Here is a 57,671-nt window from a genome sequence, read left to right as displayed (position 1 = left end):
TTGCCTTTTCACTGTAGCCGGTTTGGGCAAGTGCGGCTTGTAATGCCGTATTTTGGGCAATCCAACTGCGGAGGGTGCGGCGTGCCGAAGCAGACTGTATGTGAGGCAGATAAAGTGTGGCCAGCTGACTTTTGCTGTAAGTCTGTATGCGGGGAGAGTTTGCCGTCTCCGACATTTCTTTTGGGCTGACGGAGGTTACTGTTGTTTCTGTTTTCATTGTCGGTACTTTCTATTATTAGTAGGTGTTCATAATTTGTTTATATCATAATTCGTTTATATCATAATTTAGGCACGGATTACTCCTAAAAAAATAGCCATTAATCAGTGACAGGAACTTATCTGTTTCTTTTAAGTTTATCCTGTGTGAATGCGAAGATACGCTTTTTTATGCCAAGTGGTTCTGCTTTGTACAGAAGCCTCTGTTGGCATAGCTTGTGTAGAAATTGTGCCTGTTTGTTGTCTCTTGTGATGAGTTGTCACATCGTGTTCCTCTGCTTTTTTCTTTTCATATACTTTTGCCTTCGTAATCGGTTACAGATAGAATTTATTCATTAATCATTAAAAAGAAGAAAGGAAAAAAAGTATGCCATTAATTTACAAACCGTATCAGGCAACGCTTGCCAACAAGGAAGGACAGAAACTTTATTATCCCCGTCTGGTGAAATTCGGGAAAATGGTCAATACGCAGAAAATGGCGGAATTGATTGCAGAAAAAGCCTCGCTGACGGCGGGTGATGTTCACAACGTCATTCGTAACCTGATGTCGGTGATGCGTGAACAGTTGCTCAATAGCCGCACGGTGCGCCTCGAAGGCTTGGGGACGTTTACTATGATTGCCAAGGCAAACGGAAAAGGGGTAGAGTTGGAAAATAAGGTCAGCAGTTCGCAGATCACTTCATTGCGTTGCCAGTTTACTCCCGAATACACCCGCGCCGCCAACGGAAGTGCTACCCGTGCGTTGACCACCGGGGTGGAGTTTGTGCACATCAAGGATGTAGCGGGTTCGTTTGTGGCCGACGATGTCATTGACAAAGAACCGGATGATGATAATAAACCTGGTGGTGGAAGCGGAGAAGCGCCGGACCCGGCAGCTTAACCGGGAGTTCAGCCGGCAGCTGAATCCGCAGGGACTAACTGATAAGTTTGTCGGGCAAACTAAAGCCCGAACATGACCGACGGTTGACGGTTGGCTGTCAAATTCCAACGGACATAAAACGGAATCCAACGGACATAAAACGGATTATTAACTTTTAAAAAGAAAACGGATGAGACTATTATTGGAGAAGTTGCTGGATATTCTTGAAGCAGTTCTGCGTTTCCGCCACCGGAGAAACGGCAAGGCAGAAAAGGATTAGCTAGCTGGAAAAGGCTTGGCATACCTGAAAAAAAAGGTATGAAACGGAATGACGTAAAAACATAGAACGTGCCGTCTGCACGTAGTTCGCGGAACAAGTAAAAATAAACGTGTAGCAACTCATAGAGTAAACATAAGTAAGGAGCAAGTAAAGAAGCTGTCTCGAATGGACGAGGCAGCTTTTCTTTTTGTATCCATTTATTTTCTTCTATTCTTGACCGTATTCAACAAAAAAACTCTATCTTTGTTTTATAATTGAGACACAGCATATAATGGGAAGATTTATCAATCCCTTTACCGATTTTGGCTTTAAGTTTTTATTCGGCAGAGAGGTAGAAAAGGAGTTGTTAATCGACTTCTTGAACGATTTGCTCGTAGGCGAGCACGTAATCACCGACATCAGGTTCCTTAACAACGAACAGCCGCCGGAAGTAAAAACAGAACGAGGTCTTATCTACGACATCTATTGCGTAACCGATACCGGTGAACGTATTATCGTAGAAATGCAGAACCGGGAACAGCCTTATTTTAAAGATCGTGCCCTCTTCTATCTTTCTAGGGCCATTACGCAGCAAGCGAAAAGGGGAGTTTGGAACTTCCAGTTGGATGCCGTGTACGGAGTGTTCTTCATGAATTTCGTGATGGATAAGGATATGCCCTCTAAAATCAGAACGGATGTCGTTCTTTCTGACAGGGATACGGGGAAGCTCTTCAGCAACAAGTTCCGGCAGATTTTTATCGAACTACCGAACTTCAACAAAGAAGAGGATGAATGTGAAAATGATTTTGAACGCTGGATTTATATACTAAAGCATATGGATACACTTGACCGGATGCCTTTCAAGGCTCGCAAGGCCGTCTTCGAGCGACTTGAAAAGTTGGCTTCCAAAGCAAATATGACCCAGGAGGAAAGAGCCCAGTATGAAGAAGAATGGAAAGTTTATAACGATTATTTTAATACGTTGGACTTTGCTGAACAGAAGGGCTTACAGAAAGGCTTACAAAAAGGATTACAGAAAGGTTTGCAAAAAGGTAAAGAAGAAACAGCTCGTAATTTGAAAGAATTAGGTGTGGCTGACGATATTATTATGAAATCTACCGGGCTTTCGAAAGAAGAAATAGAAAAATTATAATTTCTTTCATTCCATTGGGAAGAAAGGCTTGTCGAAAGTGAAAAAATAGTCTATAACTTATGAAGCAAAAGATAGTTGTGGAGACTTTTAACACATCCTTTTTTCGTTAAGAGTAAAGTATCTAAAAACTATATATGTCTTTGGGGTGAAATGAACGGATTTGGAATATTATCCACGTTAAAATCAGAAAAAAGTTTTCCGTTTTGGAAAACTTTCTGTATCAGTGAGAAAGAAAAGTTTCCCGAAATTTAATGTTAAAAGCTAACCAAGCTATGATATAATCTCCTATCTTTGTATCCGGTTTCGGAACTAAAAAGAGGTTTAGTCAATGAGGGAACGCTGTGCAAATCGGCGACAGTACCCGCTGCTGTAATTCTCTAAGAATCCGCACAATAGGCCACTGCATCGATGCCGGTGTGGGAAGGTGTTGCGGGGGAGGGATAAGTCAGAAGACCTGCCGAAGAGATTTTCTATTTTTAATTTATTAATGCTTTCGGGAGTTAAAGTTATGAACTACGCGGAAATTTGTATCATCAAACGTGATGGTAAAAGAGAAGATTTCTCTATCAGTAAGATTAAGAATGCAATCAGTAAAGCATTCAGTGCAAGTGGAATTCAGGATGAGCAGCAGTTGGTTGCTGACATCACCATGAATGTTATCAGTCAGTTTTCAACCCCCACGATCACCGTAGAAGAGATTCAAGACTTGGTAGAAAAGTCGTTGATGAAAGTGCGGCCGGAAGTAGCGAAGAAATACATCATCTATCGCGAATGGCGGAATACGGAGCGTGATAAGAAAACCCAGATGAAACAGGTGATGGACGGCATTGTGGCTATCGACAAGAACGATGTCAATTTGAGCAACGCCAACATGAGCAGTCACACGCCTGCCGGACAGATGATGACGTTCGCTTCCGAAGTAACTAAAGATTATACCTATAAATACTTGTTGCCGAAACGTTTTGCCGAAGCACACCAGTTGGGAGACATTCACATCCACGACCTGGATTATTATCCGACAAAGACGACAACCTGCATTCAATATGATATGGATGACCTCTTTGAACGCGGTTTCCGCACAAAGAACGGTAGCATCCGCACCCCGCAAAGCATCCAAAGCTATGCTACGCTGGCTACCATCATCTTTCAGACCAACCAAAATGAGCAGCATGGCGGACAGGCGATTCCGGCTTTCGACTTCTTCATGGCAAAAGGAGTGGCCAAATCTTTCCGCAAGCATCTGGCATCGTTCATCAACTTCTATGTGGCTATGGAAAACGGAAATCAGGCCGATGAAAAATCCATCCGTACGTTGATTAAAGAATACCTTCCGTCTATCAAGTCCACCGAGGCCGAACGCGAAACATTGCGCATCGCTCTGGTCGCTTTACAGATCATTATAGATAAGGAACACCTTGCCCGCATCGTCGAAAAAGCCTACCAGCAGACCCGTAAAGATACACATCAGGCAATGGAAGGATTCATCCACAACCTGAATACGATGCATTCTCGTGGCGGTAACCAAGTGGTATTCAGTTCCATCAACTACGGAACGGACACTTCTGCCGAAGGCCGCATGGTGATCGAAGAACTGCTGAAAGCTACCATTGAAGGCCTCGGCACCAGAGGAGAAGTGCCCGTATTCCCTATCCAGATATTCAAGGTGAAAGACGGCGTTTCTTACTCGGAGAAAGACTTTGAGAAAGCAATGAAAGCGGAGAACATCGAAGCGGCAATGACCGACAGTTACGAGGCTCCCAACTTCGACTTGTTATTAAAGGCTTGCCAGACTACTGCGAAAGCGTTGTTCCCGAACTTCATGTTCCTCGACACACCTTTCAACCAGAACGAGAAATGGAAAGCCGACGATCCGCAGCGTTACATTTACGAATTGGCAACAATGGGCTGCCGTACCCGTGTTTTTGAAAATGTGGCCGGAGAAAAATCTTCTTTAGGACGTGGCAATCTTTCGTTCACCACACTGAATATGCCAAGACTGGCTATCGAAGCCCGTATCAAAGCGGAAAATCTGGTAGAAGATGAACGCAACAAGGACGCCATCGAACAAAAAGCAAAAGAAATTTTCATCGAATCTGTACACCAAATGTCTGCGCTCGTGGCTGACCAGCTTTACGAACGTTATCAGTATCAGCGTACGGCCCTGGCACGCCAGTTCCCGTTCATGATGGGAAATAATGTGTGGAAAGGCGGTGGCGAACTGAATCCGAACGAACAGGTAGGAGACGCCTTGCGCAGCGGTACACTGGGGATCGGATTTATCGGCGGGCATAACGCGATGGTGGCTCTCTACGGACAAGGTCACGGACACAGCCAGAAAGCATGGGACACGCTGTATGAAGCGGTGATGGAAATGAATAAAGTGGTAGACGAATATAAAGAGAAATATAACCTGAACTACTCCGTTCTGGCTACTCCTGCCGAAGGACTTTCGGGACGTTTCACGAAAATGGACCGCCGGAAATATGGAAAAATCCCCGGAGTGACAGATCGCGACTATTATGTCAACTCTTTCCACGTAGACGTGAAAGAACCGATCAGCATCGTTGAGAAAATCAAGCGTGAAGCTCCGTTCCACGCTATTACGCGCGGCGGACACATCACGTATGTGGAGCTGGACGGTGAAGCGCAGAAGAATGTGCGTGCCATTGCCAAGATTGTGAAAGTGATGCACGACGAAGGAATTGGATACGGCTCTATCAATCACCCGGTAGACACTTGTCATAACTGTGGTTACAAGGGAGTTATCTTCGATAAATGCCCTGTATGCCAGAGTGAAAGTATTCTCCGTATGCGCCGTATTACCGGTTATCTGACGGGCGATTTAAGCTCTTGGAACTCTGCCAAACGGGCAGAAGAGAAGGACCGTGTAAAACATTTGTAGAATAAATGTTTGATAATTGATGAATGGATAATGAACGGTGCTTGATGAAAGCGTTACGGTTCATTATCCATTATTCGGTTATTACTTGCAGCACGTTACTCTCATCTTGTACTGTTCTGTAACGAGTATTTATTCCACATTTATATGGTTATCATCCATTCTCAAATCTTCATTTTCCATTAGCTATTAAAGAAGTGAATTTACTAGGAACTTATTCTGAAACGATTGTTGACGGTGAAGGTATCAGGTTTTCTATTTATCTTGCCGGCTGCTCCCATCATTGTCCCGGTTGCCACAACCCGGAGAGTTGGAATCCGGGAGCAGGAGAAGAACTGACGGAGGAGAAAATACAGTCCATCATTCGTGAAATCAAAGCGAATCCTTTGTTGGACGGCGTTACTTTTTCCGGCGGTGATCCGTTTTTTCATCCGGAAGCGTTCCTGCTTTTACTGAAACGGGTGAAAGAGGAAACAGGGATGAACGTGTGGTGCTACACCGGATACACATACGAAGAAATTAAGGCGCAGCCTCGTTTGAGTGCCGCTCTTGATTATATTGATGTATTGGTGGACGGACGCTTCGAACAGGCTCTTTTCTCTCCATATCTGGAGTTCAGGGGAAGCAGTAATCAGCGGATTTTGAAGCTGAAGTAAATGTAATTCGACATTTAGAGTAAGTTGAATCCAGTAGTTGAGCACTAAAAAAACTTATTTTTCAAAGGAAACAAAAACACCTGTACCGTTGTTTTGTTTACCTTTACGAAACCAAGTGAATCATTTTTCATCACAGAGTAACGCGGCGCTTTTTGGTAGCCGGTGGGGCTTGCGTCTGTGTTTGTGTCTGCTTGATGGTGAAGAAATAAACGACTACTTACAAGAATAAGTTTTTATGGTACAATCAATAAATCCAACTCAAAAAAACGATGAGACCGATGGCTTGCCAATGCCTAAACGTATTTGGGCGGTGGTGTCTGTCGGCTTCGCTCTTTGTATGTCAGTACTGGATATTAACATCGTCAATATCGTACTACCTACACTTTCGCATGATTTTGGGACTTCTCCCGCTGTAACCACCTGGATTATCAACGGCTATCAGCTGGCCATCGTTATATCGTTACTGTCTTTTTCCGCTTTGGGTGAAATCATCGGTTACCGGAAAGTCTTTCTTTCGGGCATCGGACTGTTTTGCGTCACTTCATTGATCTGTGCCTTGTCCGATTCGTTTTGGACTTTGACGGTTGCCCGTATCTTTCAAGGGTTCAGCGCTTCCGCCATCACTAGTGTGAATACGGCACAGCTGCGTTACATCTATCCGAAGAGCCAGATCGGGCGGGGGATGGGGATCAATGCAATGGTAGTCGCCATATCGGCTGCCGCCGGACCATCTGTGGCGAGCGGTATTCTTTCCATTGCCAGTTGGCACTGGTTGTTTGCCATCAATGTGCCGTTGGGACTCACTGCATTGCTTCTCGGCATCAAACACCTGCCACGACAGGAGGAGCGTACGAAACGTAAATTCGATTATATCAGTGCCATCGCGAATGCGGTCACTTTCGGTCTGCTCATTTACACGCTGGACGGATTTGCCCACCATGAGAAAATGGACTTCCTTTTCATTCAACTGATTGTGTTGGCAGTGGTCGGTACCTACTACGTGCGCCGACAACTGACGCAGACCACTCCGCTGCTCCCTCTTGATCTGCTGCGGATTCCGATTTTCCGGCTGTCCATCCTGACTTCCATCTGTTCTTTCATAGCACAAATGACAGCGATGGTTTCTTTGCCTTTTTTCCTCCAGAACACTTTGGGACACAGCGAAGTCATGACCGGACTTCTACTCACACCGTGGCCGTTGGCTACGCTTGTCACGGCTCCATTGGCAGGATATCTTGTCGAGCGCATCCACCCTGGTATCTTGGGAAGTGTCGGGATGGCTCTGTTTGCCGTCGGGCTTTTCTCGCTTTCCAGTCTGACTGCCGAGTCGTCCGATATTAGTATCATTCTGCGTTTGATGCTGTGTGGGGCAGGCTTCGGATTGTTCCAGACACCGAACAACAGTACGATTATCTCTTCCGCTCCTACGCAACGTTCGGGCGGAGCCAGTGGTATGTTGGGAATGGCCCGCTTGCTGGGACAGACCACCGGGACAACATTGGTCGCATTGCTTTTCAGCTTTGTCGCTCATGACCGGAGTACGGCTGTCTGCCTTATGGTAGGAAGTGGATTTGCTGTTGTGGCGGCTATCGTCAGCAGCTTGAGACTATCGCAGCCTTCCACTCTATAAAAAAAGTATCCCGGATGAGAGAGGAGTGAATACCTGTTCTCATCCGGGATTGTTTTTTTATGTCTTTCTTCTGTCGTTTGGTCTGTTAGAAGAAGAACCTTAGAATATCGTTGAAGTTAGCCCATATCAACAGACCGAAGAGTAGAATCATACCGGTCATTTGAGCGTATTCCATAAATTTGTCGCTCGGTTTGCGGCGCGCTATCATCTCGTAGAAGAGGAAGAGCACGTGGCCGCCGTCCAATGCGGGGATAGGGAGGATATTCATGAAAGCCAGAATGATGGAAAGGAAGGCTGTCATATACCAGAACTGGTGCCAATCCCATGTAGCGGGGAAGATGCTGCCGATCGTTCCGAAGCCACCTAGCTGTTTGGCTCCTTCTTTCGAGAAGAGGTATTTCATGTTTCCTACATATCCTTTCAGGGTCTTTACGCCGAGGGAGACACCTGCCGGGAAGGATTCGAAGAAAGTATATTCTTTTTTCACCATAGGGAGCAGGCGGTCTGTGACGAGACAGGCAGTTACACCCATCAGGTAGGCGGAGTCTACACGCATATTCAATGTGTCGGTTACGCCGCCACGCACATAGGTCAGTGTAATCAGGCGCGGATCTATGCTGTCTTTGAGCAGGGTTTCCGCGTTTTTCTTACGTTCTGCCATCGCTTCTTTGAAGTCGGAAAAAGAAATCGGTGTTCCGTTCAGGGCGATAATGCTGTCGCCTGGTTGGATGCCTGCTTGTGCGGCAGGAGAATTCACCATCACACTGTCTATCACATACGGGAAACGGTAGGAGGCAAAACGGATGCTGTCTGCCAGAAGGCGTTGCATCAAGTCTTCAGGGATATAAACGGAGGCTTTCGCGCCGTTGCGGATAACGCTTACTTCGCGGGCGTCGGCAATCTGGCTCAACATATCGCCGTCATAACGTTCAAAAGGAACGCCGTCGGCAGAAAGAAGGATGTCGCCGTCCTGAAAACCTACGGATTTGGCCGTTTCGTTGAAATCCATACCGAGAGGAGCTTCCTGCACCTTTATATATTGGTCGCCCCACGCAAATAGAATCATCGAGTAGATGAACAGGGCCAACAGGAAATTGAACAGTACGCCACCCACCATGATTAGCAGGCGTTGCCACGCCGGTTTGGAACGGAACTCCCACGCTTGTTCGGGTTGTTTCATCTGCTCGGTATCCATCGACTCGTCAATCATACCGGCTATCTTGACATAACCGCCCAATGGCAGCCAACCTACTGCATATTCTGTGTCACTTTTCTTGGGCTTGAATTTAAACAGGGTGAACCAGGGGTCAAAAAATAAGCAGAATTTTTCTACACGCACCTTAAACAAACGGGCAAAAAGAAAATGCCCGCCTTCATGAATGATAACGAGCAAAGATAAGCTCATAATCAATTGCAGGGCACGAATCAAAAATGTTTCCATATAGTCTATTTACAATTTAAAGCCTTCACTGGATTCTCTGCCAAAGAGAAGATATAAAGGCTATTTTCAATTTATATTAATACTAATCAATTTCTCTATTTTCTTTATTCCTCTACGAAATGAATTATATCAGACTTGCTGCTATCTTTCTTGCTTCCGCATCGGTAGCCACATAATCATCGTAGGTCGGGTTGGCAATGAAGGTAACCTGTTCCATTGTTTTTTCTATCACGTCGCTCATGCCGAGGAAGCTGATGCCGTCTTTCAGGAAAGAGGCTACCACTACTTCATTGGCGGCATTAACGATGCAAGGCATGTTCCCTCCGCGATACATCGCTTCGTAAGCGAGTGCCAGATTGCGGAAACGTTTCGTGTCGGGTTGCTCAAACGTCAGGTTCGTGCATTTGGAGAAATCGAGCCTGTCGAAAGAAGAACTGATACGGTCGGGATAGGAGAATGCATACTGGATGGGCAGGCGCATATCGGGCATGCCCAACTGTGCTTTTACAGCTCCGTCTTCAAACTGCACCATCGAGTGAATGACTGATTGCGGATGCACAACCACCTCAATCTGACTGGGTTGAACACCGAACAACCATTTGGCTTCGATCACTTCAAAACCTTTATTCATCATAGAAGCAGAATCAATCGTGATTTTTGCTCCCATTTCCCAATTGGGATGTTTCAAGGCCTGTGTCTTAGTCACAGACTTCAATTGTTCCAAAGTGTAAGTGCGGAACGGACCTCCGGAGGCAGTCAATATCACTTTCTCAATCGGATTGCCCACTTCTCCCGCTAAACACTGAAAAACGGCGGAGTGTTCAGAGTCTACCGGCAGAATCGGAGTGCGATATTGTTGTGCCAGCTGGTTAATCAGTTCACCTGCTACTACCAATGTTTCTTTATTTGCCAACGCAATCGCTTTCTTGGCGCGGATCGCGTTGATTGTCGGCTTCAGTCCGGCATAACCGACCATGGCTGTCAATACCATATCAATAGGACCTGCTTCCACAATCTGACAGATAGCGTCGGTTCCTGCGTACACCTTGATAGGCAGGTCGCTCAATGCTTCTTTCAGTTCGGAATACTTTTCTTCGTTGGCTATCACTACCACTTCCGGCTGGAACTTCCGTGCTTGGGCAATCAGTAGTTCCACACGATTGTTGGCTGTCAGTGCGTATGCTTCGTACAGGTCGGGATGCTCTTCGATGACTTGCAAAGCCTGCGTCCCGATAGAACCTGTGGAGCCTAGAATAGCTATTTGTTTCTTCTTTTTATTAGTCTCTATATTCATTTTATCTATTTCTTCCTATTTTGTTGACAAACATATCATCGCTGATTATCACTTATATCTCATCACTCGCCATATCTCATCATTCATCATTGATAATCTAAAAAACAATGTATTTTTCCGGATTCACCGGATGACCTTTATACCAAAGTTCGAAGTGCAGGTGCGGCCCTGTACTAAGTGTTCCGCTATTTCCTACCAGGGCGATGGCTTCGCCTCCTTTCACCCGTTCACCTTCCTTTTTCAGGAGAGAACCACAGTGTTTGTAGATCGAAATTAAATCCTGGTTGTGTTGCACGCCAATCAGATAACCGGTTTCAGCCGTGTATGTACTAAGGATGACGGTTCCGTCCATGGTTGCCAGTACGCTTTCGTTGGGATTGGCGGCAATGTCAGTGCCGTAATGTTTCTTTTCGGCATTGAAGTGGTCGGACACCATGCCTCGTGTCGGACGGTATAATATCAATCCGGTCACGTCCGGTTGGGAAGTGATGGAGGTCAGATTGTATTTTTCATTCTCCTCATATTGGCGGCGGAATTCTTCTTCCCGCTTGGTTCGTTCCATCAACGTGTCTTCACGGGCAGCAGTCAGCGAATCAAGCGTTTGCACGCTGTCGATAGGCACTTTCCCGCTGAAAATGTCCTGAATATTCATGATGTAGAGGTTCTGCTTGTTGAGCACTTGTTGCAAAGAGTCTACACGCAGCGCATTGTCTACGATCTGTGTACGGACTTCACTGTTCATATATCCCGGAAGATAATTGCGTAACGGGGTGAAAGTAATGATGCAGGAAGCAATCAGGAAAAGCACTGCCAGCACGCAAAGTAAAACGGATAGTCCATTGAGCTTGGATACACGAAGTCCGACAATTTCTTCAAGTGTATTTTCATTAACGATCGTTAGTTTATACTTGAACTTGAAATTTTTCCAGAAAGCTTTACTTCGTCTTCTCTTTGGCATCTCGGATATTTACTATTTTACGATTTACTATTTATTATTTTCAGTTGATGAGTGGCTCATCGTTTTATTTGTTCTCATCGGTCATCTTCCAACTCTTCCAGATTGAGTAACCCTTCGGGAAGTTCCACGGTGATGAGTTTCTGTTTCTGATCTATTCCTACGATAAATTCCTCTTGGGCGGGAACGAGTAGTTCCTCTTCTTCTCTTTCAACCACAAAAAGGGTGTTTACCGTAGTGTTATCTACATCTATCACTTCTCCTAGAGGTCCGTGATGAATGTCTTCCATTTGGAAACCGATAAAGAAGTTCCAGGACAATTCGCCGTCTTCCGCTTCTTCCGCATGCTTTACGGGGAAGTAAACTTCGATGTTGGTGAACATTCGGGCACGTTCGGCGGTGTCTATTCCTTCCAGTTTTACCAAAGCGGTGGAGTCGGAACGGAAACGGTACTCTTCAATGAAGAAGGGCACGAAAATACCGTCGAGCAGGCATATCAGATAATCGCAGTCCACGCGGTCGAAAATGTCGTCGGTAAACGTAAACTGCAATTCGCCGTGAATACCATGCGGTTTATTGAATAATCCTATCTTATATACTTCTTCTTTCTTTATCATATTCGGGTGATTCTGGCTCCGATAGCGTTCAGACGTCCTTCGATGTTCTGATAACCACGGTCTATCTGTTCGATGTTACTAATGGTACTGGTTCCTTCGGCGCTCATGGCGGCAATCAGAAGGGCGATACCGGCACGTATATCCGGTGAAGTCAGGCGGGCACCACGCAACTTGAAGCCATGATTGTGTCCGATGACTACGGCACGGTGAGGGTCGCAGAGGATGATCTGTGCACCCATATCGATTAGCTTGTCCACAAAGAACAGGCGGCTTTCGAACATCTTCTGATGGATCAGTACGCTGCCTTTGGCTTGTGTGGCTACAACGAGCATCACACTAAGCAAGTCGGGAGTCAGTCCCGGCCAGGTGGCGTCGGCTATCGTCATGATGGAGCCGTCGATGAATGATTCTATCTGGTAGGTTTCCTGTGCGGGAACATAAATGTCATCTCCTCTCTGTTCGAGCTTGATGCCTAGGCGGCGGAAGCTCTCGGGGATGATTCCAAGGTTCTCGTAAGAAACGTTCTTGATGGTAATTTCGCTTTTTGTCATGGCTGCCATACCGATAAAACTGCCGACTTCAATCATATCGGGCAATACGGTGTGTTGCGCGCCATGCAATTCTTCCACACCTTCAATAGTAAGCAGGTTGGAGGCAATTCCGCTGATTTTCGCTCCCATCCGGTTGAGCAACCGGCAGAGTTGTTGCACGTAAGGTTCGCAGGCAGCGTTGTAGATGGTAGTAGTGCCTTTGGCAAGCACGGCAGCCATTACGATATTGGCTGTTCCGGTGACGGATGCTTCGTCCAGCAGCATATAGCTTCCTTGAAGTCTGTCGGCTGTTATTTCATAAATGCCCCGTCCTTCATCATAACGGAAGTCCGCTCCTAAATTCTGAATACCTACAAAGTGGGTGTCCAAACGGCGGCGACCGATTTTATCTCCTCCCGGCTTGGATATCAACGCTTTGCCGAAACGTGCCACCATAGGGCCAATCAGCATGACAGAGCCTCGCAGACTGGAGCATTTCTTTAAAAACTCATCGCTTTCCAGATAAGCCAAGTCTACATTCTCTGCTTTAAAACTATAAGAATCAATGCCTTTCTTTGCAACCGTCACTCCCATCTCGCGCAAGAGCTGAATCAAGTTGTTGACATCAAGAATGTCAGGTATATTGTTCACCGTTACTTCCTCTGCGGTTAGCAATGTGGCACAGATTATCTGCAAAACTTCGTTTTTAGCTCCTTGCGGGTGAATCTCTCCGCAAAGCCGATGTCCTCCTTCGATTACAAATGAAGCCATTAATTAAAGTATTAAGTGTGATTAAAGTATTAAGTATCAAGTATTAAGTATTAACCGTACGGTATCGCACGCTAAGTAAATAAGTAAAAGAAATCCAACCAGTGCCAACAAATGGCTGCGATTAATACTTAATACTTTATACTTAATACTTAATTTCCTATTTTCTTAGTATCTTCTTTTGTTGTTCTGACGATTATTGGTATAGTTCGTCTTCGGACGATAATTCTGGTTCAGGCGTTCTGCCATTAGCCGGACGATATCGTCAGTCATTTGGAGTTCCCCGTTGGAGAGTTCGTACAGGTCTTCGGCGATCTTTTTGTCGTCCACTGTATCTTTGTTCCATGCCAGGTAGTCCTTCTTCATGTGGTTGCAGATGAGGGCAATCAGGTTTCTCTTTTCGTTTCCTTCGGGGAATTCGATTGCTTTCTTTATCAGCACTTCCAGTGTGCGTCCGTAGTGGCGATAACGCATACGGGCAGTGGAGTAGGGGATCGGATCCGGACGGGTCACCAAGTTGTCCTTACGGATGATTTCATACGGGTAGTCAATATCCAGCTCAAAACCGGACATGATAGCCAGATGATCCCAGAGCTTGTGCTTGAAGTCGGGCACATCACGCAAATGGGGGAACATATTTCCCATAATGTTGATGATGGTGTTGGCACAACGCTGACGTTCTGCACGATCCTGAATGGTCAACGCATAATCTACCATGTTCTGGATGCTACGCCCGTATTCGGGAAGCGGCATTCTTTTCTGTTGAGTATTGTATTGCATTTATTTAATTGAAAGTTTAAAATTAAAAATTAAAGAAGTTTTTTTGGCATGGAAGCAACGAATTCTTTCAGGTAGAAAGGTTCGAAGTAAGCCACGTCTTTATAATCTTCGTCGGCTATTGCTTTTTCTGCCAGCGGGAACATCATTTTAGCCAACGGGTGAATATTGTCGATAAAATGTGCGTTCGGATGCGTGATCTGTTCGCGGCATTTGTCGGCCCCGTTTCCAAAGAAATAAACCGGCTGCTCGTTCAGAAACTCCAAGTAAGAGTTTTCGTCTACAATATCGGCAGCTACTGCACGTTTCACCTGAAGTCTGCGGTCATAAACGGCTGCGTATACTTCCATGCGGCGGGCGTCGATCATCGGACAAAGCAAAGCGTCCTCGGGCAAGTCGTGATACAACAACACCGGAACAGTCAATACTTCCAGCGTCGGAATACCGATCAATGGGACGTTACGTCCGTAACAAACTCCTTTCGCCATAGAAACCCCGATTCGAAGTCCGGTGTAAGAACCTGGCCCGCAGCTCACTGCGACTGCATCCAAAGGGATGGCATGACTGTCTATGAAAGACAACGCTTCATCTACAAAAACTCCTAAAGACACGGCGTGTGAAGGGCCTTTCAAATCTTCTTTCACAAAAATCGTCTGTCCGTCTTGACTGGCCGCTACCGAGCAAACAGAGGTAGAGGTTTCAATATTCAGTATACACGACATAAAAATCAGCTTATTAAATTGTCGCAAATTTACATGATTATTTCCAATTCTTAAAATATTCGTGTACTTTTGCACAAAACTTTAAGGTTATGATACAGTCTATGACAGGATACGGCAAAGCTACGGCCGAACTTCCTGATAAAAAAATAAATGTAGAAATCAAGTCGCTCAACAGCAAGGCAATGGATTTATCCACTCGCATCGCTCCGGCGTATCGTGAAAAAGAGATTGAAATCCGTAATGAGATTTCTAAAGTGCTGGAACGTGGAAAGGTTGATTTCAGCCTGTGGATCGAGAAGAAAGAAACGGCAGAAAATGCGACTCCTATCAATCAAGTATTGGTGGAAGGTTACTACAAACAGATTTTGGCAATCTCGCAGAATCTTGGTATTCCTGTTCCTGCCGACTGGTTTCAGACATTGCTCCGTATGCCGGATGTGATGACTAAAACGGAAATCCAGGAACTGACCGACGAGGAATGGAAAATGGTGCATGCCACTGTGCTCGATGCTATCAGTCATCTGGTAGATTTCCGCAAACAGGAAGGTGCTGCACTGGAAAAGAAGTTCCGTGAAAAGATCGCCAATATCTCAAGCCTGCTCGAAAAGATCGCTCCTTACGAAAAAGAGCGTGTGGAAAAAGTGAAAGAACGCATCACGGATGCTCTCGAAAAGACATTAAGTGTGGATTACGACAAGAACCGCTTGGAGCAGGAATTGATCTATTACATTGAGAAACTGGATGTCAATGAAGAAAAACAACGCCTTAGCAACCATCTGAAATATTTCATCAGTACAATGGAAAGCGGTAACGGACAAGGTAAGAAACTTGGTTTTATCGCCCAGGAAATGGGTAGGGAAATCAATACGTTAGGTAGCAAGTCCAATCATGCCGAAATGCAGAAAATCGTTGTTCAGATGAAAGATGAGTTGGAGCAGATTAAGGAGCAGGTGTTGAACGTGATGTAATTTACTCACAATAAATTCATTTACGATTAGACGATTTACGATGTACGATTGAAGTTAGTATTGCGAAATAATAGTGTACACATTTGGATATTTATAAATTCAAAAAATAATATCAATCGTACATCGTAAATCGTCTAATCGTAAATAACTTAATGTCAAATAAACTTTAATAATGACCGGTAAACTAATTATTTTCTCTGCCCCGTCAGGTTCGGGCAAATCTACTATTATCAATTATCTGCTGACGCAGAATTTGAATCTTGCATTTTCTATTTCTGCTACCAGCCGTCCTCCGCGTGGTACGGAGCAGCACGGAGTGGAATATTTCTTTCTTACGCCGGAGGAATTCCGTTGTCGCATTGAGAACAACGAATTTTTGGAGTATGAGGAAGTATATAAGGACCGTTATTACGGAACGTTGAAGGCACAAGTGGAAAAGCAACTGGAAGCAGGTCAGAATGTAGTGTTTGACGTTGATGTGGTAGGTGGATGTAATATCAAGAAGTTTTATGGTGACCGTGCGTTGTCAGTGTTCATTCAACCGCCTTCGGTGGAAGAATTACGTTGCCGGTTGGAAGGACGCGGAACGGATGCTCCGGAAGTCATTGAAAGCCGTATTGCTAAGGCGGAATACGAATTGGGGTTTGCTCCGCAATTCGATTGTGTGATTGTCAATGACGATTTGGAAGCTGCGAAGGCAGAAGCGTTGAAAGTAATCAAAGAGTTTTTAGCCGAAGAATAAGACTTGAGAATGTACAAGAAGAACTGTAACACCCGAAAATGGATGTATCTGTGTGCCGTCACCGGTGTGATGAATCTTCTTGCTTTTATTGTATGCCTTTATTTTCAACAATGGGTCATAAGCGGCATTGCGCTACTTCTCACAATCAGACAAGCTATTGTTTTACCGAAGTGGAGAAAGAAAATAAAGCAAGAAAGAATAGCGGAAAATGAATCAAGTTAAAACAAGAAAAACCGGAATCTTCAGCGGGTCATTCAATCCGATTCATATCGGGCATCTCGCTTTAGCCAATTACCTTTGTGAGTATGAAGGGTTGGATGAAATATGGTTTATGGTAAGTCCGCAGAATCCTTTGAAAACGAAGGCTGAATTATGGAGTGACGAGCTTCGTCTTCAATTAGTGGAGTTATCCATCAGTGATTATCCTCGTTTTCGAGCTTCAGACTTTGAATTTCATTTGCCCCGTCCTTCGTATAGCGTATATACACTGGAAAAACTTCGTGAAACGTATCCTAACCGGGAATTTTATTTCATTATCGGTTCCGATAATTGGGAACGTTTTGGACGCTGGTATCAGTCCGAACGCATCATTAAAGAGAATCAACTCCTCATTTATCCTCGTCCCGGCTTTCCGGTAAAAGAAGAGGAATTGCCGGAAACCGTGCGTCTCGTTCATTCCCCTGTTTTTGAAATCAGTTCCACTTTTATTCGGGAAGCCTTGAGTGCAGGGAAAGATATTCGTTACTTCCTGCATCCGAGAGCTTGGGAGGCTATTAAGAAAGATAATATACGCCTTTGAATATATTATAATATGTGTCCGGCAGAATATAACGGATAATTTGTCAGCCACTCTTGTTCCCGATAATCTGACATGGAAAAACGGATGCCATGTAGTTCTGGATTCTTTTCAACAAAAGAACGCAGACTTTTCGACTGTAAATTTTCTTCAGCTTTCACTTCGACCGGAATAATACAGATTTCTTTTTGCAAAAGGAAATCCAATTCTCCTTTGGAAGTATCTGAAGACCAGTAATAGATATTCAAGCCTTTCACTGATTTCAGTTGTTGTAACACATATTGTTCGGTAATTGCTCCTTTATAATCGGTAAATAAAACATTGCCTTCCAATAATGCTTGTGGGGGGAGTCCGCTCATTGCTCCCATTAATCCGGTGTCTAGCATAAACAGTTTGAATGCGGAAAAATCTTCGTAGGCCGATAAAGGTATTCCACCTTTCTTTACCCGGTTTACTTTATAAATAAGACCGGCATCTATCAGCCATTCTATGGCCAGTTCAAAATCCTTGGCTCTTGCTCCTTCTTTTATAACTCCATAAATGAATTTGCGATTTTCTTTAGCCAGTTGTGCAGGAACCGAACGCCACACCATACGAATCCTAGGGACTTCGGCAATAGGAGCGTGTTTGGAAAAATCACGGTCATAAGAATCCAGTATGTTTTGTTGCAACTGGCGGACTTCGGTATAGTCTTTATGCTCAATAAATGCATTGACTACTTCGGGCATTCCTCCTACGAAATAGTACTGTTTAAGGAAGTCGGTGAATTTAGAACGGAAGGTAGAAATGAGGTTCCAATCTTGCTTTGCAAGCAAGCTGACAAAAGACTCTTGTCCGATAGCTTCTAAAAACTCGGAAAAAGAAAGTGGATATAGGTCTATAAAATCGACTTTTCCCACCGGGAAAGAGTCATTTTGATGCATAGCGATGCCCAGTAAAGAACCAGCTGCAATAACATGATACTGTGGCGCTTTCTCCAGGAAATATTTCATGGCTGTCAAGCCGCGTGGGGCTTCCTGAAGTTCGTCAAAAAGAATTAAGGTATCTGTATCTACTACTTTTCCGGTTACTAACTGGATAGCCATCAAAATACGTTCGATATCAAAATCTTTTTGAAAAACCTCTTTCATCACTTCATTGTCTTCGAAGTTGATGTAGGCAAACTGTTTGTAAGCAGTAGCCGCAAACTCTTTCATAAGCCATGTCTTTCCTACCTGACGGGCTCCGCGAATAATCAAAGGCTTTCGTGTAGACTTTTCTTTCCAATCGTACAATTGTTGCATTGCATTTCTTCTCATACTTCTTTCTTTTATTGTCAGCTACTTATAGGTACAAATGTAAGCACTAAAAAGGATAATAACAAAAAGTCATACCCTAAAAGTGTGGTATTTAACAAAAAGTCGACCCTAAAAGTGTGGTATATTATAGAAAGTCGTATCAGAAAAGTGTATGATGCTGCTATTTCTGTTTGTTATTGTACCAAGTTACGATACCTTACTCCGTCAATCGATGAAGAGTTATGACGATGATTTCTGCCGGAGCACCGACACGGATCGGTAACTTTGAAGTTCCTATTCCGTTTGTTATAATCAAAGGTATTTTTGCTGTATTATATGCCAGTCCGGTGATAAAACGATTGCCGTAGTGTGAGTTCAGTGCCGGGGCGACTCCGAATACACGGACTTGTCCGCCGTGTGTATGTCCTGCGAGAGCGAGGTCTGTATTGGCTACTGAAACATCTTCTATGTAATCCGGCGTATGAACTAGTAAGATGACAAAATCTTTGGGAGAGAGTGCCAAAGTGGGTGATACTCCGTTGCGCCCCAGATCGAAAGGATTGCGCACTCCGGCGATAATAATCTGCTGGCCGTCTTTACGCAGCGTGTCCACTTCGTGTTCTAACGGACGCATTCCGTAATGTTTCATAGTGTTCACAATTTCGTCGTGGCAACGTTCGTAATCATTATTACCCATCACTCCATAGGTTCCCATTGGTGTCTTTACACGTGCCAGTGCGGAAAACAAAGGTTCTACATATTCGCAACCTTCCTGATAATCACCACCCATCAAAAGAACATCTGCTTTTTGGGCAATCAATAGACGGACAAGATCGTTCAATCCTTTCTCTTTCAGCAGGCTTTTGTAATGTAAATCGGAAATAAAAGCGATGCGGAAACCTTCAAAAGCTTCAGGGACATCGCGGTGGGTGAAGTCGTATTTTACTACACGATCCACTCCTGTATAAACAGATGACACATCTACGCTGGAAGAGGTTATTTGGGTTCCACGGAGCATCCGGTCGGATTCGTACGCGTCGGTATCAGTCTCCTTTTTCTTTGTATGTTGCTTTTTGTTTTTAGAAACAGCCAGTGCTTTGAGTTTCGAGTGGTCGGGAGCGAACAGTCCGGCAATGGCGTTAGTCGTATCCGGATAAATGGAATCAGTATGTAAGACAGGGCGTGGCAAGCTAGCCACCATATTCTTTTTCGACTTGCAGGAAACAAGCAAAAGCAATGCCAACAGGATAACAGGGTAGATTGTTTTCTTCGTCAGTGGATAAATCGTTTTCTTCATCAATGGGGTATTTATTCTTTTCATCAATAGGGTATTTATTTTCTCCATCACAGGAGCATTTATTTTCTTCATCTTCTCTTAGTTTGAAGTTTTCTGGGGTGCAAAGATACGAAAAATCATGTATCTTTGTCCGTCAAAACTCTTTATAATATATTAAAGTATGGAAGAAGTAAAGCGTAACTCGCTACAAGCATGGATATTAGCTGCACGTCCCAAAACTCTTACAGGAGCCGTTACCCCTGTTCTGATAGGTACAGCTCTCGCTGCGATGGACGGGCATTTTCACTGGTTGCCGGCACTGATCTGCTGTCTGTTCGCAAGTCTGATGCAAATTGCCGCTAATTTCATCAATGACCTTTTCGACTTCCTCAAAGGGACAGATCGGGAAGATCGCCTGGGACCCGAACGTGCTTGTGCACAGGGATGGATTTCTCCGCAAGCGATGAAAACCGGGATTATTATTACGGTTGCTCTTGCCTGTCTCATCGGTTGCACATTACTTTTCTTTGCCGGATGGGAACTGATTGTCGTAGGAGTGCTTTGTGTATTATTCGCTTTTCTTTATACCACCGGCCCTTATCCTCTTTCTTACAACGGCTGGGGAGATGTACTGGTGATTGTCTTCTTTGGATTTGTGCCTGTTGGCGGAACATATTACGTGCAAGCGCTAACATGGACGCCGGATGTCACTATCGCCTCTCTGATTAGTGGACTATTGATTGATACGCTACTGGTAGTCAATAACTACCGTGACCGGGAAGCGGATGCGCGCAGTGGAAAAAGAACAGTGATCGTTCGTTTCGGTGAGAAGTTCGGCCGTTATTTTTATTTGATGCTGGGTGTTACAGCTTCTCTTCTCTGTCTGTGTTTCCTTCGTGAAGGTCATTTTTTAGCCGCTCTTCTTCCGCAACTCTATTTGATTCCTCATTTCCTCACCTGGAAACGGATGGTGAAAATATATAGTGGTAAAAAATTAAACAGCATATTAGGCGAGACTTCGCGTAATATGCTGTTTATGGGTGTTCTTATTGCAATAGGAATGTTGGTAAGTTGAAAATCATTTCCCATACATCTTTTCGTAGTAACCCTGATAATCTCCGCTAGTAACTTCTTCCACCCAAGCCTGGTTGGCCAAGTACCATTCGATTGTCTTTACGATACCGACTTCGAATTTTGTTTCAGGATACCATCCTAAAGCATTTGTAATCTTTGTAGGATCGATGGCGTAACGTTGGTCATGCCCCAGACGGTCTTTAACGAACGTAATCAGATCTTCATTGATCCAGTCGATCGAAATATTTCCGTTTTCGTCTTTCACCTTCTTTTTGAGAACCTGGCGATATTCGGGATTCTCTGCCATCAGACGGTGGATAGTTGAAATAGTCAGTTTTACGATTTCGAGGTTTGTCTTTTCGTTATGTCCGCCAACGTTGTACACTTCTCCGTCTTTACCTTCACGTACAACGAGATCAATCGCTTTGCAGTGATCTTCTACATAAAGCCAGTCGCGTACATTACTGCCGTCACCGTAGACGGGGAGATGTTTTCCTTCGAGGATATTCTTGATAATCAACGGAATCAATTTCTCCGGGAAATGGTACGGACCATAGTTGTTTGAGCAGCGGGTAATTGTTACCGGCATTTTATAAGTATCATGGTAAGCCATCACTACCATGTCTGCGCTAGTCTTAGAGGCACTGTACGGGCTGTGAGGACAAAGCGGAGTTGTTTCTGTGAAATACCCTTCGGCTCCCAGTGAACCATACACTTCGTCGGTGGATACCTGATGATAGCGTACACCTTTTCTCCAGGTAGGATATCCTTGTTCATCTTTTCCCATTACCCATGCGCGGCGTGCACAATCCAATAAGTTCTGTGTTCCGAGAATGTTGGTAATCAGAAACAGTTGCGGATTTTCAATGCTGCGGTCAACGTGACTTTCGGCAGCGAAATTCACCACATAATCAAAACGATACTCAGCAAAAAGACCGTCTACCACATCACGGCTGCAAATGTCTCCTTTGATAAAGACGCAGCGTTCGTTGTCGATGTCTTTGGCAATCGTTCCTAAGTTACCTGCATACGTCAAAGCATCCAATATCACGACTTTGATGTCGTTATGTTTGGCCAAGATGTATTTGATGTAATTTGCCCCGATAAATCCTGCGGCACCGGTCACTAGATAAGTTTTCATATTTTATTCTATTATGTTGATTTTAGGATTGTTTTGCCAATTCGATAAGATACTTTCCGTACTCGGTCTTTTCGAGTTGTTGACCTAACAGAAGCAATTGCTCCGTCGGAATCCATCCCTGACGCCAGGCGATTTCTTCAATACAGCTGACGTAGAAACCTTGCCGGTTCTGAATAGTAGCCACGAAGTTGGATGCTTCCAGCAGACTGTCGCAGTTACCCGTATCCAGCCATGCAAATCCGCGGCCGAAGAGTTCCACTTTCAATGTGCCTTCTTCCAGGTACAGGCGATTCAGGTCTGTAATCTCATATTCTCCACGTGCTGAAGGACGAAGAGCTGCTGCTTTTTCCGTCACACTGGCATCATAGAAATAGAGTCCGGGAACGGCATAATTACTTTTCGGCATTTCCGGTTTTTCTTCCAGTGAAATAACTTTCCCTTGTTCGTTAAATTCCACTACACCATAAGCGCGCGGGTCTTTTACATAGTAGCCGAAGATGCAGGCGCCTTTTTCTATATTGGCAGCCCGGCGGAGCATGGCAGAAAAGCCTTGTCCGTAAAACATATTATCCCCAAGAATCAGACAGCCCGGTTCACCGTTCAGGAAATCGGCTCCCAATACGAAAGCCTGTGCCAGTCCGTTAGGTTGTTCCTGTATTTTGTAGGAGAAAGACATACCCAGCTCCTCACCCGTTCCCAGCAAATCCCGGAACATAGGCAAGTCACGTGGAGTCGAAATAATCAACACTTCGCGTATTCCTGCCAACATCAGTGTCGACAATGGATAGTAAATCATCGGCTTGTCATACACAGGCATGATTTGTTTGGAAATCGCTTTGGAAAGCGGATAAAGTCGGGTGGCACTACCACCGGCCAGAATAATTCCTTTCATGTTCGTCTGAGTTATTCATTAACAGTGTGCAAAGGTCGGAAAGAATTCCGACGTGGCAAAATTTTAAAATAATTTTTCAGTCAGGCGGGGACATTTATTTTATTTGTCCGCCAGTTCGATAACTTCCAAGTCCTGAAACGCCCCTTGATTGATAACAAAACGCACCAAAGTCCGCACCTTATGGAAACCAGACATACCTGCAGCTCCCGGATTGATATGTAACATATCCAGCGTTTTATCATACTTCACCTTTAATATATGCGAATGTCCGCTGATAAAAAGCTTGGGCGGTCGCGTCATCAGACTACCGATGATGGAAGGATCGTACTTTCCCGGATAACCGCCGATATGTTTTATCAGTACTTCCGCACCATCCACCGTGAAACGATTTATTTGAGGATACAGTTTTCTGATTTCCTGTCCGTCAATGTTTCCGTACACCGCCCGGAATGGACGGAATGCGGCTAACTTTTCCGCTACTTCCAGCGAACCGATGTCTCCGGCGTGCCAGATTTCGTCGCACGGTTCAAAATATTCCAGATATTTCTCATCCCAGTAAGCGTGAGTATCAGATAATAATCCAATTCTTGTCATAAAATTCTTTGTTTAATCCCACAAAGATACTATATTTGGAAAAATCTTAAAGCACATGGAAAGCAAATATAATTATTTCAAGCGAGATATAAGTTGGCTCTCATTCAATTACCGCGTATTGTTGGAGGCTCTGGACGAGCGTCTGCCGCTTTACGAACGTATCAACTTCATCTCTATCTACTCTTCCAACCTCGAAGAGTTTTACAAAATCCGTGTAGCCGACCATAAAGCTGTTGCTTCCGGCGCTACGGAAAGCGATGAAGAAACCGTACAGTCAGCCCGCGAACTGGTAGAGGAAATAAATAAAGAAGTCACCCGCCAGCTGGATGACCGTGTACGCATCTATGAACAAAAAATACTGCCTGCCCTGCGCAAAAATCATATCATCTTTTATCAGGACAACCATGTAGAACCGTTCCACCAACAGTTTATCAAAGACTTTTTCCGGGAGGAAATCTTTCCCTACCTGCAACCTGTGCCTGTATCCAAAGATAAAATTGTCTCCTTCCTGCGGGATAACCGCCTTTACCTGGCAATACGAGTCTATCCGAAGAAAGAAGAAAAAAACAAAGGAGAAGAACCTAAAGAAAATATAGAAAAATATACCGGAGAGTGCATAAATGAAAGAAATGACGGAGAAGGTATAAAAGTAGGCATGGAAGCAGCAAGGCCAAATGTAACAGACCTCCGACAACCCCTTTACTTTGTGATGAAACAACCCTACGCCAAAGTGCCCCGCTTCATCGAACTTCCGTCTCGCGAGAAAAATCATTATTTGATGTTTACCGAAGACATCATCAAGGCAAACCTCAACCTGATCTTCCCCGGCTACGATGTCGACTCCAGTTACTGCATCAAAATTTCCCGTGATGCTGATATATTGATTGACGACACCGCCAGCAGTGCCGACCTCGTCGCCCAACTTAAGAAGAAAGTGAAGAAACGCAAGATCGGTGACGTCTGCCGTTTCGTCTACGACCGTGCTATGCCTTCTGAATTCCTGGACTTCCTTGTGGATGCCTTCCGTATTCAGCGTGACGAACTTGTCCCCGGTGATAAGCATTTGAACCTCGAAGACCTGCGTCATCTTCCCAACCCGAACAAATCCCTTCATAGCCTCGAAAAACCGAAGCCGATGAAGCTGACCGTCCTCGATGAGAAAGAATCCATTTTCAATTACGTCGCCAAAAAGGACCTATTATTATATTACCCTTATCACTCTTTCGAGCACTTTATCCACTTCCTGTATGAAGCCGTGCACAACCCGGAAACCCGTGAAATCATGGTAACTCAATACCGCGTAGCGGAAAACTCCGCCGTCATCAACACCCTGATAGCCGCCGCCCAAAACGGCAAGAAAGTCACCGTATTTGTGGAACTGAAAGCCCGCTTTGATGAAGAAAACAACCTTGCCACCGCCGAAATGATGCAAGCCGCCGGTATCAAGATAATCTACAGCATCCCTGGTTTGAAAGTGCACGCCAAAGTAGCCTTGATCCGTCGTCGCGGATTAAACGGTGAGAAAATCCCCAGCTACGCCTACATCAGCACCGGCAACTTTAACGAAAAAACCGCCACCCTTTACGCCGATTGCGGTCTTTTCACCTGTCGCAAAGAAATAGTGGCCGACCTCTATAACCTCTTCCGTACCCTGCAAGGAAAAGAAGACCCGAAGTTCACCACCCTTTTGGTAGCCCGTTTCAACCTCATTCCCGAATTGAACCGCCTGATCGACCGCGAAATATCCCTTGCAGACGAAGGCAAGCAAGGACGCATCATCCTAAAAATGAACGCCCTCCAAGACCCTACCATGATAGACCGCCTCTACGAAGCCTCCGAACACGGTGTACAAATCGACCTTATCGTCCGTGGTATCTGTTGCCTCATCCCCGGACAGTCATACAGTCGTAACATCCGTGTCACCCGTATTGTAGACAGTTTCCTCGAACACGCCCGCATCTGGTACTTCGGCAACGACGGCACCCCCAAAGTATTCATGGGCTCTCCCGACTGGATGCGCCGTAACCTCTACCGCCGCATCGAAGCCATCACCCCCGTTCTTGCCCCCGACCTGCGTGACAACCTGATCGAAATGCTCGACATCCAACTCGCCGACAACCAAAAAGCCTGCTGGGTAGATGATAAGCTGCAAAACATATTCAAAAAAAGAACACCCGGCACCCCTGCCGTCCGAGCCCAATACACCTTCTACGACTGGCTAAACAAAACTAACAGCTAACATCAAATCCTTTCCGCAGCAACTATGCTGCGGAAAACACATCATTGCAAAACACATCATTACAACCATACCCCAGCCCCCCCCATCGTACATACGATCACAATGACCTGCACCCCGCATGGTTTCCCGGCCTACTTTTTTCTCCGTCAAGCGAGCGCCCGTAACGTAGCGTCAAGAAGGGCAGACTGTTTGAGCGTAGCGAGTTTCTGCCCTTTAGCGAAGTGAAGGAAGCGAGTAGGAGAAAAAAGTCAGCCTTGAATTTTTCTTTGCTTCTTTCTTTTGTTTCAAGACAAAAGAAAGATGATTGTAATACAATTGTAACATGTATGACACCTCCCTGCAACGTCAAATCCCGTCCTTTGCAACTGGAAACAACATACACATATTATTTATGGAGACTATTTATTTATGCATTATCATCTTCCTCTTCGTCCTTGCCGTCTTCGATTTGATAGTCGGAGTCAGCAATGACGCAGTCAACTTCTTAAACTCCGCGGTAGGTGCCAAAGCCGCTTCGTTTAAAACCATCCTTTTCATAGCCGGCGTCGGCATATTTATTGGCGCCTCCCTATCCAATGGCATGATGGACATAGCCCGGCACGGCATCTACCAGCCCGAGCACTTCTACTTTGCCGAAATCATGTGCATCCTGTTAGCCGTCATGCTGACCGACGTAGTACTGCTGGACGTATTCAACTCCATGGGTATGCCCACCTCCACTACCGTTTCATTAGTCTTTGAACTACTCGGAGGAACCTTCGCCCTCTCACTTATCAAAGTACATAATAGCGATACCCTCGGTTTGGGCGACCTCATAAACACCGACAAAGCCCTTTCCGTCATCATGGCCATTTTCGTATCCGTCGCCATCGCCTTCTTCTTCGGAATGATCGTACAATGGCTGGCCCGTGTGATATTCACCTTCAACTATACGAAAAAGATGAAATACAGCATTGCCCTCTTCGGAGGTGTAGCCGCTACCGCCATCATCTATTTCATGCTTATCAAAGGACTGAAAGACAGCTCCTTCATGACCCCCGAAAACAAACACTGGATACAAGACAACACATTGATGTTAATCGCCGTCTTCTTCGTGTTCTTCACCGTACTGATGCAAATCCTTCACTGGATGAAAATTAACGTTTTCAAAGTCATTGTATTGATGGGCACCTTCGCCCTCGCCCTCGCTTTTGCCGGCAACGATCTTGTCAACTTCATCGGTGTTCCCCTCGCAGGCTTCTCCTCTTTTATGGACTATACCGCCAACGGAGGAGGAAATCCGAACGGATTCCTGATGACCTCCCTGCTGGGGCCCGCCAAAACCCCGTGGTATTTCCTTATCGGAGCCGGAGCCGTTATGGTCTACGCCCTCTGTACTTCTAAAAAGGCACATGCCGTAATTAAAACATCCGTCGACCTTTCCCGTCAAGATGAAGGAGAAGAAACATTCGGAAGTACCCCGATTGCCCGTACAGTAGTTCGCATCAGTATGACACTTGCCAACGGAATCTCCCGCATTATGCCAAGTGGCAGCAAAGAATGGTTTGACTCCCGCTTCCGCAAAGACGAAGCTATCATTGCCGACGGAGCAGCTTTCGACCTTGTCCGCGCTTCTGTCAACCTAGTATTAGCGGGTCTGCTCATCGCCTTGGGAACTTCCCTGAAACTTCCTCTTTCTACCACCTACGTAACCTTCATGGTAGCTATGGGTACCTCCTTGGCCGACCGTGCCTGGGGACGTGATTCTGCCGTTTATCGTATTACCGGCGTATTAAGCGTCATCGGTGGCTGGTTCATCACTGCCGGAGCTGCCTTCACCATCTGTTTCTTCGTAGCCCTCGTACTTCATTATGGAGGAAATATCTCTATCATCGCACTCATCGGTATAGCTGTATTCATTCTGATCCGTAGCCAAGTGATGTACAAAAAACGCAAAGCGAAAGAACAAGGTAACGAAACTCTGAAGCAACTTATGCAAGCCACAGACAGCACAGAAGCCCTGCAACTGATGCGTAAGCACACCCGCGAAGAACTTTCCAAAGTGCTGGAATATGCAGAAACCAACTTCGAACTGACCGTCACTTCTTTCCTCCACGAAAATCTTCGAGGACTGCGTCGTGCTATGGGTTCCACAAAATTTGAAAAACAGCTCATCAAACAGATGAAACGTTCCGGCACCGTAGCCATGTGCCGCCTCGACAACAACACCGTACTCGAAAAGGGACTTTATTACTATCAAGGCAACGACTTTGCCAGCGAACTGGTTTACAGTATTTCTCGTCTCTGCGAACCTTGCCTGGAACATACCGACAACAACTTCAACCCATTGGATGCCATTCAGAAAGGTGAATTCAGCGATGTTGCCGAAGATATTACATATCTGATTCAGCAATGCCGTAAGAAAATGGAAAACAACGAGTACAACAATCTGGAAGAAGAAATCCGTCGTGCCAACGACCTCAACGGACAGCTTTCGCTATTGAAACGTAAGGAACTGCAACGTATCCAAAGCCAATCAGGAAGCATCCGGGTTAGCATGGTATATCTCACGATGGTTCAGGAAGCACAGAACGTAGTCACTTACACCATCAACTTAATGAAAGTAAGCCGTAAATTCCAAGTGGAGACTGAAATGCCGTAAAGGCTGGAAACGATAACGTTCTTCACTGGAAAAAACGAATGATAACTCGAAAGAAAAGGACTGTTTGATAAACCCTATTTATATAAGTGAGGGCATGTCAAACAGTCTTTTCTTTTTAGAAAGTGGTTGGATAAAAAAGCTCTGTTCTTTAGCATTTGATTTGATAAAATTGTATATTTATAGTCGGTAAGATATTTGAGACGATTTAAAATGCAATGGTGTAAAAATGAAATGAATGAAATATCAATTAGAAATAACTACTTTACTGGTTCCTGTCAATGTGCATCAGTTGTTTGAGAAATGTGAATGGCCCGAACTAAACAGTTTTGACAAAGAAATGGTTGAGAACTATTTCTCTGATTTGGTAAATGGTATTCAAACCGATGAGGCTTTGGACGATTGGACGCTGACCGTTGTCCTTTATATCGGCACTTATTTGGGAGCCAGCCATATTAGTATCCGGAAACATGGAATCACCGATACGACAACAAAAGAAAAAGTGTTGACGATCGGTATACCTCTCCCTTGCAGTAAAACCGTTCGTTGGGGAGTGAAGAAGAAAGAACGTTTTACCGGTAAAACACCGGATGAAAGCTATAGGAGGAATAACAGGCTGCTTCCCGTCTACTTTGCGAAATATGATACTATGGGAACCTATATTGAAGATAACATCCGGATAGCCCTTTTGAATTTGTTTGAAGTAGGTTTTACCTTGAAAGGATATAAAGTAAAGAAACGGTGATAGTAACTGAATCGTAATCAAACTTCCTTTTCATAGGGATTAAACTTGCTTATCCCGGCAGGAAAACGTATCTTTGTTGGGAAGAAAACTATAACCGCAAGTTCTGATTATAAAACCGGAACTTTTGATTATGTAATCAGAAGTTTCAGTTATAAAACCAGAACTTGCGGTTTTAGTTTGCCCTAAGGGAAAAAGAACTTTTCTTCTAGGGGAGAACAAGTTTTCTACCTATAGCTAGGATGTTTTCTATTAGTAATCAATATTTCAAATAAACTTTAGTACTATGGCAATGTATGTAATGGAAGAAATGCCCGATATTCATGGAACGGGCGAACAAGTACTTTATCCGCGGTTTGCAATGATGGATCAGGTTTCTACCGAGGAGCTGATACGTCAGATAGCATCCAGCAGTGGTTTTAATGTCGGAGATGTGGAAGGCGTAATTACACAAATAGGTATTGAGATGGCACATCAGATGGCAGAAGGCAAGTCTGTGAAGCTGGATGGCATTGGAACATTCTCTCCTTCGTTGGCGTTATGCAAAGATAAAGAGCGTGAAAAGGCCGGAGAAGGCGAAACCCATCGTAACGCACGAAGCATTGTGGTGGGAAACGTGAACTTTCGTGTAGACAGGAAGATGATAAGGCGTATCAATGGAAGATGTCTGCTGGAAAGAGCCCCGTGGAAGTCGCAACGTTCTTCACAGAAGTATACTCCGGAGCAACGGCTTGCATTGGCTGTTAGATATTTGGAGGAACATCCTTTTTTGACAGTCTACGAATACCGGAAGCTGACAGGTCTGCTGCGCACAGCGGCTACCAATGAATTGCGCCAATGGGCGTATACGCCTGGTTCCGGTATCGGGATTGATGGCAGAGGAACACATCGGGTGTATATAAAGAAAACATAATTCATCATATTTGTATGATGATACTTTGAGATTTTGAATTAAGAGCATTGGGGGAATTGCGGTGAGGGCGCTTTTCTTCAGGGACGTGCTTGAGTGATAACTAAAATTAATAAAAATGGGGAATTTGATTTCATTTATGAAGGAAGTAGCTGAAGGGCTTCGAAAAAGTGGGAATTATGGAACTGCTCATGTTTACAGGAGTAGCATGAATGCTATCATTGCATTTAACGGGAGCAGGAATCTGTCATTCAAGAAAGTGAATCAGGAGTTTCTTAAAAGTTTTGAAACGTATTTGCGGGAAAAGGATTGTAGTTGGAACACGGTTTCAACCTATATGCGTACATTGAGGGCGGTGTACAACCGCGCGGTTGACCGTCGTATGGCATCTTATATACCGCATCATTTCCGGTATGTTTATACAGGAACGCGTGCTGACAGAAAGCGTGCACTGGAAAAGGAGGATATGGAACGATTGATGAAAGAGCTTCCCAAACAAATTCATCAGGGAAGGGAGGTATTACAACGTACGCGCGCGTACTTTTTCTTAATGTTCATGCTTCGTGGTATGCCGTTTGTAGATCTTGCCTATCTTAAAAAGCAGGATATGGTGGGGAATGTGCTTACTTATCGTCGTAGAAAAACCGGGCGGCTTCTAACTGTGACGCTTCTGCCGGAAACTATGAAACTAATAAAAAAGTATATGAACACCGATTCTGCTTCTCCTTATCTTTTTCCCATACTGACTGGCGGAGAGAGTACCGAAGCTACCTACAGGGAATATCAGATAGCTTTGCGTAATTTTAACTATCAGCTTCTGTTGCTGAAACAAGTACTTGCATTGACTTCTGATTTAAGCTCATATACGGCTCGGCATACTTGGGCTACAATGGCATATTATTGCGAGATACATCCAGGCATTATTTCAGAGGCGATGGGACATTCATCTATTATCGTCACAGAGACTTATCTAAAACCTTTTAAGAATAAGAAAATAGATGAAGCGAATGTGACGATTCTATCTTCGCTGAAGAGGAGCTATGTTTGTGGCAAGTGATTGATTAATAGTACTGTTACTTTGTAGGTAACGGGAAGAAAAGACGCTGCAAATATGAGCATATTTCTTAAAACATCCAAACAAAATCGTACATTTTTTCTAATAAACTACTCAAAATAGGAATAAACACAGAAGAACACGTGGATTCTTTGTCTTAGAGCTTTGTTAACGTCTAAATTTTGCAATAGATTTCCCGCCCCTCTACTTTTTCTCATAAGCAGGGGTAAGAAGATTCGTCATATATCGTATTATTTTCTAGTATAGACTACTCTAAAAGAGCAGGCACAAGGTTTTTCCCGTTACCTACAAAGTAACGGGAAGAGGGGGAGTGAAGCGAAATAAATCATGAATTAGTACAAACAAATTTTTTATTTATTAATTGTATAACATTTAATTTACTTTTATGAGAAAATGGACGTATTTAGTCGCAACCTTGCTCATGGCAGGTACGACGGCGACATTCACGGGATGTATTGATACCGATGAACCGGAAGGCATTGCAGAACTTAGGGGAGCAAAGTCTGATTTTATCAAAGCTCAAGCTGCAGTTGAGCTTGTAGAGGCTGAATTGAGAAAAGCACAGGTTGCAGAGCAAGAATTAGTTAATGCAGGTTTGGCACTTCAGAATAAATCTGCAGAAATTGATTTGCAGTTGCATGAACTGGATATTCAGTTGAAGCAACTCCTGATTGAAAAGGAAGAAGCTGCTACTGCACAAGCAAAAGCAGAAGCGGAAGCTGCCATTGCAAAAGCGGAAGCTGACAAAACTAAGTGGGAAAATGAAAAGGCATTGATTGTTGAGCAGTATAAGGAAAAAATGCTTCTTGCCGAAACTGCCACTGCTAAAGCACAGGAAGCTTACAAACAAGCTATGGAACAGATTGAAGCTTCCAAGGTTTTGTTGACAGATGAAGAACAAGCTCGTTTGAATGGTGTACAAGCGCAAGTTGCCTATGCAAAACAAGCAATGGACAAGGCAATGTATGGATATTCAACAACTGTTATCAAAAGAATTCTGTCATCGGAAGTTGCGAATTCCACTACTACTACAAATCCGGATGAAAGCACGGAGACTAATTCTTCTACGACTAAGTATTATGTTTATCTTATTACTGAAGATCCTACCCAGTCTGCGGATGGCTATAAAGCCGGTAGCTTGAAAAAACTTCAGGAGCAATTAGCTAACTATTCTGATATAGTAGCTGATAATAATTTAGAAGCGGTTTTGGATAATGCATTGAAAAATGCAGAATTTGCTTTAGAAATGACGCAGAAGTATGCTGATAACTTGAAAGCTATCTTGGATAATGAGTATACTACTGTTGCAGATTGGGAAGCAGAAGTCAAGAAGCTGGAAGAAGAAATTGCTGCTGCAAAGGTCAAGGAACAACAGTATAATATTGAAAAAGGCAAGTTGGAAGTTGCTAATCCTAAACTGATATCTGACTTGGATGCTACTAGCAATAAGTTGGAGACTGCTAAAAATAACCAGAACTCTAACAAGAACAAAGCTAAAACAGCTGCAGCTTATTCTAAGAAAGTAGAGGCTGAAAGTGTAAAGAAAGGATTGAATGATGTAATACCTAGTGGAACAACTGTTGCTGGTTATAATTCTTCTACTGGTACTTTTGCCTATGCTAAAAGTATACAAATTACTGAAGCACAAAGTCAGATTGATGGTTGGGTTAAGCTGATTGATAAGGCTACTAAAGGTGTTGATTTGGAAAATATAGAATGGGGCAAACCACAATTGGCTACAGCTCTTGCAGCACAAAAAGAAGCTGAAGAGAACTATGCTAAAGATTATAAAGCATGGGAAGATGCAATGGCAGCTTATGATGAAAGTCTGAAAATAGAATTGGAGAAATCAGAGGTAGCCGCTAATGCTGCAATAAAGAAATATAATGGACTTAAACCGGAAGATAGAAAAAAAGAAGCTAATATTGATGCTGTAGCTACGGCTTTAGTTGCATACTATAAGGATGCATTGGCTAAAGAAGCACAAGTTACTAAGGCAACTGCGACAAAAGGAAGTGAGACGAAAAAAATCTCTGCTTGGCTGATAGCAGACGCTAATAACTTTAAAAAGGTTGTTGGAATAGACTTAGGTATTATTGTTTGGGGAAATGATGGTGACATTACTACTGCAAATGAAATATCTACTGCAAATATTGGAAAATTAATGGAGGTAGAGCAAGATTCTAATGTAAAGACTCCATTGGAAAAGTGGAAATCTGCTTCTTCTGCTGTATTTAGCGATAATTTCAATTCAGCTAATAATCCAAGAAGATTGCCAGTATCTAAGGACGAAGTAATAGCTGCGGCTGGTGGTAATCATGTAGACGCCTTGAAGAATGGTAATTATGGTTCTCTTGGTAAGATGATTTGGGCAACAGCAGAAACGGCTAGTCTACAAGCTATAATTGATCAGGTAGAAACTTACAAAGCTTTGAAAGAAGTATTTACTGCTCAAAAAGCTGTAGAACAGGCTGCTCAAGATAAAGCAAATACTGCTTTGGCGGATGCTGTAGATAAAGCTAAGAAAGCTAACGACGAAGCCCAGGCTGCTTATGATAAAGTCTTTAAAGAAGTAAATGATAATATTGCAACAGTACAAAAAGAATACGGCAGTAATGAAATTATCAAAGGTAAGATTGAAACGGAAATCACTGTTTATTTGAATAATAACTTTACTAATGGTGATTTAGGTTCTTTGGAAGCTATCAAGAATTTGGTTAAGCAAGAACATATGATTGCTTTGGCAAATGTCACTGCCGCTAAGGCCGATGTTGCTAAAGCTAAGAGAAATATAGAGAAATTAGCGGCAGGTACTTATACTGATACAGATTATATTACTGAATCATTGGCAAGTATCCAGGAAAAGATCAAAGTAAAACAGGCTGAATATGATGCTGCCAAGGCAGACTATGATGCTGCAAGCGCTCAATTGAAAGCACTTCTTGCTATCTTCTTGAAATAATTCCCTAACTACGTAAAAGTAACAAGATGATAAAAAAACTATGCACATTACTTTTGCTGACCTGTATGACAGCTGCGCCTTCAATGGCGCAGCGTTACAGCAGCAGTGATGATGCGTCGTTTGCCCCGAAAAAAGGACAGTGGCAGGTTTCAGTCCTGCTTGGTAGCGGAAAGTTCTTTAACGAGAACACTTCTTATCTGCTTCCCAAGTTCTCCAATGACGGAGGAGTAGTCGGACTTCCCAATGGAGGGAAGGATAACTCCGGCGATCTGAACCGCTATCTGAACATCGGGAGTCTGAATAATAATAGTCTGGTCAATATAGCCGGAATTGAAGGTAAGTATTTTGTGTCTGACAATTGGGATGTAAATTTCCAGTTCAGCATGAACGTCAGCCTCACTCCTAAGAAAGACTATGTAGAAGGAGACAACAGTGTACCTGACATGATTATCCCTGCGCAAAGTTATATCAATGCGCAGATGACCAACAACTGGTATGTATCTGTCGGTTCCAACTACTATTTCAAGACTCGCAACGAACGTATTCATCCATATCTCGGAGGCGCACTCGGCTTCCAGATGGCACGCATTGAAACGACCGAACCATACACCGGAGACACCTACAAGGATAGTGACGACTCGGAAGAACTTCCGTCACAGGTCTATGTTTCCGGAAGTAAAGCCGGTCAGATGTACGGTTTCAAAGTAGCTGCCGTGGCAGGTATTGAGTATAGCATTGCCAAAGGTTTTGTTTTCGGTTTCGAAATGCACCCTCTGGCTTACCGCTATGACTTGATACAGATTTGCCCGAAAGGATTTGATAAATATAACGCCAGTCACCACAATATCAAAATATTTGAAATGCCTGTGGTGAAACTGGGATTCAGATTCTAAGGATGAATGATTATACAAATGTATGAATGAAAAGAGAAAGCCGTTCAGCTGATAGTGCGGACGGCTTTTCTTTTTTAAAGAAGAATGAAGAGCTTAATGAACAGATATGTGAAACTTTTATCTTTTCTTCCGGGAATATGTCTGATAGTGGCTTGCACCGGGCATCAGATAAAAGGTTACGAGATTAACGGCAGTGCACCTTTGCCCGAATTCGAAGGAAAAATGGTTTATATGAAAGATGTTTCGAGCGGGCAGCCGGTAGATAGTGCAGAAATAATCCACGGAAAGTTTGATTTTTCCGATACGGTGACTATTGTGTCGCCCGTAGTAAAAGTGCTTTCTATTCGTGCCAACAAATCGGGACTGGAATACCGCCTCCCTGTTGTCATAGAAAATGGTAGTATCCAAGCCTATATTTCCGATGTGGTTTGCACAGGAGGAACAATGCTGAATGAACGAATGCAGGATTTTCTCATGGCTGTTGATGAATATTCTACAGCCTGTGAGAACAAGCAAACGGAACAGATAAAATCCGGATTTGCGGATTTATTGAAAAAATACATAGAAATCAATGATGACAATGCAGTAGGAGAATATATTCGGACTGCCTATCGTTCATCACTTTGATGCAATCAGATTGCTTTTAAGACTATAAACTAAATTTCCCACATAATAATATCCTCTCCAGATATTTCCTCCATATTTTTATAGAAGGGAATGTTGCATAAGAGAGACAGAAATGCGCCCTTGTGAAAGTCCATATTTCTGTATTGTTATGTTTTGAGGACGTTCCCGTATTTCCCATTCCCTTTTTCCCCCGGGAACGTCCTTTTTCAATGACCTTCTGTTGTATATTTCATATAACTTACACTGTATGGAAGAATCTAGTGGATCTGTACTATTGGTAACTTTTCATACAAAGATAGTGTTTTTTACAAATACTTTATATCTTTGCAAAACAATGGCATATGCCGGGATTTAACCATACCACTGAAAATATGAAAACAAAAACTTTATTGGGCTTCTTTCTTCTTTCTGTTATGGCTTTTTGTGTATCAGCCTGTCAAGATGATGCAGAGATTATCTTATTTAGTGGTTCCGAACTGGTTGACGAAACAGGAACTTGTACAAACACTGTTTCTTCTACAGTCTTGTATCTTAACGGATGGGAAGCGGAGAATATCGGGATAGCCAATGGAAAAGGTGGCTACTCTGCACAAAGCTCCGATGAAACAATTGTGACAGCAACAGTCATCGACAACCGATTATGGCTTAGTTCGCATGGTAAAAAAGGGAAAGTAACGGTTACCGTTACTGATAAGGATGGTAATTATGTCACCCTGCCTGTGACTGTTTCTTATGGCGTATTGACATTTATGTGCGTCGACCAACCTGAATTTCAGGTTTCCAGACCCAGTGAAGATATGTTGTCATTGGATTCGGAAAGCGAGTTGCAGGAAAAAGTAAATGTGGCAATGGCTCCTTATTCTTTTATAAATAAAGGAGATATCTGTATTTTGCGGCCGGATGATGTATATCATTTATCTGAAGAAGGAACAGGAGGGAAATTCATTTATAAGACAGAGGATGAGCAAATTCTTGTTGAAGGAACATACCAGATAGAGTGGGCTTCATTGGGTGGAAAACAGAAAAAGGCTTTTGTCTTTACATATATAGATAAAAATAATGTAGAGCAACAACACACGTTTTTTAATTTTAGTCCGTATTTAGGAACTCAAAGTTCTACAAGAGAAAGAGGACCGATTACTACGGCATGGTTGGAGGAGGTATCCGATTCACCTTATCTGGAAGGAGTTTTGCCGGCGGATAGAACAGTTGTATATTGGGTGGATACAGTGATTCCCAGTTTGTCTGCCGAGGATTTATAATCATCTGGAAGGATTTATCGGTTCACATTTGAAATGATTCTCTTCGAAATTAATTTTCTTTTTGTGGCAAATAAAAAGGCACGGGAATGAAAGATTTCCCGTGCCTTCTCTTACTTAGTATTTGATACCTTTACGGTATTGTTATGCGTTCAAAGCCTGTTCGATATCAGCAATGATATCATCCGCATTTTCGATACCTACCGATAGGCGGATCAGGTCCGGACGTACACCGGCTTCCATCAGTTGCTCATCCGTCAACTGGCGGTGAGTATGGCTTGCCGGATGGAGCACGCAACTACGTGCATCGGCTACGTGAGTAACGATAGCGATGAATTCCAGTGAATCCATAAACTTGATAGACACATCACGTCCGCCTTTCAGACCGAAGGAGATAACTCCGCAAGAACCGTTCGGCATATATTTCTGTGCCAGGCTGTAATATTTGTTGTCCGGCAGACCACAATAGTTTACCCAAGCTACTTTCTCATTTTTAGAAAGATATTCAGCCACTTTCTGTGCGTTACGGCAGTGTTGAGGCATACGTAAGTGCAGTGTCTCAAGTCCCAGATTTAATAAGAAAGAGTTTTGCGGGCTTTGGATGCTGCCGAGGTCACGCATCAGTTGCGCAGTTGCTTTGGTGATGTAGGCACCTTTGCCGAATGCTTTCGTGTAAGTTAGCCCGTGGTAAGACTCGTCCGGCGTACAAAGTCCCGGGAATTTTTCTGCGTGAGCATCCCAGTCAAAATTACCGCTATCTACGATACAGCCACCTACGCTTGTAGCGTGTCCGTCCATATATTTGGTAGTAGAATGAACTACGATGTCAGCTCCCCATTCAAACGGGCGACAGTTGATAGGAGTAGGGAAGGTGTTGTCAACAATCAAGGGGACCCCGTGACTGTGTGCGATACGTGCGAACTTTTCAATATCCAACACTTCCAGAGAAGGATTGGAAATTGTTTCGCCAAACAAAGCCTTTGTGTTCGGTTTGAAAGCTGCAGAAATTTCTTCTTCGCTGGCATCCGGATTTACGAAAGTCACATCGATGCCTAGTTTCTTCATTGTCACTCCGAACAGGTTGAACGTACCTCCATAAATAGCGGAGGAACAAACGAAGTGATCTCCTGCCTGGCAGATATTAAAAATGGCATAGAAGTTGGCTGCCTGACCGCTGGAAGTCAGCATAGCGGCTACACCACCTTCAAGAGCGGCGATTTTGGCGGCAACAGCGTCATTCGTTGGATTTTGCAGGCGGGTATAAAAGTAACCACTGTCTTCCAAATCGAACAGGCGGGCCATTTGCTCGCTGGTATCGTATTTGAAAGTTGTACTTTGATAGATGGGCAATACGCGTGGTTCGCCTTTTTTAGGCGTCCATCCAGCCTGTACACACAGGGTTTCCGGTTTGAATTGTTTTGTCATAATGTTATCGGGTTTTAATGTTTTATTTCAAAAAATGTTTTAATGCTGCAAAAGTAGGGAAAATAATTGTATTTTTGCCCTGTTTATGAGTGAAATGATAACTCTTGCGAAGGAGATAGTTAATGTAGTTATGAAAAATAAACTCTATATTCTTTTATTCTTAGCTTTTCTTTTTTCGGGCACAACTCTTTGGGCGCAGCAGAAGGCAACTCCGAAGGCGGGTGAGGGCATCTCTTCTTTTCTGTTGAGGCACAACCGTTCTCCGAAGAAGTATTACGACGATTTTATAGAGTTGAATAAGCAGAAGCTGGGAAAGAATAATGTGCTTAAAGTAGGCGTGACTTATGTTATTCCTCCGGTAAAGAAATCGACAACTACTTCTGCCAAGACTACTCCTGCCAAAAACACGGGTGCCAAGAACACAACTTCCGAAGGCGCCGGGACAAAGCAAGCATCTTCAAAAGCTAAATCGACAAAAATAGGAACCACCATCAACGAACCTCTGTTTGGAAAGCAACTGGCTAATGTGAAAGTCACTTCCAACCGTCTTGCCGGTGCTTGTTTCTATGTGGTCAGCGGACACGGAGGTCCCGATCCGGGAGCTATTGGAAAAGTGGGTAGATACGAACTGCATGAAGATGAATACGCTTATGATATTGCACTCCGTCTGGCACGTAACCTGATGCAGGAAGGAGCCGAAGTGCATATCATCATTCAAGATGCCAAAGATGGTATTCGGGATGATTCGTATTTGTCGAACAGTAAACGTGAGACTTGTATGGGGGATGCAATTCCTTTAAATCAAGTGCAACGCCTTCAGCAACGTTGTGATAAAATAAACGCCCTTTACCGGAAAGATCGTAAGAATCACTCTTATTGCAGGGCGATTTTTATTCATATCGATAGCCGTAGTAAGGGAAAACAAACGGATGTATTTTTCTATTATTCGAATAAAAAAGGAGACAGCAAACGACTGGCGAATAATATGAAAGATACGTTTGAGTCAAAATATGATAAGCATCAGCCTAATCGGGGTTTTTCCGGCACAGTGAGCGGGCGTAACTTATACGTGCTTTCCCATACCACTCCCGCTTCCGTTTTTGTGGAGTTGGGCAATATCCAGAATACGTTCGATCAGCGTCGGTTGGTGATAAATTCCAATCGTCAGGCACTCGCAAAATGGCTGATGGAAGGCTTCCTGAAAGATTACAAGGAGAAGAAATAACATTTTTGCTTCTCCTTTCGTGAACAAAATAAAAATCTGAATGTTTTATATATGCAAATCGCCTGATGGCTACTTGTAGGTATGCGAATATATATAGGCTAGTGAATATGCCTCCCCGGCATAACAGGAAGATTGCATAGTAGTTTTGTCGTGTTTTATTTTGTGTTTGTGTTGTGACGGTGCTGCGATGTGAATCGGGGTGCCGTTTTTTTTCGTTTCTCTTGAATTCGTTAAGAGCACGTTATTTCATTTTCTTCTCATTTTATGATATAAAATCTTCTCAATTCAATGAACAAAATCCGGAAGTGTATGTTATTTATTGTGCAAATCGCCTGATAAAGCTTCTTGTGTGTATGCGAATATAGATAAGTCAAGCAAGGTATGCCTCCCCGGCATGACAGGAAGATTGCATAGTAGTTTTGTCGTGTTTTATTTTGTGTTTGTGTTGTGACGGTGCTGCGATGTGAATCGAGGTGCCGTTTTTTATGTATATAAAAAGACTTACTCATAAAAAGAGGGCTTACAAAGATTCTAAAGTATATCGTAGAATCTATGTAAGCCCGTCTTGATGGGAGGGTGCTTTATGCACACCTTATCTAGTTGTTATAAAGGCATATTACCGTGCTTCTTGGGCGGATTTGTCTGCATCTTGTTTTCCGTCATTTCTAGTGCCTGAATCAGACGTTTGCGAGTCTGTCTCGGATAAATGATTTCGTCAATATATCCCAGTTCGGCAGCCTGATACGGAGTAGCAAACTTTTCTTTGTAGGCTTCCAGTTCCTTAGCCTTTGTTGCTTCGTCAGCTTTGCGGAACAGGATATTGATGGCACCGTCTGCACCCATCACAGCGATTTCTGCGCTGGGGTAAGCGAAGTTCACGTCAGCTCCGGTTTGCTTGGAGTTCATTACGATATAAGCGCCGCCGTAAGCTTTGCGGGTAATAACAGTCAGTTTGGGAACAGTAGCTTCTGCGAACGCATAAACTATTTTTGCGCCGTGACGGATGATACCGTTGTTTTCCTGCGTATATCCCGGAAGGAATCCCGGAACATCTTCGAATGTAATCAACGGAATATTGAAACAGTCGCAAAAACGGATAAAACGACTTGCTTTGTCGCTGGCGTCGATGTCAAGAACGCCGGCAAGATAAGCCGGCTGATTGGCTACGATACCTACCGAACGACCTGCCATGCGGGCAAAGCCGATGATGATATTCTTTGCAAAGTTCGGCATGACTTCGAAGAAATAACCGTTGTCTATCACGCGTTCGATAATGTCTTTCATATCATACGGTACGTTCGGATCTGCCGGAACGATTGTATCCAGAAAAGCGTCTTCGCGGTTGGTTTCGTCGGCGCAAGGTTGTTTCCTGGCTTCATCCATATTATTCTGCGGTAAGAAAGACAACAGTTCGCGGATACTCATCAACAGTTCTTCTTCGGAGTTGCACATAAAATGCGTCACACCGCTCTTGCTGCTATGTGTCATTGCGCCACCCAGCTCTTCTTTGCTTACTTCTTCATGAATCACGGTTTTTACTACATCCGGACCAGTCACGAACATGTGACTTTTTTCTTTCACCATAAAGATGAAATCGGTAAGGGCAGGAGAGTAGCAAGCGCCTCCGGCACAAGGACCCAGGATGGCCGAAATCTGTGGAATCACACCGCTGGCCATTGTGTTCTGATAGAAAATATCCGCATAACCGGAAAGGCTTTCGATACCTTCCTGAATACGTGCGCCACCCGAATCATTCAGAGCGATAATCGGGGCACCGTTCTTCAACGCAAGTTGTTGTACTTTCACAATCTTTTTGGCATTGGAAGCAGACAGTGAGCCGCCATATACGGTAAAGTCATAAGCGTAAACAAATACCTGGCGACCGTCTACCTTTCCGTAACCTGAAACGATACCGTCTCCCGGAATTTTGTTTTTATCCATGCCATAGTTCGTACAACGGTGAACCATCAACTTATCCAGTTCAACGAAAGTACCTTTATCGAGCAACATGTCAATACGCTCGCGAGCAGTCATTTTGCCGCTTTCGTGTTGCTTCTCTATTTTATCAACGCCTCCACCAAGAGAAGCGATGCGGTCACGTTCTTCGAACGTGGCGTATGCTTTATTCATTTCTTCCATAATGCAATCCGTTCTTATATTATGCAATCGGTTCTAATGTTATTAATGTCTGGTCGCCGGTAATGTTATCACCTTCCTGAACCAGAATTTCTTTAATGCGGCAGTCTGAAGTCACTTTGTAGTTACTCTGCATCTTCATGGCTTCGATAACGATAGCGGTGTCTCCCGCCTTCATTTCCTGGCCGACTGCAACAGGTATTTTCACTACTTTGCCCGGCATCGGAGAAATGATACAGTCATTCTGTTCTTCTTCCCCTTTCTTGCGCATACGCAGATATTTTGCTTGGCTGTCCACTATTTCTACATTGAAACTGCTATAATGCGTATTCACTTTATAGCTTTTTCCGTTATCACGGCGAATCAGCTGTGCGTTCGAACTGCGTCCGTCCATCAATATGTTGCAAGTACCGTTTTCTGCCATCACTACGTCTGCTTCAAACGTTTTTCCATCAATGGTGAGCACTACCTTGTTATCTTCCTTGCTGACCAGTTCTACTTCGGCCACACGGTTTCCTATATGAATTTCCATAATTGAATTCTCTTTGTTAAAATTTAGATTCTCAACACACCCTTATGCAATCCGAACTCTTTCCACTTGCTGATGGGGCGGTTGTCGGCAGCCATACCGCTGTTGTTCTCTTCGAGATTCATCAAATAGTCTATATAAGCAGCGATCAGGGCAATATTTTCGGAATATTCGCTGGTGCGCGTAATCCGTTGTTGCAGAAACTCGCTGTTCTTGGCGATGAATCCTGTGTCATAATGACCTTCTACAAAATCAGGAGTATCCATGATGGCACGCAGATAACTGATGTTGTTTTTCACTCCGGTCAATTTATATTCGTGGAGAACACGACGCATCCGCTCAATCGCATATTCGCGATTGGTAGCCCATACAATCAGTTTACCGATCATAGGGTCATAGTAGATCGGAATTTCATATCCTTCGTATACATAACTGTCAATACGCACACCGATACTGTTCGGCTCTGTAATCTGTTTGATGATACCCGGACTTGGCATGAAATTCATTTCAGTGTCTTCGGCACAGATACGACATTCGATAGCGTGCCCGCGTTGCTGGATATTCTCTTGTTTCAGTTGAAGCACTTGTCCGTCGGCAACTTTAATTTGCTCTTTCACCAAATCTACTCCGATCACTTCTTCCGTAATTGGATGTTCCACCTGCAAGCGGGTGTTCATCTCAAGGAAATAATAGTTGCGGTGTTTATCAACAAGGAATTCGATAGTACCCGCACCGATGTAGTTCACAGCTTTAGCTGCCGCTACCGCTTTTTCACCCATGTCTTTTCGCAGTTCGGGAGTGACGAAAACCGAAGGAGTCTCTTCCACGATTTTCTGGTTACGGCGTTGCACGGAACATTCGCGTTCGCACAGATGAATGACATTTCCATGCTTGTCTCCAAGAATCTGGAACTCGATGTGATGAGGCTCTTCAACGAACTTCTCCAGGTAAACCGTGTCATCGCCAAAGGAAGACAATGATTCGCTCTTGGCAGTGGTATATGCTTCTTCCACTTCTTCGGCACTGTGGATGAGGCGCATACCCTTTCCACCACCGCCCATAGAGGCCTTCAGCATCACCGGATAGCCAATTTTATTGCAAAGCTCTACGGCTTCTTCTACGCTTTTCAGGTTGTCTTGTGTGCCGGGAACTACGGGTACTCCCGCCTCAATCATTTTGATACGGGCAGCAATTTTATCTCCCATAGCTTCCATTGTTTCCGGATTGGGTCCGATAAAGATGATTCCTTCTTCCTGACATCGACGGGCGAATGTGGCATTCTCGGACAAGAAGCCGTAACCCGGATGAATGGCGTCTGCATGAGCTGCTTTTGCCACTTCGATGATTTTTTCTATATTCAGATAACTCTCTTTGGATGCTGCCGGCCCTACGCAATAAGCTTCGTCTGCATAAAGCACGTGCTTCGCGGTCCGGTCTGCTTCGGAGAAGATAGCGATACTCGTTATCTCCATTTCCCGGCAGGAACGCATCACCCTTACGGCAATTTCACCGCGATTGGCTACTAAGATTTTTTTTATCATACTTTTTTCAATTAAGTACATACTTATTAATGTCTTCCCGTCTAATGGACATACTCCACCCGACGAAAAACAGTATTTTTTTGATTTGGGGCTTAACAAGTGATACTCTTTCTCCTAATCCACGAGGAGAGGGGCGTCTTACACAAAATGGCAGGTCTTCTGACTGACTCTTGTCTTATTTGCCTTCCCGAATAACATCAGTGGCGTTAAATTAGTTCAATTATAAGACATTGAACAGAGTTTCACAGCAGCGGGACTGTCCGGGATTTACACCCGGTTCCCTATTAATCATCGTCCGTTGGATACGGATTCTGAACCATTTTGGGGGGCAAAGATAAATAAATATTGAATAGGATGTTCCTTTTTTGCACGAAAGTTTCAATTTTGTGCAATGCTTGTCCTTAGTCCGGAAGATAAAGTGATAGGAGCAAAGTATGATGCGGAGAAGTCTTTTCGCCGTACGGAGATTATTTGCCTGGATATTAATTGCTGGTCGGGTAAATACAAATGGGTTTGATTCTTTAATTTGTGTGTAACCTTGCTTCTTTTCTAAACCATCTTTCTCCTGATATTGTTAGGTTGATAGTTATTAATTAAAAGGAGATATTCATTATGAAAGAAAAGAAAATAGCTCGTGAAGAAAGAAACCAGGAGAAGCTGGCTAACGGTGATTGGGTAATGGCAGAGTTTTACGCAACGTGGTGTCCTCACTGCCAGCGCATGAAACCGGTTGTTGAAGAGTTCAAGAAACTGATGGTAGGAACATTGGAAGTGGTGGAAGTGGACATCGACCAGGAACCTGCCCTTACTGATTTTTATACGGTGGAGTCGACTCCTACCTTTATTCTTTTTAGAAAAGGGCAACAGCTTTGGCGGCAATCCGGCGAATTATCTTTGGAAAGATTGGAAAAAGCAGTGAAAGGGGTCAAATCCTGAAAATGATGTATCGTTTATTACAATGATATAAATAGCTGGTTTTATGCAGGTGTATTTCGGTATGGCATATATGGAGGAACAGCAGAAAGTATTTTCTATCGAGGTACTTCTGCTTTTCTTTTTATAGCCTTTTCGTTGTCTTGATTATTGGTTTCTGTTCAACCTCAACTCATACAAGCATGCCTGCACTTCTTCAAGACTGCCGGTATGTTTTCCTTCATCATCCGACAGTTTGATACATTCCCTCCACTCCTGATTGACATTCATCTTGCATTGCGTCAGTTTCATCACGATGTTCGAAGGTTCGAACCCGGTATCGTTGGTGAGATTGGTGCCGATTCCGAAAGAGCAGCGGATTTTGTTTTTGCAGTATTCTTGAATGTCTAATGCTTTTGTAAAGTCGAGGGCATTGCTGAATACGATGGTTTTGGTTGTCGCGTCGATTCCCAACTCTTTGTAGCGGGCAACCAGTCGGTCGATAAACTCAAATTCATTACCGGAATCGCAGCGCACACCGTCGAAAAGTTTAGCTTGTTTACGGCTAAGGTTACTAAGGAAGATGCCGGAAGTATAGGTATCGGAAAGTGCGATACCCAAATCACCGTCATAAACATTCACCCAGTTTTCGAGTGCCATATAATTGGCATGTTTATATCCGAACTGTGCTCCATGAAACATAAACCATTCGTGAGGGTGAGTCCCCATCATTTTCATTCCATATTTCATTGCGAAGTTGCAGTTGGAAGTTCCGGTGCAATATTGCGCTGTTTCGTTCAGTTTCTTGATAACTGCTTCCTGCACATCGATGGAGAATCTTCTCCGTGTGCCGAACTCTGAAAAGCGGAGCTGATGTTGGTTTGATAACTCTATTTTCTCCGACAGTTTGCAAAGAATCCCGTTCATATCTGCTACATGGCCGAAGAACCGGTTTTTGATTTCAGAAACAATAGCGAGCAAAGGCACTTCATATAAAGTCACTTTATAAAGCAAGTCAGTCACTTCGATGTGGAGATGACAGGCTTCATCCAGATGAATATCAATCTTATTCGGGTCGAAACGAAAAGAAGACAACCACTCCCAGTAGACTCTCGGGAGAAATCTGCAATTCTTCGTCATGTATTCCAACTCCTCTTCCGTGAATCTCAACTGACTAAGATTCTTGATCTCTGCCTTGAGTGTTTCCAGAAAAGCTTCGGTATACTTTGTTTCGTTCCGGTCATTGAAACTAAAAGTACCCATTGCATAAGGAAACAGTTTGATATAAGCGTACGAGGTGGTAAACTTATAGAGGTCTGTATCTAGTAGTGTTTTAACAATCATGACGTTCGTTCTTTTCTATTAATAACGTTGTAAAGTTAGTATTTGTTGAACGAAATAATAGCCTGCTGACAGATAATTATTCCATTTTTGGGATCGATTTATACCTGATTATCTGATATTATCATTAATTTTGCCGTAATTATGTATTAAATAAAAGATATTTGGTATGAAAAACGCTTTGGTATATAGCTGCGTATTACTGTTGTTATCATGTGGCGGAAAAACCGGAGGAACTTCGCAATCTTCTTCCACGAATCAGGAAACACAGGAAAACGCTTTAAGCGAAAAAACTACTGCTATTTCCGAAGCTTTCTCTATGGATTTTTATAAAGGAAGTGATTGGATTATTCCTGATACGCTTTCCGAATCATTGTTAAAAGAACCGGAAGCATCTTCTTTGAAGGTCTATGACTCCGACAGTATTTGCCGGAAACAAGTAGATGGCGTGGAACGTTGTTTTTACAAGGACTCATTGATGAACGGTGCTTATAAACACTTTTATTTTCGCTCGACTGATTCTTTTGTGTCGGAACCCTATTATTCGGTAGTTGTTTATAAAGACGGAATAAAGAACGATACAGTGCGTCATTACAGTATCTCTTCCCATTGTATGACAAGTCGTATAATCACTCTTGACAGTATTTGTGAACTTTATCAATCTTATTATTCCAACGGATATCCCCATATCTTTTACCAGGCTACACGAGGTAAACTTAACGGAGTACGTCAGAGATGGTATTATGATGGAAAGCCGGACTGGTTTGAACACTATAAAGATGGGAAGCTAAACGGAGAGGAAATGAGATGGCACGCCAACGGACATCTGTGGCAGGTTAATCATTATATTGACGATCAGGAAGTGTTACCGACCGAATGTTGGTATTATAGCCATTCGGAATACGCTTATAATGACCCTAACGGGGTAGCGGAGGCTCCCGACTGGTATGAGTATAAATATCAGGCATCAGAAGGGACTCCCTTTTATTACATTCAAGAAATTTATGCATTGGAGAACGGCAAAAAGTATCTTCTGAAACGAAAATATTTTGAAAAGGATTCCGATGAGCCGATATACTTCATGGATGATAAGTGTGATTCTGTAAAACGAAGCATTGTGACGGTCGGAACTCAAAAGCGGCTGGATATAAGGAATTATTCTGGCGGGCGGCTACGTCGTTTCGAGAGTTATCCGTACTCGGAGAAAGGCGTGCCGGGTGTCATGACTGAAATTTATTCTGAAGAAGGCAACCGGATTGAAAAGAGTATGTATGACTATCATAGTGGAAGAATGATCTCCTTGCGTATGTATAGCAATACAGGGGCAGACGTGAAAAAACTTGAATTTGCTGAATATACGAATATGAAGGCGGATAGTTGTAATAAACAGCTTGATTCTGGTAAAGGGCGTTATACAGACAATCAGAATAAACTGTCCGTGCGCTGGAAAAAGGGGGAACTCGCACTGCTGAATTCTCCGGCGAAAGAAGATGAAGATGGATTTATAAAATGGTACTATGATGGGTATCAGTCTGATTACGGTCTGCATTTTTTTCACTATTCAGGGTTTGAGAGCTGGGGCTATTTTGTGATGAGTGATGTTACAGGAGAAGTTTACGAATATCGTAGTATAGATACCCCTTTATTCTGTGGAAAATCCGGTCTTTTCCTTGTCGTAGATGAAAATCCGTATAAGGAAGAATGTTATGTCCGCGTTTACAAGATGCTTCCCGAAGGACGTTTGGCGGAAGTTGCCGCACTCAATCGGGGAGGAGGGGATTATTTTGAGGTTGATTTGGACGATTTTGTCTGGGTGGGTGTAAGTTCATTCATTGCCAATAAAAAAACGTCGGAAGATGAACTTCAATGTGACTTTTACGGAGGATGCTCTGACAGTTGCCTGGAAGAGTACAGGAAGTGTGGCTATCTGCAAATCGACGAAGACGGCTGGGGGTATGTGCGCGTCGATCTTCGTCCTGATGCTTTGCAGACTAAGCAGGAGCTTCCGTCTTCACTAGAAGCTATTAACGAAATGAATGCATGGGTAAAGTCATTGTGAAACTTCGGTTAATAAGTCAGACCGACTTTCAGTGTGATAGAGCCGTGTGACAATTCTTCCTTAAACTCTGTGTGGAAATACGGGTCGGTATGTTCCTTTGCGCGTTCCAGCTTTTGGAGTTCATAACCGACTGCAAGATTCATTTTTAGTTTCTTGCTCATTTTTAATTGCGCTCCTGCGCAAGGTGAAAGGTAGAACCCTCCGTTTGCTTTTTGGGCAGTGGAAAACGCTCCTCCGATGTTACATTCCAAGTACGGAGTCAACTTTCTGGGGCGGATGATGAAAAACTGCGCATTGGCATATAGCGGGATAAGAGCTTTCTCATAAATGGAAAGTCCGCTGCCCGCACCGATGGTCAACCGTTGGTTAATGTGATAATGCCCTATGATTTGCCAAGTGAAAGGCGTGCGTGAAGGTTGACTCATCGAAAGGCCTGTCCCAATATAGGTAGTGTAAGAGAAGTGTTTGTTATCTGTCTGTCCGTCAGCATATATGGTGATGCCGGATAACAAAATGAGTGTGAATATAAATTTCTTCATAATCATGTAGTGATAGAGTATTATAATGATATTTGTATATGAATGATTTCACAGATATACTTACTATGATTATTGTGTGCAGATCGTTATCTTTTTTACGATATGGAGTGCTGTTGTAAGTGAAGAAGTATCTTTTGTAATATTCCCGTTACTTCCGTCCGCACTGCTATGCCCGATTAAATTGGCTACAAATTCTTTTTCACCCGAAGCTAAATCTACTTCTGTTGCATAGACAAGGGCAGGTTGTCCGCTCCCTTCCTTTCCGCCGGAATAATTGGCGTCTCCTTCTTTAGCCGATTTCGGATATGCGTCATTAAAATCTGTGGAATGATTGATTTCAATTTTGACTATGAACTTTTTCAGTTTCCCGGTTGGCGACATCTTCACATTAAAACTGCCTTTGGGAGTGGCTCCGGTGATACCGTCCGTCAGCGGTTCTTTTTTGGTGGGAAGATATAATCCGTCTTCATATTGGATTCCTCTTTGGTAACACCAATGTGGCAAGGCTTCCTTTCGGCGGTTACCACCGGAGGCTTGCCAGGATTGAGTGGCTATTTTGTGGGTCACATAGATGGTGGATAGATAATGTTCTTCCATATCTTCTGTCCAGATTGCAATCTGGGGTGGATTTTTCTTGTTGATACCCAGAAACAATGGAAAATCATGCATCCACTCTTCCCCCTTTTCGATAGATATTTTAAGATCATTACTGTCGTATTCTACTAATTCCCGGTTGCATCCGCTATTGATAAATAGCGAAAGAAGCCATATTCCCATTATTGTCATTTTATTCATTGTATTAAAGTTATTTTTGTAACCAGAGATCTACTAATAGATTGATTCCTTCTTCTAATTCTTCCCAGCCGCTTTCCTGCTGTATTTTGAGGCCGTTATAAACCGGGCAGTTTTCTTCGAGTAATGTCAGATAGCTGATGGCTGCTGTGATAATGGAAGCCACAGCGGCAGTCTCTTTTCTCGGATGCTTTGATAGTTTACTGACCGCTTCTACCAGCCAGATACCTTTCTCTTCGCGTTGGTTGCGTAATTCTTTCACAAACTTGTTGTCGGTTGTCAGTTCCCAGCGATACAGGCGTTTCAACGTATAACTTTCCCGCAGTCGCGTGATTTGGCTTTTGAATATTTGCTTGATAAATTCTACTAAATGAGCCGTGTCCGGTAGTTCTTCATCGAAGTTGATCCAATAGTCGTTTTGTTGAATATAGGCAGCTATTAGTCCGTCTAGTGAATTGAAATAGCGGTAGATAAGCATTTTTGATACTTTGGCCTTGGCCGCTACAGCATTGATTCCTAATCCTTCGAAACCACTTTCTTCGATGATGTCGTTGACGGCTTTAATCAGGGCCATTTCTGTAGCCTGCCTGTTTTTAATAATCTCTTTTTCCATACGTTTATACCTTTGTTACTAGTTGGTCACAAAGGTATGTTTCCTATCGGTAACATCAAGGAAAAAGAGATTATTTTTTGTAACGGTTGGGTTATGGAGAGAATATGATATGGAAACAAATCTGCTATTTGTAACTAATAAGATATTTCTTTCCCTATTATATTTTGTTTTTAAATGACTTAAGCAATCCTTCTATGATAACGCTACTGTCGGGTTATGAGCAGTCAGGCCACCATCTACGACGATTGTTTGTCCGGTGATATACCTTGCATCGTTCGAAGCTAGAAAAGCGATGGTAGCTGCGACGTCTTCCGGTTCTCCTAAATAAGGAGTGGCACATTGGCCGAGGAAGATGTTGCGTACATCTTCATTCAGGTTATCCAATGCCGCGGGGGTAAGTACCAACCCCGGGGCTACGGCATTGCAGCGGATATTTTTCTTTCCCATTTGGGTAGCGATGTATTTCGTCAGGTTGATGACGCCCGCTTTGCTGGCACCATATAATGTACCGTTAGCATCAGCAGTAAGTCCGCTTATGGAAGCTACGTTGACAATGTTTCCGCCGCCATTGGTAGTCATGATAGGGATGACCTGTTGAGAAAGGTACATGGTACAGCAGAGATTCAAGTGGAATGCCTCGTCAAAGTAATTGATATCCAGCTTCTCGATGTTAAGGTCACGTTTGGGATCGGTTCCTCCTACATTATTAATCAGTACATCTATTCGTTGATATTCATTCATAGAAAAATCAATCAGTTCTTTACAACTCTGGAGTTCGGTGGCGGAAAAATAGACATGGCGCACGTCGGCCCCTGCATGAGTAAGTTCGTTGGCAAGCTGTTCCGCCTTTTTTTCAGAATGGTCAGCAATGACTACTTTGCCCCCTTCGGAGACAATGCGGCGTGTGGTTGCTTCGCCAATACCACCGGCAGCACCGGTGATGACAACTACTTTATTTTCGAATCTGTTCATATATTGGGAATTTGATAGTTACCTTCTATTAGAAACAGATGACAGAGGAATTTGTTAGACCTCATAAACTCTCTTTAATAAGATAAGGTGTCCGATTGGAAAACATTTGCATCTCCTCCGGTTTTATGCCCTGATTATTTAAGAAAACTGTTAAATGTTAATGCCCGGCCGCTTATTTGTTAATACGGTTCTGATTCTATTAAACCATGTTATAAGATACGCTGCATCGGGCCGAAAATTTGGAGATAACCGAAAAGTCCGTATCTTTGTACTGTGTTTTTCATAGTATTAGATTTAAGGTTAACAAAAGATTGGCTGTCTGGGATAGATAGCCTTTTTTTATGCCTGTAAGTCAGGTGCGGATCAGGAAGACTAAAACAACGAATATTGCTTATCCAACAATCTACCTCGGAATATCTGTCCGGCGGCTGGCACTGATTATCATAGCTCAAAGTTACGAAAAAACAATCTAGTTTCCATGATTGGCCCTTTTTCTATTCTTACTTATCCGGGAAGCAACTTATGTGAATGAATATGTTAAATGTTAACGTGTGAAGTCTGAAATGTTAATACGCTCCGCGGAGTATTAAACCCTGTTATAATATCGTCAGTTTGGACTCTGAAATTTGCTATTTATCTGAAATATGGTACCTTTGTACTGTGTTTTTTTCATAAGTATTAGATTTAAGGTTAACAAAAGATTGGTTGCTCGTGATGAGTAGCCATTTTTTGTTTTTATACACGCTGATTGCTTATTCCTTAATCATCGTTAGCAGCATCTTAAATTTCTCCACTGCTACAAGAGCATGCGGTGCATTAGCCGGAAATACAATACTTTCTCCTGCCTTTACAGTGAATAGAGTTCCGTTTAGAGTGATATCGGCTACCCCCTCCAATACCTGCACGAGCGCATCAAACGGAGCACGATGTTCGCTCAATCCTTCACCTTTGTCGAAAGAAAATAATGTGATATTTCCTGCCGGACTCTTGATTAACTGTTTGCTGATAACGCCGCCTTCCGCATATTCGATGAGAGAAGCCAGATGGAGCACAGCTCCTTTTTGAAATGATTGTTCCATATCTGTTTTATTTTTAAGTTACTACCATGTAGAACACTTCTCGAATATGCATTGTTTGTCTATAACAAAAAACGATTTTTATTGTTATAGTACGAAAGACTTAATAAACGAACCATTATGAAGAAGAATATTTTATTTTTCGGAGCACTTGTAGGTGCTCTCTTGTTGGTTTCTTGTTCGGGAGGAAACAAGAAACAGGCTGCGTCCTCTGTCGCTTCGGAGGAATTGGACAATGCCAGTAAGGTGATAAACTATTATCATACATCGCTTATCGTGTTGAGGCATGTAGCCAATGCGAAAGACATAAATGCAGTTTTGGGATATATGGAACAGACAGGAAAAGTTCCTGAAGTATCTCCGATTGCACCACCTGAAGTATCTGCCAGAGATACAGCGGAATTGATGGATCCGGGAGATTATTTTAATATAGAAGTCCGTCAGAATCTGAAGCAGAGTTATCGAGGACTTTTCAGTGCAAGGACGCAATTCTATGATAATTTTAATAAATTCCTCTCTTACAAGCAGGCAAAAGAGACTGCAAAGATCGGCAAGCTCCTCGACGAGAACTATCGGCTTAGTGTAGAAATGTCGGAATATAAACAAGTGATCTTTGATATTCTAAGCCCTCTGACAGAACAAGCTGAAAAAGAACTGCTTGCCGATGAACCGTTGAAAGATCAAATCATGGCCATGCGTAAGATGTCCGGCACCGTGCAAAGCATCATGAATCTCTATTCACGCAAACATGCGCTGGACGGTATGCGTATTGATATGAAGATGGCCGAACTGAAGAAAGAACTCGAAGCTGCAAAGAAACTTCCTGCTGTCACAGGTTATGATGAAGAACAGAAGAATTATTATAGCTTCCTGACTTCCGTAGAATCATTTATGAAAGATATGCAGAAAGCCAGAGATAAAGGTAGCTATTCCGACGAGGACTATAATGCGATGTCGGAGGCCTACGAATACGGACTTTCCGTTATCTAAAGAATCTTCCTCTGTTTGAATGTGAGCTACAATCATGCTCTTTCAAACAGAGGATGTTTTTTTATTAAGAAAAGGTTTGCCGTCTTTTCAATTGTACCTTATTCTCAAATAAGGATCCTGCCTTAAATCCTTATCTGTTTATCATTCCGGCATATCTGTTCTTAATAGGACGACTCCCTAATTTATAAAAAGTCCTTTTTTTACTATACCTCTTTAAACAGGAGCTTTACTTTTGCATTTGAATTAAGAAATAATATCTTTGCTCTATGCAATCATTTCAACTCATAAAACCCTGTTTGGCGCTGGCTCCCTATATACGGCATTACTGGATATTGCAAGACGATTCAGTGACTCCCGTTTCCGAGCGGACTCTGCCTATTGGTTGTATGCAACTGGTATTTCATAAAGGGAAACAACTCCTTTTGTTGGGCGAGTCGGCATTGCAACCCCAATCCTTCATTTCCGGACAATCGGTCGGCTTCTCGGATGTACAGTCGACGGGTAGGATAGAAATGATTACCGTTGTTTTCCAGCCTTATGCAGTTAAAGCATTGTTTCATATTCCCAGCCATCTGTTTCACGGACAAAATGTAGATACCGATGCGATGGAAGATGTAGAACTGTCGGATTTGGTGAAACAGGTCACTGACACTTCTGATAATGCCGTTTGTATTCGTTTGATAGAGCAGTTTTTCCTTCGTCGTTTATACACCCTTCCGGAGTATAACCTCAAGCGGATGTCTGCTGTGTTTCATGAAATAAACCTCCAGCCGCAAATCAACATTGCTCATCTGTCGGAAACGGCCTGTTTGAGCAGTAAGCAGTTTGGACGTATCTTTGCCGATTATGTCGGCACTACCCCCAAAGAATTTATTCGCATTGTCCGTATGCAGCGGGCATTGTCAATGTTGCAGCAGGATGCCACTATCCCTTTTGTACAAGTAGCTTACGAATGTGGCTTCTCCGATCAGTCTCACATGATAAAGGAATTCAAACTCTTTTCCGGTTACACCCCTGCAGAGTATCTTTCTGTCTGCGCTCCTTATTCCGATTATTTTTCCGAACTTTAAAGATGTCCCTTTTTTCCTATCAGGCTTCCTCGTGTTGCCCTACTTTTGCAGTGTCTTTGCAAAGGCTTAGTAGTAACGATAAAAAAGAAACGAAATGAAAAAACTAATTGCATTTTTTGAGATTCCTGCTTCCGATTTCCATCGGGCTGTCGATTTTTACGAAACAGTATTGGGTATGCAACTTCCGACTTTTGAATGTGAAACAGAAAAAATGGCTTGTTTCACAGAAGAAGGTGAAACCGTCGGTGCTATCTCTTATGCTTCAAATTTCGACTTTCTTCCTTCCACGCATGGAGTGCTTATCCATTTCAACTGTGAGGATATAGAACAGACCTTGGAAAAAGTACTTCTGAAAGGAGGGAAAGTAGTCATTCCCAGAACAAAGATTGAGGCGGACGGCAAAGGATGGTTTGCCGTATTCACTGATAGTGAAGGAAATCGGATTGGCATTTATGCTGAAAAATAACAGGTAGGAGAGAGGAAGGTAGCCTGTTATAGCATAATATGCTTTTAGATGCGGATAACGCAAAATGACATGGATAAGAAGATTATAAATCTGCTAAATCCGTGTCATCCGCGTCTAAAAGATAGACTTATCAGGGTTTTGCACTGTCCCCCCCAAAAAGTCAGACGTTAAATCACATCTTTATTCATTCTCTTTATTCCGCCATTTGTCTGTCCGCATTATTCTACCGGAATATAAATTTCCGTCAACAACTCTTCGGGAGCAGTGTCGCATGGATTGTTCAGATAACGTTCCGCGCTGGCTTCATCACGCAGCGTACATTCCATTTCAGGCAGACACTTTCCGTAAATCGTATCATACACAGCTTGCAAATTGTCATACGGACCTTTATACAAGAAGATAGCATAACGTCCGGCCGGGATCACCTTAAATCCGACATCACTTTTGGGGGCTACCTTTACAGGCATTACCATACATACGTCTGTACGCAGTTTTTCTGCCGGTGTCACTTTCGGATCATCGTGATAGATGCAAAGCGGGCTGAAATCTCCCATCGGCAACTGTTGTTCTTTGATGAATTGGAATAAACGGCCCCAGGTGCCACCGTAATCATTCAGTTTGTAATCGCCGGTGAGACGGATATAAATCACATTCCGTTCGGAAACGTTTCTGATCTCTCTTTTTAGTTCCAGGTCTGGCCTGATAATCGCTGGTTTCATAATTACAAAGTTTTTATTGTTTCTATACTCTAAAGGTGAAATGCCATAAAATTGCTTGAACACTTTCGACAACGAAGAAGGAGAAGAGTAACCAATCCGATAGGCTATGTCGGCAATCGGAACATCCGAGTAGCGGAGTAGACGTGCGGCAGCTTCTGTCCGCGTCCGGACAATAAACGTACCAATCGGTTCACCGAGAAAAGCTTTCATGATCCGGTGAAAGTAAAAAGGAGAAAAGTTTGAAATTCTGGCCAGAGATTTTAAATCAATGTCTTCTCCCAAATGTTGGTTGATGTATTCCACTACAACATTTACGCACTTTTGATATTCTTCTTTCGTTGTTTTTTTCTGTTGCATAACTTATTCTGGTATTTCACTCCGCAAAGGTATTGGTAAAAAAGCGAAATGACTTGTCCGATATTGCGGAAATGTCAATTTCCTATTTTCTTTCTGTGATTGCCCGATTCCTGTTTTGAGAATTTATTTTGATATATAATGTTCCTTTTAGTGGTGTTATGGTACGAATTATTACCAAGTTTTTAATCACTAGACGCGAAATTGATTTCTTTGTTTTAAATAATGTCAAAAACTAAAACAAAAAACTTGGTTTTGTTATAAACAATTATTAAAATGACTATATTGTAACCAAATTATTAATAAAAATAGCCATGGATAAAACAATTGTAGGGAACAATGCCGGAAAAGTTTGGTGTGCCCTGAAAGAAATTGGTGAAATTTCAATACCTGAATTGGCAAGAAGATTAAACCTAAGCGTAGAAAGTACAGCATTGGCGGCCGGTTGGCTGGCAAGAGAAAACAAAATTTGTATCCAGCGAAAGAACGGATTAATTGCTTTATCTGATGAAAGCACTTTCCCTTTTAGCTTTGGATAATTACAGATTTTGCGAGTGAGTATCTTTGGATTTCCGTTAACTTGTAAGTAAGAAAATGTCGATATAAGGTATCACATGCAAAGTTTGAACTTAAGAAGTTTAATATTTAAAAGAGTTGCTCCGTAATAGGGCAACTCTTTTAACGTATAATAAACGTATAAAAATATCAAATCGTTCTTGTTGATAGGTAAAATATAGATACTTATATTTCGCAATAATAATAGTCGATTTTTCTTTAAAAGTTCTACTTTGGAGGATTTGTTCAGAATCCTACCCGCTTTCTTCCTAAAGAGAAATCCATGCCTTCGTAATTATAGATTTCAGCCAGTGTCATAGGTTGTGTCTGTTGGGGGATATCCAGTCCTTCTTCCTTTATTAGTTGGTTTACTTTGTCGGTTGTCAGGTCTTTAAATTCGTACCGGGCAGCCAGACGTCCTTTTCTAAGCAAGGCTTCGTCGATATCTTTTAGTGGAGCGTTGAATGTGCAGATAAATTTGATACATAATTCATCGCTTAATAGTCCGTCGCTGATATTCAGTATGTTGACTAGTCCGGCATTCATGCGGTTGCTTCCGTTGCGGCTTGACAATAACTCTTCGCAATCTTCTACGATAAAGATAGAATTTTTTTGTTGACGGATAAAAGTGATAAAGCTAGGGTCCGAAAGTTTGTCTACCAGGTCGCCGCTCATATAAATCATTCTCTTTTTTCCGAGATTGATAAGATGACGGATATAAGTTGTTTTCCCCGTACCTTGTTTCCCGTGCAGAATGATTAATCCGCTTTTATTCTCCTCTAATAGGAAGTTTTCGATTTCAGCGGCTACGGGAGCAAAATCATTGTTATAGTGGCGGTCAATCTGAATGGCCGGCTTATTGATTTGCGATTGTTTCAGGCTGAAGTAGTTATGAGCGTATGTTACTATAAATAGGTTGTTCAGTTTCTCATTCTCCTTTTTGTGGTTTTCGCAAATCTGATTGATACGATCGATTTCTTCCTTATCAATATTGGAATAGGCTATTTTTGTGCAATTATCAAAATAGCCAATCATTAAATTCTTCTTGCAGATAACGATGCAATCATATAACTCTTTTGTAGATGTATCTTCTTCTTCCTCCTCTTCCTCTTTTTCATTCTCAAAATGATTGCAATATATATGCTCGAATATATCGAACGCATCGTCTTGCTGATAAAGTTCTTTGATTTCTTTCAGGAAATCCTGGTTTACTTTATATTTCACCATTTTCATAGAAGGGAATCGTTTGAATATCTGATAGAATAGACTACAAATGCTACTGTCGCTGAACCAGCCTGTGGAGTAATCGAAAATATCTGTGAAATCTGCGAGTGTGTATTCTTTACTCATTTTTTCTTTTTATATAAATAGGACGGCAAAGGTACTAAATAAATCTATGATATGGACTTATCCGATTTCTCATTTTCTTGAAAAACATTGGTATGATAGTTTCCTGCATTTATATCAGCGCGCCCC

50 protein-coding genes and 2 riboswitches (1 of these 52 only partly in view) are annotated in these 57,671 nt (G+C 43.1%); of the genes, 25 read left to right on the top strand and 25 right to left on the bottom strand.

What is annotated here, in order from left to right; genetic code table 11:
* Positions 1–217: the 5' portion of a DUF4248 domain-containing protein gene (locus DW173_RS17730; RefSeq protein WP_049702163.1), read on the bottom strand. 56 nt of this gene lie to the left of the window's left edge; 217 of the gene's 273 nt are visible here — the first part of the coding sequence; its start codon is at positions 215–217; its stop codon lies beyond the left edge, outside the window.
* Between the two features lie 366 nt (positions 218–583).
* On the opposite strand from DW173_RS17730, the gene DW173_RS17725 reads away from it, so the two are divergent.
* From DW173_RS17725 to DW173_RS17700, 5 genes are all read left to right on the top strand, one after another.
* Positions 584–1,096, top strand: coding sequence for an HU family DNA-binding protein (locus DW173_RS17725; protein WP_009038697.1), 513 nt, complete (start codon positions 584–586; stop codon positions 1,094–1,096).
* A 530-nt stretch (positions 1,097–1,626) separates the two neighbouring features.
* Complete coding sequence (locus tag DW173_RS17715) at positions 1,627–2,487, top strand: Rpn family recombination-promoting nuclease/putative transposase (RefSeq protein ID WP_118407738.1); 861 nt, start codon at positions 1,627–1,629, stop codon at positions 2,485–2,487.
* Between the two features lie 287 nt (positions 2,488–2,774).
* Positions 2,775–2,964: riboswitch (cobalamin riboswitch) on the top strand.
* Between the two features lie 31 nt (positions 2,965–2,995).
* Positions 2,996–5,389 (top strand): anaerobic ribonucleoside triphosphate reductase, encoded by a 2,394-nt coding sequence (locus tag DW173_RS17710; protein WP_120144892.1) that lies wholly within the window; start codon positions 2,996–2,998, stop codon positions 5,387–5,389.
* Positions 5,390–5,583: 194 nt separating this feature from the next.
* Complete coding sequence (gene nrdG, locus DW173_RS17705) at positions 5,584–6,042, top strand: anaerobic ribonucleoside-triphosphate reductase activating protein (RefSeq protein ID WP_008026567.1); 459 nt, start codon at positions 5,584–5,586, stop codon at positions 6,040–6,042.
* Between the two features lie 235 nt (positions 6,043–6,277).
* Entirely contained in the window at positions 6,278–7,672 is a 1,395-nt protein-coding gene (locus tag DW173_RS17700; protein ID WP_087320439.1) for an MFS transporter, read from the top strand.
* A gap of 85 nt (positions 7,673–7,757) precedes the next feature.
* Here the strand turns inward: DW173_RS17700 and rseP are convergent, their stop codons facing one another.
* The 7 genes from rseP to tsaB form a co-directional block, all read right to left on the bottom strand.
* Positions 7,758–9,113 (bottom strand): RIP metalloprotease RseP, encoded by a 1,356-nt coding sequence (rseP, locus tag DW173_RS17695; RefSeq protein WP_120144891.1) that lies wholly within the window; start codon positions 9,111–9,113, stop codon positions 7,758–7,760.
* 124 nt (positions 9,114–9,237) lie between these two features.
* Positions 9,238–10,407 carry a 1-deoxy-D-xylulose-5-phosphate reductoisomerase gene (locus tag DW173_RS17690; RefSeq protein ID WP_120144890.1) on the bottom strand — a complete coding sequence of 390 codons (1,170 nt, stop codon included), beginning with the start codon at positions 10,405–10,407 and terminating at the stop codon, positions 9,238–9,240.
* 97 nt (positions 10,408–10,504) lie between these two features.
* Positions 10,505–11,365, bottom strand: coding sequence for a M23 family metallopeptidase (locus tag DW173_RS17685; protein ID WP_004317001.1), 861 nt, complete (start codon positions 11,363–11,365; stop codon positions 10,505–10,507).
* 74 nt (positions 11,366–11,439) lie between these two features.
* A complete protein-coding gene (rimM, locus tag DW173_RS17680; RefSeq protein WP_008641267.1) occupies positions 11,440–11,979 on the bottom strand; it encodes a ribosome maturation factor RimM in 540 nt (179 codons plus the stop codon).
* Positions 11,976–13,280: a UDP-N-acetylglucosamine 1-carboxyvinyltransferase gene (gene murA / locus DW173_RS17675; protein ID WP_008641268.1), complete on the bottom strand. Its 1,305-nt coding sequence runs from the start codon at positions 13,278–13,280 to the stop codon at positions 11,976–11,978. The genes rimM and murA overlap by 4 nt, the downstream gene beginning before the upstream one ends.
* Before the next feature lie 165 nt (positions 13,281–13,445).
* Positions 13,446–14,057: a DUF4290 domain-containing protein gene (locus DW173_RS17670; RefSeq protein ID WP_004316998.1), complete on the bottom strand. Its 612-nt coding sequence runs from the start codon at positions 14,055–14,057 to the stop codon at positions 13,446–13,448.
* A 29-nt stretch (positions 14,058–14,086) separates the two neighbouring features.
* Positions 14,087–14,776 (bottom strand): tRNA (adenosine(37)-N6)-threonylcarbamoyltransferase complex dimerization subunit type 1 TsaB, encoded by a 690-nt coding sequence (gene tsaB / locus DW173_RS17665; protein WP_004316997.1) that lies wholly within the window; start codon positions 14,774–14,776, stop codon positions 14,087–14,089.
* An 89-nt stretch (positions 14,777–14,865) separates the two neighbouring features.
* On the opposite strand from tsaB, the gene DW173_RS17660 reads away from it, so the two are divergent.
* From DW173_RS17660 to nadD, 3 genes are all read left to right on the top strand, one after another.
* Positions 14,866–15,744 carry a YicC/YloC family endoribonuclease gene (locus DW173_RS17660; protein ID WP_004316996.1) on the top strand — a complete coding sequence of 293 codons (879 nt, stop codon included), beginning with the start codon at positions 14,866–14,868 and terminating at the stop codon, positions 15,742–15,744.
* Positions 15,745–15,916: 172 nt separating this feature from the next.
* Positions 15,917–16,486 (top strand): guanylate kinase, encoded by a 570-nt coding sequence (gene gmk, locus DW173_RS17655; RefSeq protein WP_004316995.1) that lies wholly within the window; start codon positions 15,917–15,919, stop codon positions 16,484–16,486.
* 208 nt (positions 16,487–16,694) lie between these two features.
* Entirely contained in the window at positions 16,695–17,285 is a 591-nt protein-coding gene (gene nadD, locus DW173_RS17645) for a nicotinate (nicotinamide) nucleotide adenylyltransferase (RefSeq protein WP_120144889.1), read from the top strand.
* Positions 17,286–17,290: 5 nt separating this feature from the next.
* On the opposite strand, the gene DW173_RS17640 is transcribed toward nadD, so the two are convergent.
* Positions 17,291–18,580, bottom strand: coding sequence for an ATP-binding protein (locus DW173_RS17640; RefSeq protein WP_004316992.1), 1,290 nt, complete (start codon positions 18,578–18,580; stop codon positions 17,291–17,293).
* A gap of 196 nt (positions 18,581–18,776) precedes the next feature.
* The gene (locus DW173_RS17635; RefSeq protein ID WP_120144911.1) at positions 18,777–19,856 is read right to left on the bottom strand and encodes a metallophosphoesterase; all 1,080 of its coding nucleotides are present in this window, start codon (positions 19,854–19,856) and stop codon (positions 18,777–18,779) included.
* 160 nt (positions 19,857–20,016) lie between these two features.
* On the opposite strand from DW173_RS17635, the gene DW173_RS17630 reads away from it, so the two are divergent.
* On the top strand, positions 20,017–20,910 hold the full coding sequence (locus DW173_RS17630) for a 1,4-dihydroxy-2-naphthoate polyprenyltransferase (protein WP_120144888.1): 894 nt from the start codon (positions 20,017–20,019) through the stop codon (positions 20,908–20,910).
* A gap of 3 nt (positions 20,911–20,913) precedes the next feature.
* On the opposite strand, the gene rfbB is transcribed toward DW173_RS17630, so the two are convergent.
* The 3 genes from rfbB to DW173_RS17615 form a co-directional block, all read right to left on the bottom strand.
* Positions 20,914–22,050, bottom strand: a complete 1,137-nt coding sequence (rfbB, locus tag DW173_RS17625) for a dTDP-glucose 4,6-dehydratase (RefSeq protein ID WP_008026598.1) — start codon at positions 22,048–22,050, stop codon at positions 20,914–20,916.
* Positions 22,051–22,072: 22 nt separating this feature from the next.
* Complete coding sequence (gene rfbA / locus DW173_RS17620; protein ID WP_008026599.1) at positions 22,073–22,942, bottom strand: glucose-1-phosphate thymidylyltransferase RfbA; 870 nt, start codon at positions 22,940–22,942, stop codon at positions 22,073–22,075.
* Between the two features lie 99 nt (positions 22,943–23,041).
* The gene (locus DW173_RS17615) at positions 23,042–23,536 is read right to left on the bottom strand and encodes a metallophosphoesterase family protein (protein ID WP_009038686.1); all 495 of its coding nucleotides are present in this window, start codon (positions 23,534–23,536) and stop codon (positions 23,042–23,044) included.
* Positions 23,537–23,591: 55 nt separating this feature from the next.
* Between DW173_RS17615 and ppk1 the strand changes: the two genes are divergently transcribed.
* The 9 genes from ppk1 to DW173_RS17570 all read left to right on the top strand — a co-directional run bounded on the left by ppk1 (position 23,592) and on the right by DW173_RS17570 (position 36,884).
* Positions 23,592–25,775 carry a polyphosphate kinase 1 gene (gene ppk1 / locus DW173_RS17610; RefSeq protein WP_117809291.1) on the top strand — a complete coding sequence of 728 codons (2,184 nt, stop codon included), beginning with the start codon at positions 23,592–23,594 and terminating at the stop codon, positions 25,773–25,775.
* A gap of 391 nt (positions 25,776–26,166) precedes the next feature.
* Entirely contained in the window at positions 26,167–28,416 is a 2,250-nt protein-coding gene (locus tag DW173_RS17605; protein WP_120144887.1) for an inorganic phosphate transporter, read from the top strand.
* A 235-nt stretch (positions 28,417–28,651) separates the two neighbouring features.
* Positions 28,652–29,158 (top strand): Imm9 family immunity protein, encoded by a 507-nt coding sequence (gene imm9, locus DW173_RS17600; RefSeq protein ID WP_008026601.1) that lies wholly within the window; start codon positions 28,652–28,654, stop codon positions 29,156–29,158.
* 283 nt (positions 29,159–29,441) lie between these two features.
* On the top strand, positions 29,442–30,068 hold the full coding sequence (locus DW173_RS17595; protein WP_015531513.1) for an HU family DNA-binding protein: 627 nt from the start codon (positions 29,442–29,444) through the stop codon (positions 30,066–30,068).
* Between the two features lie 115 nt (positions 30,069–30,183).
* The gene (locus DW173_RS17590) at positions 30,184–31,122 is read left to right on the top strand and encodes a tyrosine-type recombinase/integrase (RefSeq protein WP_074708701.1); all 939 of its coding nucleotides are present in this window, start codon (positions 30,184–30,186) and stop codon (positions 31,120–31,122) included.
* Between the two features lie 403 nt (positions 31,123–31,525).
* Entirely contained in the window at positions 31,526–34,102 is a 2,577-nt protein-coding gene (locus DW173_RS17585; protein ID WP_120144886.1) for a hypothetical protein, read from the top strand.
* 26 nt (positions 34,103–34,128) lie between these two features.
* A complete protein-coding gene (locus DW173_RS17580) occupies positions 34,129–34,995 on the top strand; it encodes a BT1926 family outer membrane beta-barrel protein (protein WP_008026605.1) in 867 nt (288 codons plus the stop codon).
* A gap of 84 nt (positions 34,996–35,079) precedes the next feature.
* The gene (locus DW173_RS17575; protein ID WP_008026606.1) at positions 35,080–35,622 is read left to right on the top strand and encodes a DUF4369 domain-containing protein; all 543 of its coding nucleotides are present in this window, start codon (positions 35,080–35,082) and stop codon (positions 35,620–35,622) included.
* Positions 35,623–35,963: 341 nt separating this feature from the next.
* Positions 35,964–36,884 (top strand): hypothetical protein, encoded by a 921-nt coding sequence (locus tag DW173_RS17570; protein ID WP_118407742.1) that lies wholly within the window; start codon positions 35,964–35,966, stop codon positions 36,882–36,884.
* A 141-nt stretch (positions 36,885–37,025) separates the two neighbouring features.
* On the opposite strand, the gene DW173_RS17565 is transcribed toward DW173_RS17570, so the two are convergent.
* On the bottom strand, positions 37,026–38,306 hold the full coding sequence (locus DW173_RS17565) for an O-acetylhomoserine aminocarboxypropyltransferase/cysteine synthase family protein (RefSeq protein WP_120070946.1): 1,281 nt from the start codon (positions 38,304–38,306) through the stop codon (positions 37,026–37,028).
* 130 nt (positions 38,307–38,436) lie between these two features.
* Between DW173_RS17565 and DW173_RS17560 the strand changes: the two genes are divergently transcribed.
* A complete protein-coding gene (locus DW173_RS17560) occupies positions 38,437–39,531 on the top strand; it encodes an N-acetylmuramoyl-L-alanine amidase (RefSeq protein WP_117684067.1) in 1,095 nt (364 codons plus the stop codon).
* A gap of 603 nt (positions 39,532–40,134) precedes the next feature.
* On the opposite strand, the gene DW173_RS17555 is transcribed toward DW173_RS17560, so the two are convergent.
* From DW173_RS17555 to accC, 3 genes are read right to left on the bottom strand one after another with little or no spacing between them, the layout of a single operon-like run.
* Complete coding sequence (locus DW173_RS17555) at positions 40,135–41,670, bottom strand: acyl-CoA carboxylase subunit beta (RefSeq protein ID WP_120144885.1); 1,536 nt, start codon at positions 41,668–41,670, stop codon at positions 40,135–40,137.
* 19 nt (positions 41,671–41,689) lie between these two features.
* Positions 41,690–42,199, bottom strand: coding sequence for an acetyl-CoA carboxylase biotin carboxyl carrier protein subunit (locus DW173_RS17550; protein WP_004316076.1), 510 nt, complete (start codon positions 42,197–42,199; stop codon positions 41,690–41,692).
* 23 nt (positions 42,200–42,222) lie between these two features.
* A complete protein-coding gene (gene accC / locus DW173_RS17545) occupies positions 42,223–43,737 on the bottom strand; it encodes an acetyl-CoA carboxylase biotin carboxylase subunit (protein ID WP_008026611.1) in 1,515 nt (504 codons plus the stop codon).
* A 131-nt stretch (positions 43,738–43,868) separates the two neighbouring features.
* Positions 43,869–44,073: riboswitch (cobalamin riboswitch) on the bottom strand.
* Positions 44,074–44,349: 276 nt separating this feature from the next.
* Here accC and DW173_RS17540 point away from each other — a divergent pair.
* Complete coding sequence (locus DW173_RS17540) at positions 44,350–44,673, top strand: thioredoxin family protein (protein WP_074708857.1); 324 nt, start codon at positions 44,350–44,352, stop codon at positions 44,671–44,673.
* 144 nt (positions 44,674–44,817) lie between these two features.
* On the opposite strand, the gene pncB is transcribed toward DW173_RS17540, so the two are convergent.
* A complete protein-coding gene (gene pncB / locus DW173_RS17535; protein ID WP_120144884.1) occupies positions 44,818–45,993 on the bottom strand; it encodes a nicotinate phosphoribosyltransferase in 1,176 nt (391 codons plus the stop codon).
* 166 nt (positions 45,994–46,159) lie between these two features.
* Between pncB and DW173_RS17530 the strand changes: the two genes are divergently transcribed.
* Complete coding sequence (locus DW173_RS17530; RefSeq protein WP_120144883.1) at positions 46,160–48,049, top strand: toxin-antitoxin system YwqK family antitoxin; 1,890 nt, start codon at positions 46,160–46,162, stop codon at positions 48,047–48,049.
* An 8-nt stretch (positions 48,050–48,057) separates the two neighbouring features.
* Here DW173_RS17530 and DW173_RS17525 read toward each other — a convergent pair whose 3' ends face one another.
* From DW173_RS17525 to DW173_RS17500, 5 genes are all read right to left on the bottom strand, one after another.
* Complete coding sequence (locus tag DW173_RS17525; RefSeq protein ID WP_120144910.1) at positions 48,058–48,588, bottom strand: hypothetical protein; 531 nt, start codon at positions 48,586–48,588, stop codon at positions 48,058–48,060.
* Between the two features lie 69 nt (positions 48,589–48,657).
* On the bottom strand, positions 48,658–49,383 hold the full coding sequence (locus DW173_RS17520; protein WP_120144882.1) for a hypothetical protein: 726 nt from the start codon (positions 49,381–49,383) through the stop codon (positions 48,658–48,660).
* A 10-nt stretch (positions 49,384–49,393) separates the two neighbouring features.
* Positions 49,394–49,993 carry a TetR/AcrR family transcriptional regulator gene (locus DW173_RS17515; protein WP_120144881.1) on the bottom strand — a complete coding sequence of 200 codons (600 nt, stop codon included), beginning with the start codon at positions 49,991–49,993 and terminating at the stop codon, positions 49,394–49,396.
* 192 nt (positions 49,994–50,185) lie between these two features.
* A complete protein-coding gene (locus tag DW173_RS17510) occupies positions 50,186–50,965 on the bottom strand; it encodes an SDR family NAD(P)-dependent oxidoreductase (protein WP_049702176.1) in 780 nt (259 codons plus the stop codon).
* Positions 50,966–51,717: 752 nt separating this feature from the next.
* Positions 51,718–52,044: a cupin domain-containing protein gene (locus tag DW173_RS17500; RefSeq protein WP_008026616.1), complete on the bottom strand. Its 327-nt coding sequence runs from the start codon at positions 52,042–52,044 to the stop codon at positions 51,718–51,720.
* Between the two features lie 117 nt (positions 52,045–52,161).
* Between DW173_RS17500 and DW173_RS17495 the strand changes: the two genes are divergently transcribed.
* The 3 genes from DW173_RS17495 (at position 52,162) to DW173_RS17485 (ending at position 54,567) form a co-directional block, all read left to right on the top strand.
* Entirely contained in the window at positions 52,162–53,031 is an 870-nt protein-coding gene (locus DW173_RS17495; protein WP_120070936.1) for a DUF6845 domain-containing protein, read from the top strand.
* A gap of 266 nt (positions 53,032–53,297) precedes the next feature.
* Positions 53,298–54,101 carry a helix-turn-helix domain-containing protein gene (locus DW173_RS17490; RefSeq protein ID WP_120144880.1) on the top strand — a complete coding sequence of 268 codons (804 nt, stop codon included), beginning with the start codon at positions 53,298–53,300 and terminating at the stop codon, positions 54,099–54,101.
* Positions 54,102–54,195: 94 nt separating this feature from the next.
* Positions 54,196–54,567 carry a VOC family protein gene (locus tag DW173_RS17485; protein ID WP_004317320.1) on the top strand — a complete coding sequence of 124 codons (372 nt, stop codon included), beginning with the start codon at positions 54,196–54,198 and terminating at the stop codon, positions 54,565–54,567.
* A 218-nt stretch (positions 54,568–54,785) separates the two neighbouring features.
* On the opposite strand, the gene DW173_RS17480 is transcribed toward DW173_RS17485, so the two are convergent.
* A complete protein-coding gene (locus tag DW173_RS17480; protein ID WP_004308996.1) occupies positions 54,786–55,643 on the bottom strand; it encodes a GyrI-like domain-containing protein in 858 nt (285 codons plus the stop codon).
* A 311-nt stretch (positions 55,644–55,954) separates the two neighbouring features.
* On the opposite strand from DW173_RS17480, the gene DW173_RS17475 reads away from it, so the two are divergent.
* Positions 55,955–56,179, top strand: a complete 225-nt coding sequence (locus DW173_RS17475) for a winged helix-turn-helix domain-containing protein (RefSeq protein ID WP_004308997.1) — start codon at positions 55,955–55,957, stop codon at positions 56,177–56,179.
* A 262-nt stretch (positions 56,180–56,441) separates the two neighbouring features.
* On the opposite strand, the gene DW173_RS17470 is transcribed toward DW173_RS17475, so the two are convergent.
* Positions 56,442–57,545 (bottom strand): AAA family ATPase, encoded by a 1,104-nt coding sequence (locus tag DW173_RS17470; protein ID WP_120144879.1) that lies wholly within the window; start codon positions 57,543–57,545, stop codon positions 56,442–56,444.
* Positions 57,546–57,671 lie beyond the last annotated feature (126 nt).

It is taken from the genome of Bacteroides sp. AM16-13 (assembly GCF_003602705.1).
In the GTDB taxonomy this organism is placed as follows: domain Bacteria; phylum Bacteroidota; class Bacteroidia; order Bacteroidales; family Bacteroidaceae; genus Bacteroides; species Bacteroides xylanisolvens.
Note: the sequence above shows the minus strand (reverse complement) of the source record. Positions and strands in the feature narration are given on the sequence as shown.

What these genes read in the sequence shown, in the direction of transcription:
- DW173_RS17725 (WP_009038697.1), top strand. Translation starts at nt 584, where the DNA reads ATGCCATTAATTTACAAACCGTATCAGGCAACGCTTGCCAACAAGGAA.
- DW173_RS17715 (WP_118407738.1), top strand. Translation starts at nt 1,627, where the DNA reads ATGGGAAGATTTATCAATCCCTTTACCGATTTTGGCTTTAAGTTTTTA.
- DW173_RS17710 (WP_120144892.1), top strand. Translation starts at nt 2,996, where the DNA reads ATGAACTACGCGGAAATTTGTATCATCAAACGTGATGGTAAAAGAGAA.
- DW173_RS17700 (WP_087320439.1), top strand. Translation starts at nt 6,278, where the DNA reads ATGGTACAATCAATAAATCCAACTCAAAAAAACGATGAGACCGATGGC.
- rseP (WP_120144891.1), bottom strand. Translation starts at nt 9,113, where the DNA reads ATGGAAACATTTTTGATTCGTGCCCTGCAATTGATTATGAGCTTATCT.
- DW173_RS17690 (WP_120144890.1), bottom strand. Translation starts at nt 10,407, where the DNA reads ATGAATATAGAGACTAATAAAAAGAAGAAACAAATAGCTATTCTAGGC.
- DW173_RS17685 (WP_004317001.1), bottom strand. Translation starts at nt 11,365, where the DNA reads ATGCCAAAGAGAAGACGAAGTAAAGCTTTCTGGAAAAATTTCAAGTTC.
- rimM (WP_008641267.1), bottom strand. Translation starts at nt 11,979, where the DNA reads ATGATAAAGAAAGAAGAAGTATATAAGATAGGATTATTCAATAAACCG.
- murA (WP_008641268.1), bottom strand. Translation starts at nt 13,280, where the DNA reads ATGGCTTCATTTGTAATCGAAGGAGGACATCGGCTTTGCGGAGAGATT.
- DW173_RS17670 (WP_004316998.1), bottom strand. Translation starts at nt 14,057, where the DNA reads ATGCAATACAATACTCAACAGAAAAGAATGCCGCTTCCCGAATACGGG.
- tsaB (WP_004316997.1), bottom strand. Translation starts at nt 14,776, where the DNA reads ATGTCGTGTATACTGAATATTGAAACCTCTACCTCTGTTTGCTCGGTA.
- DW173_RS17660 (WP_004316996.1), top strand. Translation starts at nt 14,866, where the DNA reads ATGATACAGTCTATGACAGGATACGGCAAAGCTACGGCCGAACTTCCT.
- gmk (WP_004316995.1), top strand. Translation starts at nt 15,917, where the DNA reads ATGACCGGTAAACTAATTATTTTCTCTGCCCCGTCAGGTTCGGGCAAA.
- nadD (WP_120144889.1), top strand. Translation starts at nt 16,695, where the DNA reads ATGAATCAAGTTAAAACAAGAAAAACCGGAATCTTCAGCGGGTCATTC.
- DW173_RS17640 (WP_004316992.1), bottom strand. Translation starts at nt 18,580, where the DNA reads ATGAGAAGAAATGCAATGCAACAATTGTACGATTGGAAAGAAAAGTCT.
- DW173_RS17635 (WP_120144911.1), bottom strand. Translation starts at nt 19,856, where the DNA reads ATGAAGAAAACGATTTATCCACTGACGAAGAAAACAATCTACCCTGTT.
- DW173_RS17630 (WP_120144888.1), top strand. Translation starts at nt 20,017, where the DNA reads ATGGAAGAAGTAAAGCGTAACTCGCTACAAGCATGGATATTAGCTGCA.
- rfbB (WP_008026598.1), bottom strand. Translation starts at nt 22,050, where the DNA reads ATGAAAACTTATCTAGTGACCGGTGCCGCAGGATTTATCGGGGCAAAT.
- rfbA (WP_008026599.1), bottom strand. Translation starts at nt 22,942, where the DNA reads ATGAAAGGAATTATTCTGGCCGGTGGTAGTGCCACCCGACTTTATCCG.
- DW173_RS17615 (WP_009038686.1), bottom strand. Translation starts at nt 23,536, where the DNA reads ATGACAAGAATTGGATTATTATCTGATACTCACGCTTACTGGGATGAG.
- ppk1 (WP_117809291.1), top strand. Translation starts at nt 23,592, where the DNA reads ATGGAAAGCAAATATAATTATTTCAAGCGAGATATAAGTTGGCTCTCA.
- DW173_RS17605 (WP_120144887.1), top strand. Translation starts at nt 26,167, where the DNA reads ATGGAGACTATTTATTTATGCATTATCATCTTCCTCTTCGTCCTTGCC.
- imm9 (WP_008026601.1), top strand. Translation starts at nt 28,652, where the DNA reads ATGAAATATCAATTAGAAATAACTACTTTACTGGTTCCTGTCAATGTG.
- DW173_RS17595 (WP_015531513.1), top strand. Translation starts at nt 29,442, where the DNA reads ATGGCAATGTATGTAATGGAAGAAATGCCCGATATTCATGGAACGGGC.
- DW173_RS17590 (WP_074708701.1), top strand. Translation starts at nt 30,184, where the DNA reads ATGGGGAATTTGATTTCATTTATGAAGGAAGTAGCTGAAGGGCTTCGA.
- DW173_RS17585 (WP_120144886.1), top strand. Translation starts at nt 31,526, where the DNA reads ATGAGAAAATGGACGTATTTAGTCGCAACCTTGCTCATGGCAGGTACG.
- DW173_RS17580 (WP_008026605.1), top strand. Translation starts at nt 34,129, where the DNA reads ATGATAAAAAAACTATGCACATTACTTTTGCTGACCTGTATGACAGCT.
- DW173_RS17575 (WP_008026606.1), top strand. Translation starts at nt 35,080, where the DNA reads ATGAAGAGCTTAATGAACAGATATGTGAAACTTTTATCTTTTCTTCCG.
- DW173_RS17570 (WP_118407742.1), top strand. Translation starts at nt 35,964, where the DNA reads ATGCCGGGATTTAACCATACCACTGAAAATATGAAAACAAAAACTTTA.
- DW173_RS17565 (WP_120070946.1), bottom strand. Translation starts at nt 38,306, where the DNA reads ATGACAAAACAATTCAAACCGGAAACCCTGTGTGTACAGGCTGGATGG.
- DW173_RS17560 (WP_117684067.1), top strand. Translation starts at nt 38,437, where the DNA reads ATGAAAAATAAACTCTATATTCTTTTATTCTTAGCTTTTCTTTTTTCG.
- DW173_RS17555 (WP_120144885.1), bottom strand. Translation starts at nt 41,670, where the DNA reads ATGGAAGAAATGAATAAAGCATACGCCACGTTCGAAGAACGTGACCGC.
- DW173_RS17550 (WP_004316076.1), bottom strand. Translation starts at nt 42,199, where the DNA reads ATGGAAATTCATATAGGAAACCGTGTGGCCGAAGTAGAACTGGTCAGC.
- accC (WP_008026611.1), bottom strand. Translation starts at nt 43,737, where the DNA reads ATGATAAAAAAAATCTTAGTAGCCAATCGCGGTGAAATTGCCGTAAGG.
- DW173_RS17540 (WP_074708857.1), top strand. Translation starts at nt 44,350, where the DNA reads ATGAAAGAAAAGAAAATAGCTCGTGAAGAAAGAAACCAGGAGAAGCTG.
- pncB (WP_120144884.1), bottom strand. Translation starts at nt 45,993, where the DNA reads ATGATTGTTAAAACACTACTAGATACAGACCTCTATAAGTTTACCACC.
- DW173_RS17530 (WP_120144883.1), top strand. Translation starts at nt 46,160, where the DNA reads ATGAAAAACGCTTTGGTATATAGCTGCGTATTACTGTTGTTATCATGT.
- DW173_RS17525 (WP_120144910.1), bottom strand. Translation starts at nt 48,588, where the DNA reads ATGAAGAAATTTATATTCACACTCATTTTGTTATCCGGCATCACCATA.
- DW173_RS17520 (WP_120144882.1), bottom strand. Translation starts at nt 49,383, where the DNA reads ATGAATAAAATGACAATAATGGGAATATGGCTTCTTTCGCTATTTATC.
- DW173_RS17515 (WP_120144881.1), bottom strand. Translation starts at nt 49,993, where the DNA reads ATGGAAAAAGAGATTATTAAAAACAGGCAGGCTACAGAAATGGCCCTG.
- DW173_RS17510 (WP_049702176.1), bottom strand. Translation starts at nt 50,965, where the DNA reads ATGAACAGATTCGAAAATAAAGTAGTTGTCATCACCGGTGCTGCCGGT.
- DW173_RS17500 (WP_008026616.1), bottom strand. Translation starts at nt 52,044, where the DNA reads ATGGAACAATCATTTCAAAAAGGAGCTGTGCTCCATCTGGCTTCTCTC.
- DW173_RS17495 (WP_120070936.1), top strand. Translation starts at nt 52,162, where the DNA reads ATGAAGAAGAATATTTTATTTTTCGGAGCACTTGTAGGTGCTCTCTTG.
- DW173_RS17490 (WP_120144880.1), top strand. Translation starts at nt 53,298, where the DNA reads ATGCAATCATTTCAACTCATAAAACCCTGTTTGGCGCTGGCTCCCTAT.
- DW173_RS17485 (WP_004317320.1), top strand. Translation starts at nt 54,196, where the DNA reads ATGAAAAAACTAATTGCATTTTTTGAGATTCCTGCTTCCGATTTCCAT.
- DW173_RS17480 (WP_004308996.1), bottom strand. Translation starts at nt 55,643, where the DNA reads ATGCAACAGAAAAAAACAACGAAAGAAGAATATCAAAAGTGCGTAAAT.
- DW173_RS17475 (WP_004308997.1), top strand. Translation starts at nt 55,955, where the DNA reads ATGGATAAAACAATTGTAGGGAACAATGCCGGAAAAGTTTGGTGTGCC.
- DW173_RS17470 (WP_120144879.1), bottom strand. Translation starts at nt 57,545, where the DNA reads ATGAGTAAAGAATACACACTCGCAGATTTCACAGATATTTTCGATTAC.